The sequence below is a fragment of the Sedimentibacter sp. zth1 genome (genome assembly GCF_017352195.1).
In the GTDB taxonomy this organism is placed as follows: domain Bacteria; phylum Bacillota; class Clostridia; order Tissierellales; family Sedimentibacteraceae; genus UBA1535.
Map to the genome: position 1 here is coordinate 461372 of NZ_CP071445.1, position 57671 is coordinate 519042.

The 57671-nt window shown below is 28.8% G+C and carries 45 protein-coding genes, 1 tRNA gene, 1 pseudogene and 1 riboswitch (1 of these 48 cut by a window edge); of the genes and pseudogenes, 40 read left to right on the forward strand and 7 right to left on the reverse strand.

Features of this window, described 5'->3' with window-relative positions; translation table 11 throughout:
* Window positions 1–2828, reverse strand: the 5' portion of a protein-coding gene (locus tag JYG23_RS02255) for an insulinase family protein (protein WP_207236832.1). Its footprint begins 106 nt before the window's first position; 2828 of the gene's 2934 nt are visible here — the first part of the coding sequence; its start codon is at window positions 2826–2828; the stop codon falls past the left edge of the window.
* A 442-nt stretch (window positions 2829–3270) separates the two neighbouring features.
* On the opposite strand from JYG23_RS02255, the gene JYG23_RS02260 reads away from it, so the two are divergent.
* The 11 genes from JYG23_RS02260 (at window position 3271) to thiD (ending at window position 15601) form a co-directional block, all read left to right on the forward strand.
* A complete protein-coding gene (locus JYG23_RS02260; protein ID WP_207236833.1) occupies window positions 3271–4890 on the forward strand; it encodes a S8 family serine peptidase in 1620 nt (539 codons plus the stop codon).
* A gap of 470 nt (window positions 4891–5360) precedes the next feature.
* Entirely contained in the window at window positions 5361–6983 is a 1623-nt protein-coding gene (locus tag JYG23_RS02265; protein WP_207236834.1) for a S8 family serine peptidase, read from the forward strand.
* 392 nt (window positions 6984–7375) lie between these two features.
* Entirely contained in the window at window positions 7376–7630 is a 255-nt protein-coding gene (locus JYG23_RS02270) for a TM1266 family iron-only hydrogenase system putative regulator (RefSeq protein ID WP_207236835.1), read from the forward strand.
* A gap of 3 nt (window positions 7631–7633) precedes the next feature.
* A complete protein-coding gene (gene hydE / locus JYG23_RS02275; protein WP_207236836.1) occupies window positions 7634–8698 on the forward strand; it encodes a [FeFe] hydrogenase H-cluster radical SAM maturase HydE in 1065 nt (354 codons plus the stop codon).
* Window positions 8691–9896: a [FeFe] hydrogenase H-cluster maturation GTPase HydF gene (gene hydF / locus JYG23_RS02280; RefSeq protein WP_207236837.1), complete on the forward strand. Its 1206-nt coding sequence runs from the start codon at window positions 8691–8693 to the stop codon at window positions 9894–9896. Before hydE ends, hydF begins: the two co-directional genes overlap by 8 nt.
* A 1-nt stretch (window position 9897) precedes the next feature.
* On the forward strand, window positions 9898–11394 hold the full coding sequence (gene hydG, locus JYG23_RS02285) for a [FeFe] hydrogenase H-cluster radical SAM maturase HydG (RefSeq protein ID WP_207236838.1): 1497 nt from the start codon (window positions 9898–9900) through the stop codon (window positions 11392–11394).
* Entirely contained in the window at window positions 11369–11659 is a 291-nt protein-coding gene (locus JYG23_RS02290) for a hypothetical protein (RefSeq protein ID WP_207236839.1), read from the forward strand. The genes hydG and JYG23_RS02290 overlap by 26 nt, the downstream gene beginning before the upstream one ends.
* Window positions 11660–11875: 216 nt before the next feature.
* Window positions 11876–11978: riboswitch (TPP riboswitch) on the forward strand.
* Between the two features lie 119 nt (window positions 11979–12097).
* Window positions 12098–13297 carry a putative hydroxymethylpyrimidine transporter CytX gene (gene cytX, locus JYG23_RS02295; RefSeq protein WP_207236840.1) on the forward strand — a complete coding sequence of 400 codons (1200 nt, stop codon included), beginning with the start codon at window positions 12098–12100 and terminating at the stop codon, window positions 13295–13297.
* A gap of 23 nt (window positions 13298–13320) precedes the next feature.
* A complete protein-coding gene (gene thiM / locus JYG23_RS02300; RefSeq protein WP_207236841.1) occupies window positions 13321–14145 on the forward strand; it encodes a hydroxyethylthiazole kinase in 825 nt (274 codons plus the stop codon).
* Window positions 14132–14773: a thiamine phosphate synthase gene (gene thiE, locus JYG23_RS02305; protein WP_207236842.1), complete on the forward strand. Its 642-nt coding sequence runs from the start codon at window positions 14132–14134 to the stop codon at window positions 14771–14773. Before thiM ends, thiE begins: the two co-directional genes overlap by 14 nt.
* 48 nt (window positions 14774–14821) lie before the next feature.
* On the forward strand, window positions 14822–15601 hold the full coding sequence (gene thiD, locus JYG23_RS02310; protein ID WP_207236843.1) for a bifunctional hydroxymethylpyrimidine kinase/phosphomethylpyrimidine kinase: 780 nt from the start codon (window positions 14822–14824) through the stop codon (window positions 15599–15601).
* Window positions 15602–15635: 34 nt separating this feature from the next.
* Here thiD and JYG23_RS02315 read toward each other — a convergent pair whose 3' ends face one another.
* Both JYG23_RS02315 and JYG23_RS02320 read right to left on the reverse strand, forming a co-directional pair.
* Window positions 15636–15878 carry a hypothetical protein gene (locus tag JYG23_RS02315; RefSeq protein ID WP_207236844.1) on the reverse strand — a complete coding sequence of 81 codons (243 nt, stop codon included), beginning with the start codon at window positions 15876–15878 and terminating at the stop codon, window positions 15636–15638.
* A gap of 17 nt (window positions 15879–15895) precedes the next feature.
* Window positions 15896–17137, reverse strand: a complete 1242-nt coding sequence (locus JYG23_RS02320) for a DNA polymerase IV (protein WP_207236845.1) — start codon at window positions 17135–17137, stop codon at window positions 15896–15898.
* A gap of 205 nt (window positions 17138–17342) precedes the next feature.
* Between JYG23_RS02320 and speD the strand changes: the two genes are divergently transcribed.
* Both speD and speE read left to right on the forward strand, forming a co-directional pair.
* A complete protein-coding gene (gene speD, locus JYG23_RS02325) occupies window positions 17343–18149 on the forward strand; it encodes an adenosylmethionine decarboxylase (protein ID WP_207236846.1) in 807 nt (268 codons plus the stop codon).
* A gap of 30 nt (window positions 18150–18179) precedes the next feature.
* Window positions 18180–19040: a polyamine aminopropyltransferase gene (gene speE / locus JYG23_RS02330; RefSeq protein WP_207236847.1), complete on the forward strand. Its 861-nt coding sequence runs from the start codon at window positions 18180–18182 to the stop codon at window positions 19038–19040.
* A gap of 41 nt (window positions 19041–19081) precedes the next feature.
* Here speE and JYG23_RS02335 read toward each other — a convergent pair whose 3' ends face one another.
* The gene (locus tag JYG23_RS02335; protein ID WP_207236848.1) at window positions 19082–19309 is read right to left on the reverse strand and encodes a hypothetical protein; all 228 of its coding nucleotides are present in this window, start codon (window positions 19307–19309) and stop codon (window positions 19082–19084) included.
* A 138-nt stretch (window positions 19310–19447) separates the two neighbouring features.
* On the opposite strand from JYG23_RS02335, the gene JYG23_RS02340 reads away from it, so the two are divergent.
* The 22 genes and pseudogenes from JYG23_RS02340 (at window position 19448) to JYG23_RS02445 (ending at window position 48347) form a co-directional block, all read left to right on the forward strand.
* The gene (locus JYG23_RS02340) at window positions 19448–20416 is read left to right on the forward strand and encodes a CPBP family intramembrane glutamic endopeptidase (protein ID WP_207236849.1); all 969 of its coding nucleotides are present in this window, start codon (window positions 19448–19450) and stop codon (window positions 20414–20416) included.
* A gap of 139 nt (window positions 20417–20555) precedes the next feature.
* A complete protein-coding gene (locus tag JYG23_RS02345) occupies window positions 20556–23267 on the forward strand; it encodes a calcium-translocating P-type ATPase, PMCA-type (RefSeq protein WP_207236850.1) in 2712 nt (903 codons plus the stop codon).
* Window positions 23268–23454: 187 nt separating this feature from the next.
* Window positions 23455–24120: pseudogene (locus JYG23_RS15085) on the forward strand (MATE family efflux transporter); the annotation flags it as partial.
* The gene (locus JYG23_RS15090) at window positions 24106–24714 is read left to right on the forward strand and encodes an MATE family efflux transporter (protein WP_242631660.1); all 609 of its coding nucleotides are present in this window, start codon (window positions 24106–24108) and stop codon (window positions 24712–24714) included. The pseudogene JYG23_RS15085 and the gene JYG23_RS15090, both read left to right, overlap by 15 nt.
* A gap of 242 nt (window positions 24715–24956) precedes the next feature.
* Window positions 24957–28226: a S8 family serine peptidase gene (locus tag JYG23_RS15080; RefSeq protein WP_207236853.1), complete on the forward strand. Its 3270-nt coding sequence runs from the start codon at window positions 24957–24959 to the stop codon at window positions 28224–28226.
* A gap of 166 nt (window positions 28227–28392) precedes the next feature.
* Window positions 28393–28743, forward strand: a complete 351-nt coding sequence (locus JYG23_RS02365; protein WP_207236854.1) for a TIGR04086 family membrane protein — start codon at window positions 28393–28395, stop codon at window positions 28741–28743.
* A 73-nt stretch (window positions 28744–28816) separates the two neighbouring features.
* Window positions 28817–28957 carry a six-cysteine ranthipeptide SCIFF gene (scfA, locus tag JYG23_RS02370; RefSeq protein ID WP_207236855.1) on the forward strand — a complete coding sequence of 47 codons (141 nt, stop codon included), beginning with the start codon at window positions 28817–28819 and terminating at the stop codon, window positions 28955–28957.
* Window positions 28958–29120: 163 nt separating this feature from the next.
* Window positions 29121–30467, forward strand: coding sequence for a thioether cross-link-forming SCIFF peptide maturase (gene scfB, locus JYG23_RS02375; protein ID WP_207236856.1), 1347 nt, complete (start codon window positions 29121–29123; stop codon window positions 30465–30467).
* Window positions 30468–30554: 87 nt separating this feature from the next.
* Window positions 30555–31835: a protein translocase subunit SecD gene (gene secD, locus JYG23_RS02380; RefSeq protein ID WP_207236857.1), complete on the forward strand. Its 1281-nt coding sequence runs from the start codon at window positions 30555–30557 to the stop codon at window positions 31833–31835.
* Complete coding sequence (gene secF / locus JYG23_RS02385) at window positions 31825–32721, forward strand: protein translocase subunit SecF (protein ID WP_207236858.1); 897 nt, start codon at window positions 31825–31827, stop codon at window positions 32719–32721. Before secD ends, secF begins: the two co-directional genes overlap by 11 nt.
* Window positions 32722–32899: 178 nt before the next feature.
* Window positions 32900–33442, forward strand: coding sequence for a LapA family protein (locus tag JYG23_RS02390; RefSeq protein WP_207236859.1), 543 nt, complete (start codon window positions 32900–32902; stop codon window positions 33440–33442).
* Window positions 33417–35333, forward strand: coding sequence for a single-stranded-DNA-specific exonuclease RecJ (recJ, locus tag JYG23_RS02395; RefSeq protein ID WP_207236860.1), 1917 nt, complete (start codon window positions 33417–33419; stop codon window positions 35331–35333). Before JYG23_RS02390 ends, recJ begins: the two co-directional genes overlap by 26 nt.
* A gap of 12 nt (window positions 35334–35345) precedes the next feature.
* Window positions 35346–35858, forward strand: a complete 513-nt coding sequence (locus JYG23_RS02400; RefSeq protein WP_207236861.1) for an adenine phosphoribosyltransferase — start codon at window positions 35346–35348, stop codon at window positions 35856–35858.
* 51 nt (window positions 35859–35909) lie between these two features.
* Window positions 35910–38093, forward strand: a complete 2184-nt coding sequence (locus JYG23_RS02405) for a bifunctional (p)ppGpp synthetase/guanosine-3',5'-bis(diphosphate) 3'-pyrophosphohydrolase (protein ID WP_207236862.1) — start codon at window positions 35910–35912, stop codon at window positions 38091–38093.
* Window positions 38094–38101: 8 nt separating this feature from the next.
* Window positions 38102–38551, forward strand: coding sequence for a D-aminoacyl-tRNA deacylase (dtd, locus tag JYG23_RS02410; RefSeq protein ID WP_207236863.1), 450 nt, complete (start codon window positions 38102–38104; stop codon window positions 38549–38551).
* A gap of 10 nt (window positions 38552–38561) precedes the next feature.
* Window positions 38562–39194, forward strand: coding sequence for an MBL fold metallo-hydrolase (locus tag JYG23_RS02415; protein ID WP_207236864.1), 633 nt, complete (start codon window positions 38562–38564; stop codon window positions 39192–39194).
* A gap of 24 nt (window positions 39195–39218) precedes the next feature.
* Window positions 39219–40712, forward strand: a complete 1494-nt coding sequence (gene hemZ, locus JYG23_RS02420; protein WP_207236865.1) for a coproporphyrinogen dehydrogenase HemZ — start codon at window positions 39219–39221, stop codon at window positions 40710–40712.
* 52 nt (window positions 40713–40764) lie between these two features.
* Complete coding sequence (locus JYG23_RS02425; protein WP_207236866.1) at window positions 40765–41043, forward strand: late competence development ComFB family protein; 279 nt, start codon at window positions 40765–40767, stop codon at window positions 41041–41043.
* A gap of 327 nt (window positions 41044–41370) precedes the next feature.
* Window positions 41371–42336, forward strand: coding sequence for an adenosylcobinamide-phosphate synthase CbiB (gene cbiB, locus JYG23_RS02430; protein ID WP_207236867.1), 966 nt, complete (start codon window positions 41371–41373; stop codon window positions 42334–42336).
* A gap of 20 nt (window positions 42337–42356) precedes the next feature.
* The gene (locus JYG23_RS02435; RefSeq protein WP_207236868.1) at window positions 42357–43430 is read left to right on the forward strand and encodes a histidinol-phosphate transaminase; all 1074 of its coding nucleotides are present in this window, start codon (window positions 42357–42359) and stop codon (window positions 43428–43430) included.
* A 15-nt stretch (window positions 43431–43445) separates the two neighbouring features.
* Window positions 43446–44951, forward strand: coding sequence for a cobyric acid synthase (locus tag JYG23_RS02440; protein WP_207236869.1), 1506 nt, complete (start codon window positions 43446–43448; stop codon window positions 44949–44951).
* A gap of 21 nt (window positions 44952–44972) precedes the next feature.
* A complete protein-coding gene (locus tag JYG23_RS02445; protein ID WP_207236870.1) occupies window positions 44973–48347 on the forward strand; it encodes a PD-(D/E)XK nuclease family protein in 3375 nt (1124 codons plus the stop codon).
* A 25-nt stretch (window positions 48348–48372) separates the two neighbouring features.
* On the opposite strand, the gene JYG23_RS02450 is transcribed toward JYG23_RS02445, so the two are convergent.
* Window positions 48373–49137: an arginase family protein gene (locus tag JYG23_RS02450; RefSeq protein ID WP_207236871.1), complete on the reverse strand. Its 765-nt coding sequence runs from the start codon at window positions 49135–49137 to the stop codon at window positions 48373–48375.
* A 205-nt stretch (window positions 49138–49342) separates the two neighbouring features.
* On the opposite strand from JYG23_RS02450, the gene addA reads away from it, so the two are divergent.
* The 5 genes from addA to JYG23_RS02475 all read left to right on the forward strand — a co-directional run bounded on the left by addA (window position 49343) and on the right by JYG23_RS02475 (window position 56069).
* Window positions 49343–52969, forward strand: a complete 3627-nt coding sequence (gene addA, locus JYG23_RS02455) for a helicase-exonuclease AddAB subunit AddA (protein ID WP_207236872.1) — start codon at window positions 49343–49345, stop codon at window positions 52967–52969.
* A 28-nt stretch (window positions 52970–52997) separates the two neighbouring features.
* The gene (locus JYG23_RS02460) at window positions 52998–54266 is read left to right on the forward strand and encodes a DNA recombination protein RmuC (RefSeq protein WP_242631619.1); all 1269 of its coding nucleotides are present in this window, start codon (window positions 52998–53000) and stop codon (window positions 54264–54266) included.
* Between the two features lie 14 nt (window positions 54267–54280).
* Window positions 54281–54904 carry an HAD family hydrolase gene (locus JYG23_RS02465; RefSeq protein WP_207236873.1) on the forward strand — a complete coding sequence of 208 codons (624 nt, stop codon included), beginning with the start codon at window positions 54281–54283 and terminating at the stop codon, window positions 54902–54904.
* Window positions 54905–54916: 12 nt separating this feature from the next.
* Window positions 54917–55360: a DUF523 domain-containing protein gene (locus JYG23_RS02470; protein WP_207236874.1), complete on the forward strand. Its 444-nt coding sequence runs from the start codon at window positions 54917–54919 to the stop codon at window positions 55358–55360.
* A 166-nt stretch (window positions 55361–55526) separates the two neighbouring features.
* Window positions 55527–56069, forward strand: a complete 543-nt coding sequence (locus tag JYG23_RS02475; protein WP_207236875.1) for a nitroreductase family protein — start codon at window positions 55527–55529, stop codon at window positions 56067–56069.
* Window positions 56070–56196: 127 nt separating this feature from the next.
* Here JYG23_RS02475 and JYG23_RS02480 read toward each other — a convergent pair.
* Both JYG23_RS02480 and JYG23_RS02485 read right to left on the reverse strand, forming a co-directional pair.
* A tRNA-Leu gene (locus tag JYG23_RS02480) sits at window positions 56197–56278 on the reverse strand.
* Between the two features lie 168 nt (window positions 56279–56446).
* A complete protein-coding gene (locus tag JYG23_RS02485; protein WP_207236876.1) occupies window positions 56447–57298 on the reverse strand; it encodes an undecaprenyl-diphosphate phosphatase in 852 nt (283 codons plus the stop codon).
* Window positions 57299–57671: the final 373 nt, after the last annotated feature.

Genomic DNA, 57671 nt, shown 5'->3' on the forward strand with positions numbered 1-57671 from the left:
TTAAATTTATTTCTTATATCCTCACAAGTAACTGTTAAAATTTCTGTACGTATTTTCTGTGCAAATTCAGGTGTGTTATGTGTTATATAATTTACTACTGCTGTTCTCATTGCTTGCTGTGGGAAAAGAGGCTGATCTAATACCTGTACTGTACCAAGAATAAATTTAGTCATTTCTCTATCGTTTACTTCGAATTTTTCTATATACTTCCCAATGTTTTTGTATACATCCAAAGTGTTTTGGAGATTTGGGTCTCTATAGCTTACAAATACTAAATTTCCTGAAGGAGATAAAATTACCATTGCACCATACGCTCCTCCTTTAATACGAATGTTGTTCCATAAATAATCTGTACTTAGAATTGTTTTTAAAACCTCAAGACTGCCATCATATGTGAAATTAAGTTTTTTGAAATTATACCCTAAAGCTACATATTGAACACTAGATGGAGTTAAAAAGCCTTCTGTAGTGTTATTTAAAGTAAATTGATTTTTACTATTCTTAGGTTGATTATTGGGTAAAGAATAAATAAAATCGGAACTTGCACTTAAAAATAGTTGCTTTTCATCTTTGTTACAAGTTAATCCTATAGTCAAATTCTCTTTACAAAATAGAATGTTAATTAAATTTTCTAATTCTTTATATGTTTCTTCGGCTTTCTTATCAAAATTATCTAATATATTTTTAATATTTTTAAAAAATGTAAATGAATTTGATTTTTCTCTATAGATCATACCAGTTGAGATATGGGATAAAAGCCTAGTCACAGCTAATTGGTGGCCTGATGATGTTATCATTGCTTGTGATATAGAAATTATATTTTTAATTATTTCTAAAAGACGTTGCTTGTCATCAAATTTTGTATTAAGTAGAATCTCTTTAACTAAATCAATTGCAGAATTTAATTTGCCTTTAACAGCTTTTACACTAATCTCGATGTATTTGTATGTTTTGTCTGTGTCTTGAGTATCTGCATATGCATTCGCATTTACTGAAATTCCACCTGTATTTATCAATATTTCATTTGATAAAGCTTCAAAGGTGTAATTTTTAGTTTCTACTGAACCTAGTGTATGACATAAAAGTCCTAAGTATGTTAGTTTGTCATCATCAAGCATACTTGTATCAAACATTAAATTCATATATACTATTCCACCAGTATGTGCTTCGTGAAATAAAAGTGTAGTATTATCTATTGAAATTTCCTCAATATTTAGAATTGTAGCTTTTTTATTTATATCTTTTAGCTTTAACAGCGGTATTGTATTTAATTGTTGTTCAGTGTCAGGAGTATCTTGTCTTAAATTCAATGCTTTATTTTCATTAATGATCTTTAGAACTTCTTTATCAGTTAAGTTGTTTTTGATATTTAGCATCTTTAAATTAAATTCGTCTTCTGATTTTTTACTTAGCCCTTTTTCTGGATAAAGTGTTATTGTAGCGGTGTATTCATTTTCAAATAAATATTTTTTTATAGATTTTTCAAAACCATCGTTTTCTAACCAATTTTTCATCGTCTTTATATTCTTCTCATAACGTAATACATCTAAAGGATTATTAGTATCGTCATTGCAATATGCCCATCTTGTGATGATATTTATACCTAACATTAATCCTTTTGAAATTCCACTTGCTCCTATTTCTCTTAGACTGAATTCTGCAGTATTTATGCATGCTTCTATCAACTTTTTATTTATACCATTTGATGCTAAATTGATTAAATTATCGTTAATTATTTTTTCTATTCTTTCTAAATTATCCTTGTTTGTATTTTCAACTACAATACTAAAAACTGGCTGTAAAACAGTATTGTCATACATACCAAATACATTTCCACAAAGATGTTCTTTTAATAAAGCTCTTTTGATAGGTGCTGCATCTGAGTTAATAAGTATATCAGAAAGTATCCTTATTGCCAATGACACTTCATCATCAAGTGATGTTGAAATTACATAGCTTTTAGCAATAAATGTTTTGTTTTCTTCTAAGTCATGCTCATCTATTGTATATGGTGCAGAAATGTATTTATTTTTTAAATTTTTAATTTCAGGTTTGTAAATTGGTATATCTTGTTTGAATGTGTAATTTGATAAATACTTATTATTAATGAACTTTAGTATAACGTTTATATTGCAATTGCCATATACATATATACAGCAATTACTTGGATGATAATATTTATTATAAAATTCTAAAAACTTTTCATAAGTAAGGTTTGGTATACATTTAGGGTCCCCTCCAGATACATATTTATAAAGATTATCAAATAAGGCTTTGTAAATTTCATTATTCAAAAGTGTTGTAGGTGAAGACAATGAGCCCTTCATTTCGTTGTATACAACGCCATTGATTGATAGATTATCATTTTTTTCAATTAGCTCATAATGCCAACCTTCTTGCATAAATATTTCCTTTGTTTTATCAATGCTTGGATTAAAAACTGCATCCAAATAAATATCCAAAATATTCATATAATCTTCTTCATTTTGACTAGAAAATGGATACATAGTTTTATCTTTGTAAGTCATTGCATTTAAAAACGTATTTAAAGAACCCTTCATAATTTCTAAAAAAGGTTCCTTAACAGGGAATTTATCTGAACCACAAAAAACACTGTGCTCTATGATATGCGCAACTCCAGAATCGTCGTATGGGGGAGTTTTAAAGCCTATGTTAAATACCTTATCCTTATCTTCGTTTTGTAGATAAATCACACTGGCTTTTGTTTTTTCGTGAGTATATATTATAGCATTTGAATCAGCTTCTTGTACAAATTCTTTGTTAGAAATTTTAAAACCATCTATTACATCTCCGATGTTGTTTTCCATATATTAAATCTCCTTTTGTATAACAAATTATTTAGGTATACTGTAATGATATTATGATAACTAAAACATATTAAATTATTCAATTGAGAATTTAGAAAAAAGCTAATTTGTACATTGATAAGCGGTATAAATATACCAAAAATAAAATAAAAATACAAATAAGTACATATATATTTAAAAATATAATCGTATAAATATACAAAAAGTAATAAATACGTTTAAACAACAAATACTTGCTTTAATTTATCAAAATAGCTAAAATTACACGTAGATATGCAAAAAATATTAATAATAGTTTATATATTAGAATATAATGACGATTAAAAACATTTGACAAGCTGTATAAATATGATAAAATATATATAAATATAAATATACAAACTGTATAAATTGTTTAAAAGGTATTTGTACCTTAAAATAAAAATTATAAGGAGGACAAAAAATGAAAAAGTTTTTTAGCGTAGTAGTATCATTATTACTTCTTTTTTCATTGGTGAATTGCCAAACTGCATTTGCAAATAGTTTTTTCTTCAACTCACAAGATAAAGTTGAAAATGAATTAATTATTTGTTTTGAAGCAGAAGAAGAAGACGGTGTGAAAGCATTTAATTCGACAAGTGCAATCGATGAACAAGAAGCAGCGTTAAAATCACTTGGGCTAGAAGTTAAAGGTTCAGTGATAAAATCATTGAATGACTCAAATGACAGAATGGGAATATTTGAAGACAAAACAGAAGAAGTATTAAAATCTTTAGGATCAGTATTTTTAGTAAAATATGATTCAAAGAATTATTTTACTTCTAAACGAGCTACATCTGGTATTAAAAAACAACTAGAAAAGAAAGGGTACAAAATAAAGTATGTAGAACAAAATTATATCTATAAAGCATTAAATGTAACTCAAGACTATAATATAAGTAGTTATACTTTAAATCCAAATCAGGCATGGCATTATGAGATGATTAATGTTCCTCAAGCTTGGGAAACAACTGTTGGAAGTCCAAATGTAAAAATTGCTATATTGGATACAGGCATTGATTATAACCATGATTGCTTAAGTAATTTTGTTGATTTGAATTTATCTACAAGCTATGTAAATGATAGTCCTATGGATGATCATAGTCATGGAACACATGTTGCAGGAACAATTGCAAGTTATGGTAGTGTTTCTGGAGTTATGAGAAATGCATCCTTGATAGCTGTAAAAGTATTAGATTCAAGTGGAAGCGGTTCAACATACGATATTCAAGAGGCAATAATATACGCTGCTAATTGTAATGCTGATGCTATCAATATGTCTTTGGGTGGAGGTTCTTATGCGCAATCAATGCAGGATGCTTGTACATATGCTATTAATCAGGGAACTGTTGTTGTAGCAGCTACTGGAAACAGTGGAACAAGCACAGTGTCATATCCTGCTAAGTACGATGGAGTTATTGGAGTTGGAAATGTACAAAGTGATGGAACAAGGGCATCAAGCTCTCAATATGGCGAGGGACTTGATATAATGGCTCCTGGAACTTACATTTATAGTACTGTTCCTAATAATAGTTTTGCATTTTACTCAGGAACTTCAATGGCAACACCTCATGTTTGTGGAGTAGTAGGACTTATGAGAGCTGCAAATCCAGATGCAACAGTAGCTGAAATATGTGATGCCATATTTGAAACAGGTCAGTATGCGGGTTCATCATATGAATATGGAAATGGTATTATTGATGCTAATGCATGTGTGGATACTATAACAGGTACTCCAGTAGATCCACCTGAAGAAAAACAATTGAGTGTTTCAACGGAATATTCAAGCACACGTTCTAAAATATATCAATATATTACTGTAAAGGATGAAAATAATAACGTAGTTATCGGGGCTACAGTAAACGTGGAGATCACTTGTCCTAATGGAAGTATAATAAATAAAAATTTAACTACTGATTCCAATGGCGTAGCTTCAAATAGTATTAACGCACGATCAAATGGATATGGAACATATACTTATAATGTAACAGTTAGTAAAATAGGTTATACTACAATTGCAATTAATGAATCTTATGAATTCTAAGTAGCTAAATAAAAAGATTGCACCCTAAAATAGGGTGCAATCTTTTTTATATTGTCACCTAAAACTTCGCATTTATAAAAAATATATATGGACCTTGAAAAAACAATATTATTTAACAAATAAATAGCGTGAATCAAACATTCTTGTACTTTTGAAAATTAGTATAAATATACTTAAATAAAATAAGTATACATAATTTATATAAAATGCAAGTGTATAAAAATACAAATAAGTAATAAATGATTTTAAACAACAAATACTTGATATGATATACCAAAATATCTAAAAATGTATGTAACAATGTAAAACATATTAAAAATAGTTTATATATTAGAAATAAAATGACGATTAAAAACATTTGACATACTGTATAAAAATGATAAAATATATATAAATATAAATAAACAAACTGTATAAATTGTTTAAAAGGTATTTGTACCTTAAAATAAAAATTATAAGGAGGACAAAAAATGAAAAAGTTTTTTAGCGTAGTATTATCATTATTACTTGTTTTTTCATTGATGAATTGCCAACCTGCATTTGCAGATAGTTTTTTCTTCAACTCACAAGATAAAGTTGAAAATGAATTAATTATTTGTTTTGAAGCAGAAGAAGAAGACGGTGTAAAAGCATTTAATTCGACAAGTGCAATTGATGAACAAGAAGCAGCGTTAAAATCACTTGGGCTAGAAGTTAAAGGTTCAGTGATAAAATCATTGAATGACTCAAATGACAGAATGGGCATATTTGAAGACAAAACTGAAGAAGTATTGAAATCTTTAGGATCAGTATTTTTAGTAAAATATGATTCAAAGAAATATTTTACTTCTAAACTAGCTACATCTGGTATTAAAAAACAATTAGAAAAGCAAGGGTACAAAATCAAGTATGTAGAACAAAATTATATCTATAAAGCATTAAATGTAACTCAAGACTATAATATAAGTAGTTATACTTTAAATCCAAATCAGGCATGGCATTATGAGATGATTAATGTTCCTCAAGCTTGGGAAACAACTGTTGGAAGTCCTGATGTAAAAATTGCTGTATTAGATACAGGTATTGATTATAATCATGATTGTTTAAGTAATTTTGTTGATCTAAATTTATCTAAAAGCTATGTAAATGATAGTCCTATGGATGATCATAGTCATGGAACACATGTTGCAGGAACAATTGCAAGTTATGGTAGTGTTTCAGGGGTTATGAGAAATGCATCATTGATAGCTGTAAAAGTATTGGATTCAAATGGAAGTGGTTCATCATATGATATTCAAGAGGCAATAACATACGCTGCTAATTGTAATGCTGATGCTATTAACATGTCCTTAGGTGGAGGTTCTTTTTCGCAATCAATGCAAGATGCCTGCACATATGCTATTAATCAGGGAACTGTTGTTGTAGCAGCTACTGGAAATAGTGGAACAAGTACAGTGTCATATCCTGCTAAATACGATGGAGTTATTGGGGTTGGAAATGTAAAAAGTGATAGAACAAGAGCATCGAGTTCTCAATATGGTGTAGGACTTGATATAATGGCTCCTGGAACTAACATTTATAGTACTGTTCCTAATAATAGCTTTGCATTTTACTCAGGTACTTCAATGGCAACACCTCATGTTTGTGGAGTAGTAGGGCTTATGAGAGCTGCAAATCCAGATGCAACAGTAGCTGAAATATGTGATGCTATATTTGAAACAGGTCAGTATGCAGGTCCATCAAATCAATATGGAAATGGTATTATTGATGCTAATGCATGTGTGAATGCTATAACAGGCACTCCAGTAGATCCACCTGCAGAACAACAATTGAGTGTTTCAACTGAATATTCAAGTTGGTGGTTTATGCTATATCAAGATATCACAGTAAAGGATGAAAATAACAACGTAGTTAGCGGTGCTACAGTAAACGTTGAAATTACTTGCCCTAATGGAAGTATAGTAAATAAAAACTTAACTACTGATTCCAATGGCGTAGCTTCTAATAGTATTAGTGCATGGTCATATGGATATGGAACATATACTTATAAGGTAACAGTAAATAAAACAGGCTATGATACAGTTATAATTAATGAAACTGTAAATTTTAATTAGCTAAACAAAAAAATTGCACCCTAAATATAATAGGGTGCAATTTTTTTTGTATTTCCAATAGAGTTAATAATAATGTTAAAAATGCTGGTTCTGCTGCTGAACAGATTAATTATGTTGGCTATGCTATAAAAAATAAGTAATGATAAGATAAAGCAAATGGACGAGGCTATTGACATTAAAAACAAATATTGGTATTATATGAGTATAATAAAAAGTTATCAAATTTTTCGAGAGCAATCTTTAGAAATTTGAGCAATAGAAGTGAGACTTTACAGAAAAGAATATTCTAATCTGTGAAGGAAAATTTTAAACTTTCCTTTCATGGAGAGTTTTTTGTTTTTGTTGAGTTTAAAATGTTTGTTTAAAATATAGATTTAATTGGAGGTATAAAAATGAAAAGAAAAGTAGCTGTTATAAGTGCAATTCTAGAAAGTCCAAAGGAAGCGCAAGCTGAGTTTAATAAGATTGTATCTGATTTCAAGGGTATAGTAAAAGGACGAATGGGCATTCCTTATGATGAAATGGGAATATCAGTAATATCAATTATTATTTTTGGAACTATTGATGAAATAAATAGTTTTACTGGTAAAATAGGGAATGTAAAGGGGGTTATAGTAAAGACTTCAATTTCAAAGAAGGAAATATAATTTATGAAAAGCTTACTAAAAAAACTATATAATACTAACTCATTAGATAATGATGAACTTTTATATTTATTAGATAATATGAACGTTGAATATCAAGAGCTGTTATTTTATTATGCAAATAACACGAGGATAAGGAATTATGGGAAAAAAGTTTATATTAGAGGGCTTGTTGAATTTTCTAGTTATTGTAAAAATACATGTAAATATTGTGGAATTAGATGTGAGAATAAAAAAGCAGACAGATATAGAATGGAATTAGAAGAAATAATAAAATGTTGTAATGAAGGAAATAAATTAGATTATAAAACTTTTGTGTTGCAGAGTGGCGAAGATGCGTATTATACAGATGATTTATTAGTTGAAATTGTTTTGAAAATAAAGAGCTGTTTTCCTAATAGTGCTGTTACCCTTTCTATTGGGGAAAAAAGTTATTTAACTTATAAAAAATTATTTAATGCAGGTGTAGACAGATATTTGCTTAGGCACGAAACAGCATCAAAGGAATTATATAAAGAATTACATCCTAGAATGAGCTTTGAAAATAGAATGAGGTGTCTTAATGATTTAAAAGATATAGGGTATCAAGTAGGAGCTGGTTTTATAGTTGGATTGCCTAATCAAACAAATGAAGTTTTAGTTAAAGATTTATTGTATTTGAAAAAGCTTGAACCAGAAATGGTTGGAATTGGTCCTTTAATTATACACCCTGATACCCCATTAAGAAATTTTAAATGTGGTTCGCTAAGTAAAACGTTTACATGTTTAGCTTTAACGAGATTATTGTTACCTGATGTACTACTTCCAGCTACTACAGCTTTAAATGTTGTTGATCCTAATGGATGGGGGAAGGCTTTAAAAGTTGGAGCAAATGTTATAATGCTAAATCTTTCTCCTGGGTATTTACGAAAAAAGTATGAATTGTATAAAGGTAAAGCTGAAGTAGTTGATGAAGCAATAAAATATTTTGAAGAAGTAAAAGAAATAATTAATAAAGCTGGTTACGAAATGGATATGTCAAGAGGAGATCATAAGAGGTGGAAAAGGAAAGAGGGGATATGCTGTGAATAATACACCTAGTTCAAATAGAATTCATATAACGATATTTGGTAAAAGAAATGTAGGAAAATCTTCGCTTTTAAATGCAATTGTTGGACAAGATGTTTCACTTGTATCATCTATAAAGGGAACGACTACTGATCCAGTGAATAAAGCTATGGAGTTAATTCCATTAGGTCCTGTTTTGTTTATTGATACTGCTGGTTTGGATGATGAAGGTGAATTAGGTTCTCTTAGAGTACAAAGAACGCTGAAGGTTCTTGCTAAGACAGATTTTGCAATATATGTTATGGGGATTAATGATATTGATGAAAGTGCTTATAAAGAAGCAGAGAAAAATTTCAAGAAATTTCATATTCCTTTTATGACTGTAATAAATAAAATGGATACTGTTTCTAAAGAAAATTTAAAAAATATAAGGGAAAAATATAAAGATTGGCAAGTGATATCTTCAACTAGAGGCGATAATATATTACAGCTTAAAGACGAACTGATAAAAAAAATACAGGCTGATAAAAAAGAAATACCAATTGTAGGTGATTTAGTTCCATATAATGGAAAAGTAGTCTTGGTAGTTCCTATTGATTCAGAAGCTCCAAATGGTAGGCTTATTTTGCCACAGGTACAGTTAATAAGGGATTGCTTAGACCATGGAATAAAGAGTTATGTAGTTAGAGATACAGAACTCAAGTCAGCTCTTTCTGACTTGAAGGATATTGATTTAGTTATTACGGATTCACAGGCATTTAAGAAAGTAAATGAAATAGTACCTGCAAATATTAAATTAACATCATTTTCTATATTACTTTCGAGAGTAAAAGGAGATATAGATGAATTTTTGAAGGGAATTAATGCTATAGAAAAATTGAGAGATAATGCAAATATATTAATATCAGAAAGCTGTACACATAATCAAAGTCATGAAGATATAGGTAGAGTGAAAATCCCAAGAGGGCTTAATAAGTATACTGGAAAGAAGTTTAATTATGATTTTAAAACAGGGCAAGATTTCCCAACGGACTTAGGGAGATATGATCTAGTGATTCATTGTGCATCATGTATGTTTAACAGAAAAGCTATGAGTACAAGAATAGAATTTTGCAGAGAAAAGAATGTACCTATTACTAATTATGGAATGCTTTTAGCCTATTTAAGCGGCATATTGCCGAGAACAATAGAGATTTTTAAAACTTTTAAAGGAGGTTATTAAATTGTCAAAATTAAAACCTGAGGAATGGGCAGCACAAGTAGTAAAACAAAAGGAAATTGATAAGTATTTAATTAATGGAAAGAGTTTTATTGATGAGGAAACGATTAATAAAAAACTAGCTAGTAATCAAAATCCAGATAAACAATTTATAAGGGATATTATAAAAAAATCTCTTTCGATAACTAGATTGGATCCAGATGAAACAGCTGCATTATTAAATGTAAAAGATGAAGATTTATGGGAAGAACTATATGAGGCAGCAGGAGAAGTAAAACGAAAGGTTTATGATAATAGAATCGTATTTTTTGCACCATTATATTGCAGTAATCTTTGCGTTAATAGCTGTTTGTATTGTGGATTTAGAAAAGAAAATCCTGATGAAAAACGTAGAATTTTAAATATGGAAAAAATAAAAAAAGAAACTGAATGTGTTATAGGTGAAGGACATAAAAGAATGATTGTAGTTTATGGTGAGCATCCTTTATCTGATGCTGATTATATGGCTGATTCAATTAGAGCCGTATATAGTGTTAAGAAAAAAGCAAAACATGGGTATGGCAATATCAGAAGAGTAAATATTAATGCAGCACCTATGTCAATAGTAGATTTAAGTAAATTACATAAAGTAGGTATTGGAACTTATCAGGTTTTCCAAGAAACTTATAATCGTAAATTATATGAAAAGATACATCCAGCTGGCCCAAAATCAAATTATTTATGGAGATTGTATTCGTTACATAGAGCAATGGATGCAGGTATTGATGATATAGCAATAGGTGCATTATTTGGATTATATGATTGGCGTTTTGAAGTTATGGGACTTTTATATCATACAATTGATTTAGAAAGACAATTTGGTATTGGACCACATACTATTTCTTTCCCTAGAGTAACTCCAGCAATTGGTTCAGAACTTAGTACTCAATCAAAATATTTAGTTAATGATGCTGATTTTAAAAAATTAGTTACTGTATTACGTTTATCCGTTCCTTATACTGGATTGATTGTAACTGTTAGAGAAAAGCCTGGAATAAAAAGAGAAGTAATTAAGGTTGGATGTACTCAAACAGATGCATCAACTAAGATTGGTATTGGTGCATATAGTGAAAAAGCTAATCCTAAAGATGATGATACGCAACAGTTTACGCTTGGTGATACGAGAAGATTGGATGAAGTTATAAAAGAATTTGCAGATATGGGCATGATAGCATCATTTTGTACAGCGGGCTATAGATGTGGAAGAACTGGCGATAAAATAATGGGATTATTAAAAGAATGTGTAGAAGGAAAATTCTGCAAGCTGAATGCTGCTCTTACTTTTAGAGAATATCTAAATGATTATGCTTCTGAAGAAACAAGGGTAGTAGGAGAAAAGGTATTGTTAAAAGAAATTGAAAAAATTAAAACAATGCCATTTTATCAAGAACATAATATAGTACAAAAATTTAATCAATATTATGAAAGGATTTCAAATGGAGAAAGGGACTTGTATTTATAAGGAGTTAATAGATATTGCTAAAGGTAAGACGTCAAAAGATAAACTAAATAGTATTGCAGAATTTGTCTATCAAAAATACAATGTAAAGATAAATTTTTGTCAGATATTTGGAAATCGATGGTCTTTTTATGCTGGTTCGATTGATTTAATTACAGTTCAGGCTCGTATTAAGTTGACAGATAAAATAGGAATATTTATTGAAGACAATAATTTGGATGAACATGTTTGGAATGAGTTATTATCAGATATAAAAAAAGTAATTTAAAGCAGTAAAATACACCTTTTTCCCTTTGATATGCTCCCCTTAAGGTAGACAGTAGAAATAAATAAACTGTTTATTTTAAGGAGGAGTATTTTTTATGGGAAGGAAATCTTAACTAGCTAAATATATACTTGATGGAGAAGAAGGTTTCAAGGATCATACAGTTGTATATGTAATTAAATGATTGACATATAATAATAATTGTAATATACTTTCATTGATTAGATATTCGGGAGCTTGTTTATAGGCTGAGAGGAAACTTTAGTTTCGACCGTACCTGATTTGGATAATGCCAACGTAGGGATAAATTATTGATTATAAATATTAAAGTATTAATCACGAAAATTTATAGGGCATATCCGAATGGGTATGTCCTTTTCTTTGTTATTTAAATCGATAACTATTTGCCAGAATAATCTAAATAAATTATTAGGAGTTAAAATGAATAAATCAACAAAATTAACAAATGCTAGCCAAGGGCTATTGTGGTTTGGTGCTGCTATATCATTGGCAGAAATATTGACAGGTGCTTTAATTGCTCCAATTGGATTTGAAAAAGGATTATTAGCAATTGTAATTGGACATGTTATAGGATGCGTTATATTGTATTTTGCAGGATTAATTGGAGCAAAATCTAAATTATCAGCTATTGAATCAACTCGTTTATCATTTGGAAAATATGGTTCTTATATTTTCTCTGTTCTAAATATTCTACAACTTGTTGGTTGGACAGCAGTTATGATAATCAATGGTGCAAAAGCTATAAATGTAGTTACGCTTAATTCATTCAATTTTCAAAATGAAATAGTTTGGTGTGTTTTGATTGCTGCACTTATGGGTGTGTGGATAATTATTGGATTTGAAAATTTGAGCAAAGTTAATAAAATAGCGGTAAATTTATTATTTATATTTGTTGTTATTTTAGGATTTGTAGTGTTTAAGTCTAATTCAAAAATTGTATTTGATGCATCGCAAAGTATATCATTTGGTGCTGCTGTAGAATTAAGTGTTATTATGCCTTTATCATGGTTGCCGTTGATATCAGACTATACTAAAAGTTCTAAAGATGAGACAAAGGGTACTCTATTTAGTGCTATAGGTTATTTTATCGGAAGTTGTTTTATGTATATCATAGGTATTGGTGCAGCATTATATGCAGGAAATTCTGATATTTCAGTTATTTTATCAGCTGCTGGTTTACCAATTATTGCACTTGTTATAGTAATGTTTTCAACTGTAACAACAGGATTCTTAGATGTTTATTCTGCTGCTGTAAGTTATGTTAATCTTAATAAAAAGGCAAACGAAAAAATAATTTCAGTTATTATTTGTATCATAGGATTAGTAATAGCTATAACTGTACCAACGAGTCAATTTGAACCGTTTCTATATCTTATAGGTTCAGTATTTGCACCATTATTTGCAATTACAATAACAGATTTCTTTATAATTAAAAATAATAAATTGAATAAAAACAATGTATTTAATTTAAAAAATTCTATTATATGGGTTATAGGCGTTGTATTATATCGAATTTTCATGAATATAGATACAATATTAGGTAGTACATTGCCTGTAATGGTTGCTATATCTATAATCTGTATAGTAGTAAATTACATAATAAAATCAATAAAAAAATAATATCTTTTGGAGGAAAAGACAAAATGTTTGAACAAATAATAACTAATGTAAAGAATAAAACACCACTTGTGCACGCGATTACAAATTATGTTACTGTAAATGACTGTGCAAATGCAATCCTTGCTTGTGGAGGTTCACCAATCATGGCTGATGATGCAAATGAGGTTGAAGATATAACAAGTATATGTAACTCACTTGTTATTAATATTGGAACATTGAATAAGAATACAATTGAAGCAATGGAGCTTGCAGGTAAAAAGGCAAATGAGATTGGGCATCCTGTTATTTTGGACCCAGTAGGAGTCGGTGCTTCTGCATTGAGAAATCAATGTGTTAGTAGACTTTTGAAGTCAGTTAAATTTTCTGTTATTAGAGGAAATATATCAGAAATAAAATCTGTTTATAAAGGTAGTGGTTCAACAAGTGGTGTTGATGCAAATCAAGCGGATATCGTGACAAAAGACAATATAGATACAACTATTGAAATTGCAAAAGAGTTAAGTAAAACTACAGGAGCGGTTATAGCAATTAGCGGAGAATATGATATTATCACAGATGGTAAAAAAGCTTATATAATTAAAAATGGACATCCTGTGATGACAAAAATTACTGGCAGTGGTTGCATGTCAACTAGCGTGATTGGAGCTTTTGTCGGAGCGAATTATGAGGCTATATTGGATAGCACAGCTGCTGCGGTTGCGTGTATGGGGCTATCAGGTGAGTTAGCTTGTGAAAAAATAGTTAAAAAAGATGAAGGCTTATCTTCACTTAGAACATATATGATAGATTATATAGGCAAGATGGATGAAAAAATGTTAAATAGAGGTATTAAAATTGAAATTAAATAAAAATACAATGCTTATGTATGTTGTAACGGATAGAACTTGGCTAGGTAACAACAGTTTAGCCGAACAAGTTGAAGAAGCAATAAAAGCTGGTGCTACATTTGTACAGCTTAGAGAAAAAGATGCAACTCATGATGAATTTTTACAATTAGCTAAAGAAATTAAAAAAATTACTGATAAATACAATGTACCATTTGTTATAAATGATAATATTGATATAGCTGTTGAAGTTGATGCAGATGGTGTACACATTGGTCAAAATGATGAGGAACTTTTAAGTGCAAGAAAAAGATTAGGTGAAAATAAAATTATTGGTGTTTCTACACAAACTGTTGAGCAGGCCAAATTAGCAGAGAAAAATGGAGCAGATTATATAGGGGTGGGTGCAGCATTTTCAACTAGTACAAAAAATGATGCAGATACATTACCACATCAACAATTTGTAGATGTATGCTCTTCTGTATCTATTCCAGTTGTAGCGATTGGTGGAATAGATAAAGATAATATCATGAAGCTAAAAGAAACACATGTTGATGGTGTAGCAGTTATATCTGCTATATTTGCAAAAAAGGATATATATAAGGCAACTTCAGAATTATTAGATTTATCGAAGCAAATGGTAAATGATTAATGAAGTACGCAATATTTGATTTAGTTTTAATGAAATGGAGGATATATTATGAAAAAAGTTTTAACAATTGCTGGTTCTGATTGTAGTGGTGGAGCAGGTATTCAAGCTGATATAAAGACTATAACTGTTCATAGAATGTATGCAATGAGCGCTATAACTGCACTTACAGCTCAAAATACTACGGGGGTATATGGTATATTAGAGGCTGACAAAGATTTTGTTGCTAATCAAATGGATTGTATATTCCAAGATATTTATCCTGATGCTGTAAAAATAGGGATGGTTTCTAATGCTGAAATAATAAAAATTATAGCTGATAAGCTAAAGGAATATAATGCACAAAACATAGTTTTAGACCCAGTTATGGTTGCTACAAGTGGTAGTAAGCTTTTGAATGATGATGCAATTGATACGCTTGTCAATAATTTGATTCCTCTTGCAACGGTTATAACTCCAAACACAAGAGAAGCAGAATGCTTAACTGATATACAGATAGAAACAAAAGAAGATATGGAATTAGCAGCAAAGAAAATTTCAGAAAAATACAAAGGGTATATATTAATAAAAGGTGGCCATTTAAAAGAATGCAGTGATGATTTATTATTTGTAAATGGTGTGTCATATTGGTTTGAACAGGAAAATATTCAAAATGACAATACTCATGGAACAGGCTGTACATTATCTTCTGCAATAGCATGTAATCTTGCAAAAGGTTTAGATATAGTTGAAAGTATTAAAAATGCAAAAGAATATATAACAGGAGCTTTAAAAGCAAATTTAAACATCGGAAAAGGCAGTGGACCTTTAATGCATAACTTTAATATATAAATATTTGAATTAAGGCAATAATCAAAAATGGTATCTATACTTTAAAAAGATACCATTTTTGACTGTCAATTTCATATTTTATTTCATATATATCTTTTTCGTTCTGAAGGCATGTAAATACAATTCTGTGATTTCCAGCAAGAAGCTCGTCGTGTGTTTTTACAACCTTATCAATTTGTATAGTTTTTTCATCCTCACGCTTAAATCTAAGCGGTATAATAGTTCCATCAGGTTTAAAAGCTGCCAAAACTTTAATGTTTTCATTTACAATTTTCATTTAAATAATCATACTCCTTACAAATTACTACTCATTCCGATATATTCATCTGATGGATAGCCTCCAAGTAAAGGTTGAAAATCTGTGTTTGCAAACATTCCTCTAATTATTGAGGTGTCACCATACTTATATCTTATTTTATCAATAGTTTTGTCTAAATCTTCGTTTTTTTTCGTTTCGTTATCTTCAAATATACTTATTTGTCTTGATGTACTAAAATCTAAATCTGAAACTCCTACTCCAAGTTGCCTAATAGGATTTCCATCCCAAATGTTGTCAAACAAATTGCATATGTTTTCATATATAGTATTGGTACAATCTGTTGTAAATGAAAGCTTTCTTTGTCGTGATAGATATGAAAAATCACTGTATTTTATTCCTATACTTACAACTGTACAGTAAGCTTTTGCTTCTCTTAGTCTCCAAGCAGTTACCTCTATAAGACTTAAAAGTATTGTATGCGCAGTTTCTTTATCAGTAACATCAAATTTTAGTGTGCTACTATTGCCAACACTCTTAATTTGTTCTTCGCCTTTGAATTCTGAGTTATCTTTTCCCCAAGAATAATTGTAAATTAGTCTGCCGTGTGATTTTAAAAGTGCGGATAGTGCATTGTAATCATAATTGGCTAAATCTCCAATAGTGTGAATACCTATTTTTTCAAGCTTTTGATTAGTTTTTCTACCTACCATGAATAAATCACCAACTGGCAAAGGCCACATTTTATCTTTTATCTCATTTGGAAAGCATGTATGACATTTGTTAGGTTTTTCAAAATCTCCAGCCATTTTTGCAAGTAATTTATTTTCCGAAATACCAATATTTACAGTATATCCAAACATTTCGTGAATCTTAGTTCTAATATGATGTGACATTTTTATAGCTTTTTCTCTTGACATATCAGTAAACCTTATAAAACACTCATCTATACTAAACGGTTCTACATCTGGAGTAAATGTTTTTAAAAATTCTCTTAGTTTTTTGCTTGCTTTAGTATAAATGTTATAATCAGGAGGAACAACAAGTAGGTTAGGACATTTCTGTCTTGCTTCAAACAAAGATTCTCCAGTTTGGATTTTATATTTTTTAGCAGGTACAGATTTAGCTAACACTATACCATGCCTGCTTTTTTCGTTTCCTCCTATGACAGAAGGGACTTCGCGTATATCCCTTTCTATACCAATTTGTTTTTCGTGTGTAGCTTGCCATGATAAAAAGGCAGAGTTTACATCAATATGCATAATAATATTTGTAGACATTATAAATCACCAGAATTCTTTATTTGTATTTATTATAGCAAACAATCGTTCGAATGTAAATATATATTTTTTATTCTTCTATAGAAACTATTATATCATATATATAATTTACCATAATTTTAATTATAATAAAACTTTTAAATGGCAATAATATATATGTCTTTAAAATTTGATTATCTAAGAAACAGAAAGGTAATAACTGGCAATGAAAAACAAAATTAAATTATATGGATTTAATAATTTAACTAAAACTTTAAGCTTTAATATTTATGACGTTTGTTATGCTAAAGGAGAAAAAGAACAAAAAGAATATGTTGATTATATTGATGAACAATACAATTCAGAAAGACTTACCAATATTTTATGTGAAGTTACCAATATAATTGGAGCACATGTGTTAAATATTTCTAAACAAGACTACGATCCCCAAGGAGCAAGTGTGACTATACTGATATCAGAAGACTCTATAGATGAAAAAATATTAGATAATTCTTGTAATGGTGGAAAGCATATTTTGAAACCCAAAACGGTACTTGCGCATTTAGACAAGAGCCATGTAACTGTGCATACTTATCCTGAATATCATCCATACAATTCAATAGCGACATTTAGAGTGGATATAGATGTATCAACCTGTGGGAAAGTTTCACCGCTAAATGCGCTTGATTATCTTATAGGAAGCTTTGATTCAGATATTATAGCTATAGATTATAGAGTTAGAGGATTTACAAGAGACGTTAATGGTAAAAAATGTTTTATTGATCATGAAATACGTTCTATTCAAGACTATATAGATGAAGAAACATTAAAAAAATATGACGCAATGGACATGAATGTATATCAAACAAATTTGTTTCACACAAAAATGCTTATAAAAGATATAAATCTGCAAAATTATTTATTCAAAATGGATACAAATGAATTTTTGCCACAAGAAAGATTGTCAATTAGCAACAATTTGCGTAAAGAAATGATAGAGATTTTTAATGGCTTAAATATATATGATAAATAAATAATATTTTGAAATTACGGAGGTAAAAAAATGGAATTATGGTTTACAGAAAATCACTCAGAAGAAGTTAGATTTTCAATAAAGGTAGATAAACAATTATATTCAGGACAAAGCCCTTTTCAAAGGATAGATATACTTGATACAAAGGAATTTGGAAGAATATTTACACTTGATGGATATATTATGGTAACTGAAAAAGACGAATTTATATATCACGATATGATTGTACATGTTCCAATGGCAACAAACCCTAACATAAAAAAAGTATTAGTAATAGGTGCTGGAGATGGTGGAACAGTTAGAGAACTAACAAGATATAAAACTATAGAAAAAATTGATATGGTTGAGATAGATAAACAGGTTGTAGATGTATGCAAAGAATATTTTAAACAAACTGCATGTGCCTTTGAAGATAGTAGAGTAAATTTATACTTTGAGGACGGAATAAAATTTGTGAAAACAAAATCTAATGAATATGATTTAATTATAGTAGATTCAACAGATCCAATTGGACCAGGAGAAGGACTATTTACAAGAGAGTTTTATAAAGATTGTTTTAATGCTCTTAATGATGATGGAATACTTGTAAATCAACATGAAAGTCCATATTATGAAATGTTTGCAAAGCAAATGAAAAGAGCACATAAACGTATAGAAGAATTTTTCCCAATATGTAGTGTATATCAAGTTCACATACCAACATATTCATCAGGACATTGGTTGTTCGGATTTGCTTCGAAAAAGTATAATCCTGTAAATGATTTAGATGCTAAGGCGTGGAATGATTTAGGTTTGGAAACTAAGTATTATAATACAGATATTCACGTAGGGAGCTTCATGCTACCAAACTATGTTAAGGATATGCTAAAAAAATCTTGTGAAGAAGAATAAAAAATATATTATTAAAATGAAGGTAGGTTAGCACATACATACTACCTATCTTCTTTTTTTATTAATTCTTGTTCTCTTTCGTTTAAAATCTGTTCTTTTTCTTCTAATCGTCTTTCTTTTTCTTTGAGCCTAAATTCCATAGCTTTTAAAGCTTTTTCTTTTAATTCAAGACTTTTTTGCTTTGCCTTTAAAATAGCATCAGTAGAAGGCTTAGATGCTTTTTTTATATAACAGCTATTTGTAAATTGATAATATTCTTCATCTTTCATAAAAATCACCTCTGAAATAATATAATTATTATATCATAAAGTAATATAACAATAAATAACCAAATATGTTGATTATAGTATCATATAATGGTAATATAATGATAATTATATTGTTTTAAGGAGGCAGTTAGTATTAAGATGGAGAATTTAAGTAAAAAAAGTCCAAAACAAACAATCTCACAAATAGGGGTAGCATTATTTATATTTGTGTTAATAGCACAAGCAATTCAATTTCCGTTAGTTAAGATAATGCTATTATTTGATGAAAATGTATCATCACAACCATGGTTCCTATTTGTAGTTTCTGCAATAAGCTTGTATTTGATAGGATTTCCAATTTATTTAATACTTATGAAGAAAATACCTACTAAAAAATTGGTTAAACCAGAAGAAGATAAAAAATATTCTATAAAAGAAATAATAACATTTTTTCTAATAAGCTATACAGCTGCAATATTATTAAATCTAGTAAGTACAGCAGTTAATTTATTAATATCTATGATGAAAGGCTCAGAAGTGATAAATCCTCTTGAGAAAGTTATTTCAGGATCAAGCATATGGTATGTGTTGATATTTGCATGTATACTAGCGCCAATTATGGAAGAAATAATATTTAGAAAAATACTTATTGACAAATTAAGTAGATTTGGTAGCACGGTAGCCATAGTTATTTCAGCATATGCGTTTGCTTTGTTTCATGGGAATTTGTCACAGCTTTTATATGCTTTTGTATTAGGACTTATATTTGCATATATAACAGTTAAATCAGGTACTGTAAAATACTCTATAATTTTACATGTGTTAGTGAATTTTACAGGATCGTGTGTGCCATTTATAGTTATGAATTTAGGCGAGAATGCAATTGTTGTCTTAGGAATAATTATGTGGATAGTAGTTATATCTGGAATAGTACTTTTTTTCAAAAAAAGAAAAGTATTATTTGCTAAAATTGGAGACAATGTATCAGAAAACGAGGAAGTATATATGAATGGTGAATTAATATATGAAAATGATAAGTTGCCACTTAGTAAAGCTTTTTTTAATGTTGGTATGCTTATGTTTTTAGCTATTTCAATTGTTATGATAATATTTGCTATAATGCAGTAAATAAGTAAGTATTCTAAGAAAAGCCTATAAAATTGTGTTCAAAACGGGACACAATTTTATAGGCTTTTTTATATACTATTATTCTAATTACAAACTTGTCTCATATATATAGATATATAACTCATAAGCGGAGGTAAAAATGTCTATAAAGAAAAAAAAATCAAAAAAATTTAGTGGATTAACGGATAAAGATGTTAAAAAATCAAGGATTAGATATGGCTCTAATGAAATTACTAAGAAAAAAAACAAATCTTTTTTAGCTCAATATGGAGAAAGCTTTGGAGATCCAACAATTAAAATTTTACTAGTTGCATTATTTCTAAATGTCATATTCTTCATAAAAAATTTTAATTGGTTTGAATCAATAGGAATTGCTGTTTCGATTATTTTAGCAACATTGGTATCTACTATATCAGAGTATGGTAGTCAATTAGCATTTGAAAAACTAATGGAGGACTCTAAAAAAGTAAAATGTAAGGTGTGGAGAAATTATGAACTTATAGAGGTGTTAAGCCAAGAAATAGTAGTAGGAGATTTTGTTCAGCTACAGGCAGGTGATAAAATACCAGCGGATGGAATTTTGACTTATGGCTCTATTGATGTTGATCAATCAGCTTTAAATGGAGAAACAGAAGAAATTCACAAGATTGCAATAGTTGATTTAAATGAAACAAAAATGAATGATAAAAACTTGTTAAATCCCAATATGTTATTTAGTGGTGGGATAGTTTGCGATGGAGAAGGTATAATGTTAGTTCATGCTATTGGTGATAGTACATTTTATGGAACATTAGCATTAGAATTGCAAGAAGAAAAACAAGATAGTCCACTGAAAAAGCGACTAACACAATTAGCAAAAACAATTAGTAGATTTGGATATTTGTGTGCTATATTGATATTTTTATCATCCTTGTTTAATTCAGTAGTTATAAGCAATGATTTTAATATAGTAAAAATTGCAACATATATATTTACGCCATATGCTTTAATTCATGATGTGATAAGAGCAGCTCTTCTTGCAGTAACTATTATAGTTGTAGCTGTACCTGAGGGTTTGCCGTTGATGATAACAGTAGTTTTATCATCAAATATGAAAAAGATGGTAAAAGATAATGTATTGGTTAGAAAACTTGTAGGAATTGAAACAGCAGGAAGTTTAAATATTCTTTTTACCGATAAAACTGGAACATTAACAACAGGTAAATTAAAGGTAGATACTTTTATTTCAGGTGATTGTACGAGTTATAGAAGTTCGTATGAATTAAATAAATGTAAAAAACTATGGAGATTATTATACATATCGTCAATTTATAATAATAGTTCTCAAAAGGGAATAGAAAATCACAAAAAGACAATAATCGGAGGTAATTCAACAGATAAGGCTATATTTGAGTACGCTCTAAGGCATCCAGTTAAAAATTTGAATATAAACAAACTAGATATTATTCAGTTTAAAAGTGAAAATAAATATGCAACTACTAGTATTTCGGGTGATTTAAATATAACACTTATAAAAGGAGCTCCTGAAAAAATATTACCAAAATGCACAATGTATTATGATATTAATGGTAATAAGTCAAATTTAAATAATATTTTTACTATAACCACTAAAGTAAGAGAATTATCCAATAATGGTATAAGAGTTCTTGCTATTGCAACATCTGAAAAACATATTTCACAAGGTTCTCAAGAAAATAATTTTTCAAATTTAACCTTGGTAGGTGTAGTGGGTATAAGGGATAAAATTAGAGAAAATGCATATGAAAGCATTGATGAGGCTACAAAAGCAGGTGTGCAAATTATCATGATAACAGGTGACGGAAGAGATACAGCAACTGCTATTGCAACAGAGTTAGGATTGTTGGAGGATAAAAATAAAAGAGTAGTAATTACATCAGATGAACTAAATAAAATGGAAAACAAAGAAGTAAAAAGAATTTTTCCATCACTTAAAGTAGTTGCAAGGGCACTACCAAGTGATAAAACAAGACTTGTTAAAGTAGCTCAAAATATGGGTATGGTAGTAGGAATGACAGGCGATGGAGTTAATGATGCTCCGGCTCTAAAAAAAGCAGATGTTGGTTTCTCAATGGGTAGTGGTACTGAAATAGCTAAAGAGGCAAGTGATATAATTATTTTGGATAATAACTTTTTATCAATAACAAAAGCGATACTTTATGGAAGAACAATATTCAAAAGCATAAGAAAATTTATTATATTTCAGCTGTCTATCAACGTTTGTGCAGTTGGAATATCGTTGATAGGACAATTTATGGGGTTTGATACACCTATAACGGTAGTTCAAATGCTATGGATTAATATGGTTATGGATACACTTGCGGGCTTAGCATTTGCTGGTGAATCGCCACTTCCAGAGTATATGGAGGAAAAGCCTAAAAAATTGAATGAAAAAATTATTAATAAATACATGGGTTCGCAAATTTTGTTTGCAGGAGTATTTACTACGTTAATGTCAATAGCTTTTTTGAAATTGCCTATAATCAATAATTTGTTTAGGCAATCATCAAATGATAGATATTTGCTCACAGGATTTTTTGCATTTTTTATGTTTGCAGCAGTATTCAATAGTATGAATGCAAGAACTCAAAGATTGAATTTATTTGCACATTTATTTAAAAATAAAGCATTTGTAGTTATAATGACTCTTGTTTTAGTAACTCAGATAATTTTAATTTACTTTGGGGGACCAGTTTTTAGGGCATATGGATTAACGTTAAAAGAGCTTAGAATATGTATTATGTTTGCCTTTTTAGTAATTCCAATAGATTTAATTAGAAAGGCATTACTAAGAATGAAGGCTACAAAAGAGGAAATTGCAAAATTTTTATAGTATAAAAATGTTTATTTATAAAAAAGATTATTTAAAAATTATTTTTGAAAATCTCTTGACATTAGTATGATACTATAGTTTAGTATTATACATAGAGGTGATATCAATGAAAAAAAATTTTTTTAGGTATGTGGTACCTTCTGTTTTAGCAATGTGGGTATATGCTTTATACACTATGGTGGATGGCATGTTCGTTGCTAAAGGTGTTGGTGAATATGCATTAGCTGCAATCAATTTATCGATGCCAATGATAAATACAATATTTGCTGTTTCAATATTATTTGCTATTGGAACTTCAACAATTACATCAATTTTCTTAGGTCAAAAAGAAATAAGAAAAGCAAAAGAAGCTTTTAGTATGAATATGAGTGTGCTTTTTGCCACTTGAATAGCTTTTATTGTTTTATGTTTGCTTAACATTGATGCTTTAGTTAATTTTCTTGGAGCAACAGATGCTACAAGGGAATATGTTAAGGAATATTTAACAATAATATTGTTCTTTAGTTGCTTTCAAATGTTGTCTTATTATATGGAGGTACTAGTAAAAGCAGATGGTTATCCTAAATTAGCAACAATCGGTGCATGCACCGCAGCTTGTTGCAATATAGTTTTAGACTATATATTTGTTATTAAACTAGGTTTTGGGATTAAGGGTGCAGCTTATGCAACAGGAATTGCCCAAATGCTTTCCGCAACACTGTTTTTTATACATTTTCTGAGAAAAAAATCTATATTAGGATTTTGTAAATTTAGAATTAGTTTATCGACAATTAAACGTACACTATGTATTGGTTTTCCAGATTTTATAGCTGAAATTTCAACAGGAATTACTATATTTATGTTTAATAAGGTAATATTGCTTACGATAGGTGATATTGGAGTTGTAACATATACTGTTATTTCATATGCAAGTAATATGGTTTTAAATACAATGCTTGCTGTATCACAAGGTGTACAGCCACTTATAAGCTTTAATTTTGGTAAAAAAGATAATAATGCTATATTTATTTATTTTAAATTAGCACTAAAAGTAGTAACTGTTTTTTCAATATTATCATATGGAATTTGTACTGTGTTTTCCAATACAATTTGTAGAGTGTTTATAAATTCTAATGAAGTTAATTTAATTAATTACTCAATTAAGTCATTAAGAATTTATGCTCTATCCTATTTAATAGTTGGATATAATGTCGTGTTAGCTGGTTTTTATTCATCTGTAGAAAAACCAAAATTTGCACTAGTTATATCTCTTGGCAGAGGACTTATAGTTATATCAATTGTTCTTGTATTTATGACAAATCTATTTGGAGATACAGGCATTTGGTTATCACCATTTATATCTGAAATATTGGTTTTAATTGTTTCGATTGGAATATTTATAAAACAATTTTTGTGCTATTTCAACAATAAAAAAATATCAAACAAAATAAAAATAATTCAACAATAATATAAATCTAAAATTATCAAAACATGAGGATTACACCTCATGTTTTTTCATACGCATAATAAATTATTTTATACAAAAATTTCCTTTAATTCACTGAATTATTGTGTCAATTTATAAATTATAAAGTAGAATAATATGTTAAAGCTCAGATAAACGTTGAAAAATAGGGAAAAACACAGGTTGACTTTGAATTGTATGCTATGTAATATTAAGTTAAAAATACAAAAGGGGTGTTATTTGTTATGAAAAAGTTTAAATTTGTCTCTATGTTTTTAACATTTCTATTGCTAATGTCATGCTTTACAAGCTCATTAGCAATAGAGCAAGATCAAACAGTTCAGCTATTAAGTCAGAAGCATAATAGTGAAGAAAAGATTAAGGTTATAATAGAGTTATTTGATGAAAGTATTATAGACCATAGTGTAAATCAAAACTTAAATTCCAAAGAATTTATTCAATCTAGTCAAGCAAAAGCTTTAAGAAAAAAATTGGTAGGAACACAAAAACAAGTTCAAGAGCAAATAAGTAAGCAATTAAATTATGCAATAGAGTATAAGCATAATTATACTTATACATTTAACGGTTTTGCAGCAAAAATTCATGCATTAGATTTGGACAAGATAAAGGCGTTGCCAAATGTAAAAGATGTTTATGTTGATGTAAAGTATGAAAGACCAACTCCAGATATGACATCTGCAACTGACATAACATATGCTCCATTAATATGGGATTTGGACTATAAAGGAGAAGGAACAGTTGTAGCAGTTATAGATACAGGCATAGATCCAAACCATGAATTGATGGTTTTGTCAGATGACAGCACAGCTACACTAACTAAAGATAGCATAGCTGCTGTTTTAGGAGAATTAAATGCAAAAGAAATCAAAAATAATTTAACTGTAGATGGTGTTTATCAATCAGCTAAAATGCCATATACATTTGATTATGCAGACAGTGATACAGATGCAACTGTAGGAAATAGCGAACATGGCGTTCATGTTTCAGGTATAATTGGAGCAAATATGGCTAATTGTCCAGAACAGTTTAACGGTGTTGCACCAGAAGCACAGATAATTGGTATGAAAGTATTTTCTGATGCTGAGGATGGAGCATATTCATCAGATATATTTGCCGCTGTTGAAGATTCAGTAACACTTGGCGTTGACGTAATGAATTTAAGCTTAGGTAGCCCTGCTGGATTTACCAAATATGTAGGTTATAAAGAGTTAGATTCTGCAAGAATATATGACAATGCAAGAAAAGCTGGAGTAATAGCTATGATTTCAGCTGGAAATGAAGATCATATAGGCGCAGGCGGAAATTATATGGGTTATCCAACTACTAAAAATACTGACACAGCATTAGTTGGAAGTCCATCAAGCAACTATTCTGCAACATCAGTAGCAAGTATGGAAAACACATTTCAGAATTCTAAATACATTTATAGTGCAAGTTTAGATAGACGTATTGTATATGCTGATATATCTGAAGATAACCCAGATGGCCAATTCCCATTTATAGAAACATTGAGTGGTTCTACATATGAATATGTATACTGCGGAATAGGTGAAGAAGAAGACTTTGAAGGGAAAAATTTAGACGGCAAAATAGCATTAATATCTAGAGGTGCTATAAATTTTAGTGATAAGGTTGCTAATGCGGCTATACATGGTGCAATAGGAGCAATTGTGTTTAATAACAGAGATGAAGATAGATTAGTAAATATGTCTGGTACTGAAACTCAATCAATACCATCATGCTTTATATTTATGGAAGATGGTATAGCACTTTTTAATGCTGAAGTTAAAGAAATAACGGTAGATAACGAACTTATTGGATTGGTACCTAATAAAACAGCTGGTCAAATGAGTGGTTTTACATCTTGGGGACCAAATCCTGATTTATCATTCAAACCTGAGGTAACTGCACCGGGTGGTAAAATATATTCTACTATAAGCAATAATGAGTATGCTGTTATGAGTGGAACATCAATGGCAGCGCCTCATGCAGCAGGTGGAGCAGCTCTTGTAAAACAATATATAAATGAAAAATTCTCTAACTTGAAAGATACAAAAAAAGCAGAATTAGTGGAAAATTTAATTATGAGTACTTCTCGTGTAATGTTAGATCCAGATTATTATCAATATTCACCTAGAAGACAGGGTAGTGGTTTGTTGAATCTATATGGTGCAATAAATACAGAAGCATATCTATTGAATAAGAAGACTGGAAAAGCAAAAGTTGAATTAAAAGACAAATTAGGTGATGAGTATAAGGTAACTTTTGATGTAATAAATTTTTCTGATGAAACAAGAAACTATGAATTGCAAGGTTCTGCATTGACGGAACAACCTGTAGGTTGGCCTTATAGTGAAAATGAGTATGTTACGTTCCCTAATGCGTTAATAATTTCATCTGAAATGACTTACAAAGGTGAAAGTATCAATGTTGTTTCAGATGTATCAACATCAAGTGCTATAATAACTGATGGCGAAGCTACAATAGAAGTTAAACCTAACAGTAAAGCTACAATAACTATAAATGTAAAATTGGATAGTGAATATACAGATGCTTTATCAAGTATTTATAGCAATGGATTTTTCGTTGAAGGATTTATCGAATTACTAGCTTTGGATGAAGGGGAACCTAATTTAAGCATACCATATATGGGATATTACGGAGAATGGGATGCTGCTCCTATCGTTGATAGTTTCTTATTATATGATGGAAGTTCATTCTATTTTAATTATAATAATTACTATTATGGTGGACTTATGTATTCACCTTCAAATGGTAGTATATTAGGGATAGATTTCAACGGAATGACTGATTACAATTATATTACAATAACTCCTAATGGTGATGGTAAAGAAGATGACATAACAGCTAATATTGCTTTATTAAGAAATGCAAGAAATATAGCTATCAGTATAAAAGACGCAGATAATAAGCTTATTAAAAAACTTTCAAGTGATGATTATTATAGAAAAGAAGCATATGATGCAATATATGATATGATTTCAACAACTGATTTTACAGATGGTGGTACATGGGATGGTACTGATAAAAAAGGCAACGTAGTAGAAAATGGACAATATTATTATGAAATAGTAGCAAATATTGACTATAAAAATTCTACTCCACAAACATACCAAATACCAGTATTTTTGGATACAGCAAAGCCTAAGATGACTTCATGCTTTATTACAAATAAAGAGGATAGAAAATTATTAAATATTGTATTAGAAGACAATGGAACTATGGGGTATGTCGAATTTTACAATAACGTTGATGAATTATTCTATGAAGATACTGAAGATATAATGACAGATAATGTTAAATCTTTTATCATAGATGTTACAAATGATGAAAATATTACAATTGTTTGCTCAGATTTAGGAGAAAACATTTTATCTCAAAAGCTTAATATACAATATATAGAAGACAATCCTCTAGTAGGAGAAATATCTATAGATGATACCGAGCCAATAAGACTAATAAGTACAAAATAGTAATAAATCCATAAAAATAAGTTTGATTGCTCAATTAATTATAATAAGTAGTTAAGAAAAAGCAGAACCATTAGAAAATAGTGGTTCTGCTTTTATATTTGGTTATTTACAATAATTTAATCATAAATATACTAAATAGTAATATATTTAGTATAGGGGGGAGAGTATGAAAATCACTTATTTATTAAAATTTTCAGTATTAATGATGATATTGATACTTTTGATGTTTTTGATATTATCACTAATAACATATTTTTTCGAATCAAGCAAAATAGTAGGGTACATATATAATTTTGTAGCGCCAATATGTATTTTTGTAGTAGCGTTTTCATATGCTATGAAATGTGGAGAGAGAGGTTTGTTAAGGGGACTTGAGGTTTGGGCAGTATATTTCATAATTATTAGTTTTCTCAAATTCACCGTGTTAGAGGGTGCTAATATTAATATGTTGAAACACTTAATCTTTATTCCTGTTGGAATAATCGGTGGAATTTTGGGAGTAAATTTTCACAAATAAAAAAAAACTTTTTATTTTATATTAAACATGTTATAATCTAACGGTTAATTAAAGTTTATTTAGGAGGCGTAATATGAAACATATCAAAACTTTAAACAAGACTAAACTTACAGATAACTTAAATCACAAAGGCTGTGGAGAATGTCAAACTTCTTGTCAATCAGCATGCAAGACATCTTGTACTGTAGGAAATCAACAGTGCGAGAATCAATAAATTGTAGTGGTTTTCTACCACTGCTTTTTTATGTTATGTAATGTGACAATTTAATCATTGCATAAAGTAGAATTGCCCACTTTTTATATTAACTAGGGCATTCTTTTTTGTGTAAATGAACTGATGTTAAAATAATATATATAATTAAATTTGGAGGAACTAAATGGTACATTTATTTAAGATTGATGATGTGTTTTCAGCTGTAGATACGAATAGTGGAAGTGTACACATCTTGGATGAAATAACATATGACTTATTGCAAGATGAGTGTTTTAGAACAGAAGAAGAATTAAACAAGTTGTTAAATAAATATAGCAAAGAAGAAATTGATGAAGCTATAGGTGAAATTGAAGAATTAATTAAGAATGGTATGCTTTATACAGAACCTGTAAATGTTAACAAGCACATAAAAACAGCAGTTAAAGCACTTTGCTTAAATGTTGCACATGATTGTAATTTAAAATGTGATTATTGTTTCGCTTCACAGGGGAATTTTGGTGGAACACCATGCTTGATGCCATTTGAAGTAGGTAAGAAGGCATTAGATTTCTTGGTTGCGAATTCAGGAAATAGAATAAATCTCGAAGTTGACTTTTTTGGTGGAGAACCCTTGATGAATTTTGATGTTGTAAAACAATTAGTTCATTATGGAAGAAGCATAGAAAAAGAGCATAACAAGCACTTTAGATTTACGACAACTACTAACGGTGTATTGTTAGATGATGATAAAATAGATTTTATTAATGAAAATATGGACAACGTAGTATTAAGTTTAGATGGTAGAAAAGAAGTTAATGATAGAATGAGAAAAACTATTAATAACCAAGGTAGCTACGATATAATTGTTGAAAAATTTAAAAAATTAGTAGAGAAAAGAAAAGATAAAAGTTATTTTGCAAGAGGAACTTTTACAGCATACAATCTTGATTTTTCAGAAGACGTTAAACATATGCACGAATTAGGGTTCAAAAGTATTTCTGTAGAGCCTGTAGTTACTGAACCAACCGAGCCATATGCATTATTAGATAAACATATTGATAAACTAAAGAGTGAATATGAAAATCTTGCTAGATATTTTGTAGAAGCTAATAAAAATAAAGAAAATGGATTTGATTTCTTTCATTTTTTTATAGATTTTGATAACGGACCTTGTCTTTACAAACGTTCAATAGGATGTGGTGCAGGAGTTGAATACTTAGCAGTAACTCCAGAAGGTGATTTTTATCCATGTCATCAATTTGTTGGTGATGAGAGATTTATCATTGGTAATGTTGATAATGGAATAGTTAAAAAAGAAATCTGCAATGGATTTGGCTGTGTTACTGTAAACAGCAAAGAAAAATGTAGAAATTGCTGGGCAAAATACTACTGTAGTGGTGGATGTCATGCTAACGCATTCAATTTTAATGGTACAATAAAAGAACCATATTCAGTTGGTTGTGAGCTTGAAAAGAAAAGAGTAGAGTGTGCTATTTATATAAAAGCTAAGCAACAGCAAAATATGGAATAAAAATCAAATGCATGTACTATAACTGATTGACTAATTTTGAAAGACGTTATATAATTAGATGTTATATTATACTAAAGGAGAAGAATGATGAAAACAAGAAATACAATAATCTTTGCTATTGTCATAGTACTTGTTGCGTTTTTTGCGTATACTTCGATTTGTGGATTATCAATTGGTAATTTCACTATTGATCCTATTTCTGAAGATCTTGAATTAGGTTTGGATTTAAAGGGTGGAGTATATGTTGTATTAGAAGCACAGACAGATATAACAGGTACTGAGCTTGATAGAAAAATGAAAGAAGCAAAGTTGATAATTGAAGAAAGAGTTAATGGTTTGGGCGTATCAGAACCAAATATTACAATTGAAAGTGGTAACAGAATAAGAGTTGAGCTTGCTGGACTTAAAGACCCACAGGAAGCAATCGATTTAATTGGTAAAACTGCACTTTTGCAATTTGTAGATGCCGAAGGTAAAGTTTTATTAACAGGACAAAATGTTAAAGAAGCAGAAGCTATACTTTATGAAAACAAACCTGCTGTTAGCTTGAAATTTGACTCTGAAGGTGCAAAAATATTCAAAGAAGAAACTAAAAGATTAAGTGAAGCACTTGCAAAGGATCCAAAATATGATACAAGCATATCTATAGTTTTGGACGGAAAAACTCAATCTATGCCATATGTTTCAGAGACTATATCTTCTGGGGAAAGTGTAATATCAGGTAATTTTACAACTGAAAAGGCTGCTAATTTAGCAACTGTAATTAGAGCAGGTGCTTTACCAGTTGAATTAAAGGAAATGGAAGTTTCAGCTATTGGTCCAACACTTGGATTAGAGTCTTTTGATAAAAGTGTTAAAGCAGCATTGATAGGAATTATATTAATATTTATATTTATGATAGCAGTTTATAGATTGCCTGGTATCATAGCAAGTATTGCGTTATCTATATATATACTAATAGTTCTTTCATTTATGATTGCAATTCATGCAAAACTTACATTGCCAGGTATTGCTGGTTTGATACTGTCAATTGGTATGGCGGTAGATGCAAATGTTGTAATTTTTGAAAGAATAAAAGAAGAAATAAAAATGGGAAAAACAACAAGAGTTGCTGTAAAATCAGGATTTAAACGTGCATTAACTTCTATTATAGATGCTAATGTAACTACGATGATTTCAGGTCTTGTATTATTCTATTTTGGTACAGGAATGATAAAAGGATTTGCTGTTACATTGATTATAGGTTTGGTAGTATCTGTATTAACTGCAGTTGTAATTACTAGAGCACTCCTCAACTTAGTGATTAGTATGGGTATAGGCAAAAGCCATAAGTTGTTTGGAGTTAAGGAGGTAAAAAATGAAAATTAATGTTACTAAATATATGAAAATGTTCATTACAATCTCTTTAATAATTATATTTACAGGGTTGTTATTTGTTATATTCAGAGGTTTTAATCAAGGTATTGATTTTACCGGTGGTACACTTATACAAATAGATTTTGGTGAAAAAAAATCTGTTGATGAACTTAGAGAGATAACTGATACTTTAGATAAAAACGCAAGCATAGTTCACGCTGGCGATGATCGATCACAAGTTATTATAAGAACATCAAAAAGTATGGAAAATGATGAGAGACTAGAATTCTTTAAATTATTTAAAGAAAAATTTAATTTATCTGATGAAGCTTTAATTAATCAAAAGAAATTTGAACCTTCAATTGGTGGTGAAACACAATTAAAAGCACTAGTTTCAGTAATAATAGCTACTATTTTTATGCTGATATATATTTCAATTAGATTTGAATTTAGATTTGGTATAGCAGCAATTGTTGCGTTATTACATGACGTGTTAATAAGTGTTGCAGTATATGCAATATTTAAATTGCCGCTTAATAGTTCATTTATAGCTGCAATTTTAACAATAGTAGGTTATTCGATAAATGATACAATAGTAGTTTTTGATAGAATTAGAGAAAACGTAAAAGGTATGAGAAAAGCAACATTTGAAGATATAGTTAACACGAGTGTTGGTCAAACAGTTAGAAGATCTATAAATACATCTATAACAACTTTAATGGCTATAGCTGCGTTGTATATTTTTGGTGTTGAATCAATCAAAGATTTTGCGTTGCCATTAATTATTGGTGTGCTTGCTGGTACTTATTCATCAATATTTATAGCAAGTCCTACATGGTATTTTTTATCAACAAGAAAAAGCAAAGTAAATCGTTACAATGCAAATAAAATAAAATAAAATATTAATTTAATAGTAAAATAGCCAAATTCTAATTGTATTTTTAGTGAATATAATTAGAATTTGTTGTTTTATAAAGAATTTTTCAATAATTTAGTAATAATTATTGAAAATAAGCGTCTACATATAGTATAATAAATTAATTAATTAAATATTATAAATTAGAGAGGAGATAAATATGCAATTTGGTTTTATTTTTGCATTAATTGTTTCAATATTAATTTCTGTTTTTGCTATACAAAATGCTAATATGGTTTCCATTGATTTGTTTTTTGCAAGTTTTCAAATATCTCAAGCAGTAGTAATTTTAGTTTCTGTAGCTGTAGGTGCTATCATAGCAGTAATATTGGGAAGTGTAAGACAAATAAAAGGCATGTCGAATACTAAAGACATAAAAAACAAGTTAAAACTTTTTGAATCTGAAAATGCACAGTTAAATCAAGATATTTTGACTTATGAAAGTGATATTGAAGTATTGCGTAATGAAAAAACGGATCAAGAAGATCAGCTTGCTAAGCTTAGAGTTGAAAAAAGTGAGTATCAGGGAAAAATAGATGAGTTAAAAGTGCAATTAAATGAAAAGCAGCAGTATATTGAAAAGCAGCAGATTGCATTAGAACAACAATGTACTGAAAATGACAATAATGTTACTAGTGAAAATGAAAATATTGATAATGCATATTTAGAAGAGGAGAATGAAAAAGGTCAAACTGAAAGTTAATAGTTTTTCAAGTGATGATATAAATCTCATAACTAAAACATTTGGACTTACTGAGATTTCTGCTAATATTTTATTAAACAGAGGTCTTAATACAGTTGAAAAAATAAACTGTTTTTTAAATCCAAAGTTTAAGTATTTTGAAAATCCATTAAATTTTAAAGACCTTGATTTAGGTTGTAAAAGGATTTTAAAAGCATTAACCAATCATGAGAAAATTTTAGTATATGGTGATTATGATGTCGATGGTACAACATCTATTAGTCAATTTGTTCTTTATTTAAGAGCTGCGGGAGCAGATGTTAATTATTATGTTCCTGACAGAGAAAGCGAAGGATACGGAATAAGTGATGGCTTTCTAAATAAACTTGATAAAATGCAAATAGATTTGTTGATTACAGTAGATTGTGGTATTTCTGAAGTTTGTGCTATTGATAAAATTAATACACTAGGTTTAGAGGTGATTTTGATTGATCACCATCAATGTGGAGAAATTATACCAAACGCTTATGCAGTTATTAACCCTAAACAAAAGGATTGCTTGTCAAAAAATAAGAACTTATGTGCTTCTGGATTGAGTTTTAAGTTTTTATCGCATTTAAATACTTACTTAAAAATTGATAACATTGAGAATACTTTGTTAGAATTAGCGTGCTTGGGAACAATAGCTGATATAGTTGAATTAGTTAATGATAATAGAATTATTACTTATAATGGGCTTAAGTTAATTAATAATACTAAATTAATTGGATTAAAAAAATTGATTGAAGTTGCAGGAATAAAAGACAAAAAAATAGATGCGTTTCATATAGGATATATTATTGCTCCAAGAATAAATGCTGCTGGAAGGATGAGTAGTGCTAAAAAGGCAGTAGAACTTCTTTTGTCAGAAGATGAAGAAGTTGCAGAATCGATAGCTAATGAATTAGAAAGTCTAAATATATTAAGGAAAGAAACTGAGCAATGTATTTTTAATGAAGCAATAAAGAAAATTGAAGATAATTTTCTTTATAAAAAAAATATAATTGTTGTTTCAGGTGAAAATTGGCACGAGGGTGTTCTTGGAATAGTAGCATCTAGGATAACTGAAAAGTATGGTAAACCTACGATTGTTATTTCTGTTAAAGGTGAAATAGGAAAAGCATCAGCAAGAAGCTTAGAATATTTAGATATTTACGAATCACTTTGTACGGTGGATTATTTGCTTGATAAATTTGGAGGACATAAGTTAGCAGCGGGATTGACTATCAAAAAATCCAACATAAATGAATTTTATAATGAACTTAATAAATACATTGATAGGATAGTAAATAAGGATAGTGTTCAGAAGGTTATTTGCGTTGATTCATATATTAATGTAAAAAATATTAATTATACATTGTATGAAGAAATACGTAGATTTGAACCTTATGGTCATGGTAACAGTAAGCCTTTGTTTGCTGTTGTTGATTTTTCAATTTATAATTTAAAAATGGTAGGTAAAGATAAAAATCACATTAGTTTTACAATTGTTGATGATAATTTATCTATTAAAGCAATTGGTTTTGATAAAATTACTATATTGCAGAAAATTCTTTTGTCACCACCGTCAATTATTGTAAGTATTAATGAAAATGAGTTTAGAGGGAATAAAGAGCTCCAATTAATTTTACATGATATAGAAGATTTTATTTATGAAAAGCAAGATATTGATAGTAATAAAATAAGAATAGTTAATTCTGTAATTAATAAAACCAAGTCAAAAATAATAAAGACAAATATTTTTGATTTTGCAAATAAAATTAGCAGACTATATAACACTGAAATTACTGTTGACAATATAATTTGCATATTAGAAAATGAAAGTAATATTGAGTATATTTTAAAAAATGGTATACTATACATTAGAAAATAGTAGGAGGGAAACATGAGTTTAAAAGATAAAATCAGAGTATTTGAGGATTATCCAACGAAGGGGATTAGTTTTAAGGATATAACAACATTATTAAAAGATGGTGAAAGTTTTAGAAAATGTATTGACATGTTAGATGAAAAATTTAAAGATTGTCAAGTTGATATAGTAGTAGGTCCAGAATCAAGAGGATTTATATTTGCAACTCCGCTAGCATATTTATTAAATGCGGGTTTCGTTCCTGTAAGAAAACCAGGTAAACTTCCTGGAGAAACAATAAAGTATACTTATGATTTAGAGTATGGCTCTGATTCATTGGAGATTCACAAAGATGCAATTATAAAAGGTCAAAATGTATTAATTGTTGATGATTTATTAGCAACTGGCGGAACAATGAAGGCAACAGCTAATTTAGTTGAACAATTAGGCGGAAATGTAGTTGGTTTAGGCTTTTTGATAGAGCTAGAGGATTTGAATGGTAGAGATAAACTTTCAGGATATGAAGTAGAATCATTGGTTAAATACTAAAGGTTGGATATTTTCAACCTTTAAATATAACGTAAATAAGGGTGATATCATATGATAGAAAACATTTTAAATAGAATAGAATCGTATAGTCCTACAGCTAATGTTGAAATTGTTATAAAAGCCTATACGTACGCTGAAATGGCACATTCTACAGCTCCCGCTCGCTTATCTGGAGAAAGATACTTTATTCATCCATATAGCGTAGCTATAATATTGTGTGATATGCATATGGATGTTCAAACTATTGCAGCTGGATTATTGCATGACGTAGTTGAAGATACTGGAAAAACTTATGATGACATAGCAAAAGAGTTTGGCAAAGAAATTGCGGATATGGTAGATGGTGTTACTAAATTAAGCAAGGTCAAATATAGAAATAAGGAAGAGCGTCAAGCTGAAAGTTTGAGAAAAATGATTATTGCAATGTCAAAGGACATAAGAGTAGTTATTATTAAACTTGCAGATAGATTACACAACATAAGAACATTAGAATATATGCCTGAAAATAAGCAAAAACAAAAAGCTATGGAAACGTTAGAAATCTATGCTCCAATAGCTAATAGACTTGGTATGGCTTCTATTAAATGGGAGTTAGAGGATATATCCTTAAAATATATTGATAGAGAAGGCTATGAAGATTTAGAAGAAAAAGTAAGTCAAAAGATTGAAGAACGAAGAGAATTTATTAAAAGTATTGTTGATATAATAAAACTTAAGTTGCATGAGGCTAAATTATTCATAGAAGAAGTTACAGGAAGACCGAAAAGTTTGTACAGTATATATAAAAAAATGTATTTTAAAAATAAGCCTTTTAATCAAATCTATGACATTACAGGAGTAAGAATTATTGTTGATTCTGTAAAGGATTGTTATGGAGCACTAGGTGTAGTTCATACTATGTGGAAACCAATGCCCGGTAGATTTAAAGATTATATTGCTATGCCAAAGCCAAATATGTACCAGTCACTTCACACAACAGTTATTGGTCCTGATGGTGAACCATTTGAGATACAAATTAGAACTCTAGATATGCATAGAACTGCTGAATTTGGTATTGCAGCTCACTGGAAATATAAAGAGGGCATAACTGAAGAAAGTGATTTTGATGAAAAATTAAATTGGCTTAGACGAATGCTTGAATGGCAACAAGAAACAAATGATCCTGAAGAATTTATGGAAAATTTAAAGGTTGATTTATATTCAGATGAGGTATTTGTTTTTACACCAAAGGGAGAGGTTATTAATTTACCTATTGGTTCTACACCGGTAGACTTTGCGTATAGGGTTCATAGTGCTGTAGGAAATAAGTGTGTTGGTGCAAAAATAAATAGTAGAATTGTACCACTTGACTATAAATTGAAAACTGGTGATAAGGTTGATATACTAACATCAACGAATAGTAATGGTCCAAGTAGAGATTGGTTAAAAATAGTTGCTAGTAGTCAAGCTAAAGCTAAAATCAAAAAATATTTTAAAGAAAAAGACAAAGATCTTAACGTAACTAAAGGCAGAGAGTTACTTGAAAGGGAAGTGAAAAAACAAGGTTATCAGTTAACTGATTTATTGAAAGATGATTGGATTAAGTTGTGTGCTGATAAGTATAACTTATATACAGTAGAAAATTTATATGCTGCAATTTCAATTGGTTCAATAACTGAAAATCAAATATTTACAAGATTAAAAGGAATATATATAGAAGAAAATAAAGGCAAACTTGATATTATTAATGATAATAAAAAGGATGCTATACTTGAAAAGCCAAAACAAATGAGGCAAGAAAAACATTCTTCTGGTGTTGTAATCAGAGGAGTCGATAATGTGAAAATAAGGTTATCTAGATGTTGTAATCCTGTTCCAGGAGATGCAATTGTTGGATTTATAACAAGAGGCAGAGGCGTTTCTGTCCACAGAGCAGATTGTTCTAATATACTTGATTTTACTGATTCAGATGATGAAAGATTCATCGAAGTAGAGTGGGATGAAGCTAAAAAAGGAACTTTTTTGAGTGAAATACAAATTAAGGCTATTGATAGACCAAAGTTGTTGCAGGATATTACTGGATTATACAATGATGCCAAATTGTATGCTACTTCATTAAATTTAAGAATTAATAAGGAAAAAATAGCTGTAATTGATATAACATTTGAAATATCTGAAACAAAACAGCTTCATGAATTAATTAAAAAAATTAGAAGATTAGAAGGAATATTGGATATATACAGAACAAATAAGTAGGAGTTATTATGAGAGCAGTTATACAAAGGGTAAAACACGCAAGTGTTACTATAGATGATGAAATGGTTGGTAAAATTGACAAGGGTATACTTGTGTTTTTAGGTATTTCAGAAGATGACAATGAATCTGATTTAGACTATGTTTTTAATAAAACAGTTGTATTGAGGATTTTCGAGGATGAAAATGGTAAAATGAATAAGTCATTATCAGATATAAATGGAAGCATTCTTGTAGTTTCGCAGTTTACACTTCAGGGAGATGCAAGAAAAGGAAGAAGACCTAGTTATTCAAATGCTGCAAGACCTGAGAAAGCATTACCACTCTATGAAGAATTTATCACTAAATGCAGAAATGCAAATATAAATACTCAAACGGGAAAGTTTGGTGCAGATATGAAAGTTGAACTTTTAAATGATGGCCCAGTAACAATATTATTGGATAGTACTAAATTGTTTTAAGGAGATATATATGATATTAGAAAGATTAGAGGTTACATCATTTTTGATGAACTGCTATATAGTTGGATGTGAAAAAACTAAAAATTGTGCTATAATTGATCCGGGTGGAAGCTTCACGGTCATTGATGACAAAGTATCGTCTTTAGGTTTAACTCCTAAAATGATATTGCTAACTCATGGACATGCTGACCATATTGGAGCAGTTGAAGAGTTAAAGCATAAATACAATATACCAGTGTATGTTCATGAGAAAGATGTAGAATATTTAAAGAACCCTGAATTAAATCATTCATATGATTTATTTAGAAAAAATATGTCATTAGATTGTGATATAATTATGAAAGATGGTCAAATAATTGAGTTAGGTGAACTGAAAATATTAGTAATTCATACACCAGGTCATACGCCGGGTGGAGTTAGTTTCAAGATAGAAAATATTATTATTACTGGAGATACTATTTTTAATCACTCCATTGGAAGAACTGACTTTGAAGGTGGTTCTATGGAACAGATAATAAGTTCTATTAGAAATAAAATTTTTATATATCCAGATGAAACTGTTCTTTATCCTGGACATAACTCACCAACCAATATTGGGGTAGAAAAAAGAGAAAATATGTTTTTAAAACAATATTATAAATAAAGAAAGAAAGTAAGTAATAAAAATATGATTAAATTTTATTTAATAGGTCATGAATTTGAATATGAGGTTAGAAATGTTTTTAGAATATTTGATTTAAATTCTGACATTGAACTAAATTATGTTTCAACAAACTCTATAAAATTGAGTAATTTTAAGGATGATTTGCTAACAGTTTATAGCGAATTAATTGAGAAGAATGGTTCGTTTTATGGTAGCGCAAGGCTTTTTAAGGGTAATACTTTAATTAATGAAAGAACAATTAATTCAGATGATATTATTATTGAAAAAGCAGATGAGAAAAAACTAAAGAAAACAATAGTAAAAAAATCATTATATTATATTTTGTCTAAGTTTTATGATATAAAAGCAGAGTATGGTTTCTTAACTGGTATTAGACCAAACAAAATACTAACACTTGCAATAAGTAATGGATTTTCAGATGAAGAAGCAAAGGCTATTCTTAGAAATACTTATGAGGTTAATGAAGAAAAAATAGAATTATTATATAATATATATTTGATTCAGAAAAAATATATAGCAAAAGAAGAAAATTTAAAAAATTATAATTTATATATTGGAATACCATTTTGTCCAACTAAATGTATATATTGTTCGTTTGTTTCATTTACAAAATATGATAAACATGAAGTAGACAAGTATGTGCAAACGTTAAAAGTAGAAATAGAAGAAACAATAAAATTGGCTATTAGAAGTGGATTAGCACTTAACACAATTTATTTTGGTGGTGGTACACCTTCTGTGTTGAGCTGTGAAAATATTGACGATATATTTGGTATAATACGAAAATATTATGATATTGACAAAGTAAAGGAAATAACTTTCGAAGCAGGTAGACCTGATACGATTACTGAAGAATTATTATCTTGTATCAAGAAAAATGGTGTAAATAGAATAAGTATTAATCCGCAAACGATGAATGACAATACTTTGAAAGCAATTTCAAGAAGACACACTGTGCAAAATATTATTGATGTATACAATTTAGCTAGAACATATGATTTTGATTCGATAAATATGGATTTAATTATTGGATTACCTGGTGAATGTGCGGATGATGTTAATAATTCAATTGAAAGAGTTATTGACCTAAAACCAGATAATATAACTATTCATGCTCTAGCTTATAAAAAAGGTTCTAAATTGTTTAATTCTACTAAAAATTTATCTAAAGATTATGATATGGTTGAAAGTATGTATCATATAACTAAAGAAAATTGTATAAACTCAAATTATATACCATATTATATGTATAGACAAAAAAATATTAAAGCAAACCTTGAAAATGTAGGATATTGTATAAATGGAAAAGAAAGTATTTATAACATTGTAATTATAGAAGAAATTGAGACTATTCTAGCATGTGGTGCAGGTGCTGTTAGTAAAATACTTAAGGGTAACAATAGGCATGAACGTGTACAGAATTACAAGAATTTAGAAGATTATAATGAAAATATACAAAAAAATATTAAGGAAAAAGAAATTATATTGTTTTCATAATAGTTAAGCATTGTAAAGATACAATAATTATAATTGTATGGGGGGGGAAAATATGATAAAGAACTATATGGAAGTAATGGTCGCTGAAATTTTGACAGATTTACTTAATAATAATAAGGCATACAAGGACATTTGTAAATGTGAAGTTTGCATTGACGATATGATGGCTAAGGCTTTGAATAATATAACACCTTTCTATATTACTAGTAAAAAAGGAAAGATTTATGGCGAATATTTTATCAAAGAAAAACAAAATATAGCACATCTGATTACCGAAGTAGTTAAAGCAATTGATTGTGTTTCAAAAAATCCGAGGCATGATGTTATATAAACACCATAATTAATAAACTTATTATTATAATAAGTTTATTTTTTGTTATTCTAGGTCAATACTTTAATATTAATTTACTAAGAAGAGTTAGTATGAATAAACAGTAGCGCTTAGTAGAACCATCAAATACCTTGCAAAAAAAGGTTTCTTATATTATAATCAATCTTATGAAATAGCTAGTAAGATTAATATTATAGGGATAATAATGAATTAAATTAAATACAATATAATTTTAATTATGCTCCCATTATGGGGGCTTTTTATTTTATTGGTTATTTAATAAATTTATGTAAATTTAGAAATTAATCTAACGTACAATAAAGGTAGGTGCACAATTTGATATCATTAGTTTTAGGTTACATATTAGATTTAATTATAGGAGACCCTCAAAATGCTCCTCATCCGATAAGACTTATAGGGAGTTTTATCAGTAAATTAGAAAATAAATTAAGATGCAAGTGTAAAAATGAGAAAGATGAATATAAATCAGGTGTTATATTATGGTTTGTAGTAGTATTTATCTCTTTTTTAATTCCTTTTTTTATTATAACTCTTGCATACAGATATTTGCCCGTAGTTGTTGCTATAATTATAGATGCGATAATGTGTTATTATATACTTGCTACTAAGTGCTTAAAAGTAGAAAGTATGAAGGTATACGCTAAATTGAAACAAGGTAATATTATGGAAGCTAGAAAATTTTTATCATATATAGTTGGTAGAGATACCAAGAGCCTTGATGAAACTGAAATTGTAAAAGCTTGCGTAGAAACTGTGGCTGAAAATACATCTGATGGAGTTATAGCTCCCTTGTTATTTATACTGATTGGTGGCGCACCGTTAGGTTTTATGTATAAGGCAATTAATACACTTGATTCAATGGTGGGTTACAAAAGTGAAAAATACATCAATATGGGAAGATTTTCAGCTAAAGCAGATGATATAGCGAACTATATTCCGGCAAGAATTTCAGCTTATTTAATGATTGTAGCATCTTTTATCATAAAATTAGACTATAAAAATGCTTATAAAATTTATAAAAGAGATAGATATAACCATTTAAGCCCAAATTCAGCACATACTGAATCTGTATGTGCAGGTGCATTAGATATAAAATTAGCTGGTGGTAGCTATTATGGTGGGACTTTTGTAGAAAAGCCTACTATTGGAGATGACATAAGAAAAATTCAATTAGATGATGTAAAAATATCTAATAAACTTATGTATGCAACATCATGGCTATGTTTTTTTGTTGGAATACTAATTAAATTAATAATAGTAAAAGTAATATAATTTAGAAGGGATTGATTAAAATGAACAAAAATTCTCATGGAGCAGATATATATACAGAAGCAACAACCCATAAGATAAACCAAAATGATATAATAGATTTTTCTTCAAATATCAACCCATTTGGCTTTCCTAAAAGTGTTAAATTTTCAATTATAGAAGCATTAGAGTATGCACATAGGTATCCAGATGTTAATTGTAGGGAACTTAGAAAATCTCTTTCTAATTATGAAAATGTAAATGAAAAGTACATATACTGTTCAAATGGAGCAATAGAGTCTATTTTTAGATTAGTAAATTTTTTAAAGCCTAAAAATGCTTTGATATTGGCACCAACCTTTTCGGAATACGAGCAGGCCTTAAAAAGTGAAAAATGTAGTGTTAATTATTATAATTTAACTGAAGAAAATAATTTTTTAATTAAAGATGATATATTGGATTTTATAGATGATAATACAGATATACTTTTTATTTGTAATCCAAATAATCCGACTGGTCAGCTAACAAGCTATGATATGTTAAAAAAGATTATTGAACACTCAAAAAGAACTGGAACAATAGTTGTATTGGATGAATGTTTCATAGAGTTCGTTGATAACTATCAAGAGTATAGCGTGAAAGATTTACTTGATGAATATAACAATTTAATTATAGTAAAAGCATTTACAAAAATTTATGCCATGGCTGGAATTAGGCTGGGTTATTGTCTTTGTAGAAATGAGCAAATATTAAACGGGATAAAAAAATCTGGTCCTGTTTGGAATGTGTCAACCATAGCTCAAGTTGCAGGAGTTGCAGCTATAAAAGAAACAAAATATGTTGAAAATTCACTTATATACATAAAAGCACAAAGGCAATATTTATATAATGAGTTAATTAACCTAGGATTTAATGTATATGCACCAAGTGCCAATTATATATTTTTTAAATCTCAATATAATTGCAATTTGAAAGAAGAATTGATGAAAAATGGTATGCTTATAAGGTCGTGTGGTAATTATGAGGGGTTAGATAATAGGTATTATAGAGTGGCTGTTAAAATGGAAAATGAAAACAAAAAACTAATAAGTGGCTTAAAAGAAATTTTGGATAAATAGATAGGAGTATAAGATATGGCAAAGGTAATAATGGTACAAGGTACAACGTCTAATGCTGGTAAAAGTATTGTTACTGCAGCATTATGTAGAATATTCAAACAAGATGGATACAAGGTAGCACCTTTTAAATCACAAAATATGGCACTTAATTCCTATATTACTAAGGACGGGCTTGAAATGGGAAGAGCACAGGTAATGCAAGCAGAAGCAGCTGGTATAGAGCCTGATGTTAGAATGAATCCTATATTATTAAAGCCAACAGGAGATAAAGGTTCTCAGGTCATATTAAACGGTTCAGTGCTAGGAGATATGAGTGCAAAAGACTACTATAAACAAAAGACTATGCTAATTCCTCATATCCTAAAATCGTACAATTCTTTAGCGGAAGAAAATGATGTAATTGTTATAGAGGGTGCTGGCAGTCCTGCTGAAATAAATTTGAGAGAAAATGATATTGTAAATATGGGTATGGCTGAACTTGTTGATGCACCAGTTATACTGGTAGGAGATATTGATAGAGGTGGTGTGTTTGCATCAATTGCAGGAACACTGTTACTTTTGACAGATGATGAGAAGAAAAGAGTAAAGGGTACGGTGATAAACAAGTTTAGAGGTGATGTCGATATTCTAAAGCCAGGACTTGATATGTTAGAAGATATAACACATGTTGGTGTACTTGGTGTTATACCATATATGAAACTTCAAATAGATGACGAGGATAGCCTTTCGGAAAGGTTGGACAATAAAAATGAACTTAAACTTATAGATATTGCTGTTATAAAGTTACCAAGACTTTCAAACTTTACTGATTTCAATGTATTTGAAATGTTCAATGGTGTTTCAGTTAGATATGTGTCTAATGTACATGATTTGTGTGATCCTGACATGGTAATTTTACCTGGTACAAAAAATACAATTGAAGACTTGAAATGGCTACGACAAAGCGGGTTAGAAGCTAAAATACAGCGATTTGCACATCAAGGCAAGCCGGTTTTTGGAATATGTGGTGGGTATCAAATGCTTGGTGATAAAATATATGACCCAGAAAGTGTAGAGTCTGGTGGAGAAATTAGAGGATTGGGACTTTTAAATACTGAAACAACTTTTTATCAAGAAAAGATTAGAACACAGGTTAAAGGAAAGTTTAAAGAAATTAATGGACTATATAATTATTTGTCGAATATTGAATTTGAAGGCTATGAAATACATATGGGAGATACAAATACACAAAATGTAGAACCACTTAGTTCTATAAATGTAATTTCTGATACTTTAGCTAATAAAGTTAAAAATGATGGTGTTGTAAATAAAAATGTTGCTGGCTCATATATACATGGTATATTTGACAATAGCAATGTTGCAAATGCAATAGTTGAAATGCTATATGATAGAAAAGGATTAAATAAAGAGGAATTAGAAGGTTTTGATATAAATCAATTTAAAAATTCGCAATATGATTTATTAGCTGATACCGTTAGAAAATCATTAGATATGGATAAAATATATGCTATAATAAAATAAATATAAAAGTAGGGGGTATTTATGGAACTGAAATTGGTAACAGGAAGAGCAAAAACAGGTAAATCGACGTATTTATACAATGATGCCTTAAGTAAACTTAATTCTAATACAGGTACAAATTTATTGTATGTAGTTCCTGAACAAATGACATACTCTACTGAGCTTGAAATTATAAATAAAACAAATGACGCTGGACTTTTGGATTTACAGATAACAAGCTTTAAGAAGTTAGAATATATGGTTTTTGATGAAGTTGGAGGATTGAAGCTCGCAGATATCAATGACTATGGTAAGATAATGCTATTAAAGCAAATTTGTGATAAAAGCATAGATGAATTGAAGGTATATAAGAAAGCCTTATATAAGGATGGATTTTTAAGAGAATTTAACTCGTTCGTTAAGGAACTTAAAAAAAATAATATTAATACCAAAAAATTAGAAGAGATAAATCTTGATGGTATAAAAAACGAACTATTAAAAAGGAAATTATCTGATATCATTATGATCTATAGAAATATGGAGAGTATGACCAAGGACAATTTCTTTGATGATGAAGATAAGACTGATTATTTTGTAGAAATAATAGAAAAGTCAAATATAATTAAAAATTCATATATTTATATAGATAACTTTGAAAGTTTAATTGGACAAAGACTTAGAGTTATTAAAAAATTAGTTGAACATTCAAAGGGTGTAATGATAGCTCTAAATATTGACAACAATTGTCTTGGATATTTAGAAAGTATAGATGACTATGAAATTTTTAAAGTTACCTATGATACTTTAAGACAGTATGAGAAAATAGCAGAAGAACTCAATTTGAAAATAGACTATGTAAAACTTGAAAAATCATATATTTCTAATTGTGAAATTAAAGCTATTGAAGATAATATGTTTAAAATTTCTTCTAAACATTTTACACAGGATTTAAAAAATGTACATGTTTCTTCATCAATGAATAATTACACAGAGATTGAAAATGTCTGCAAAATCATAACTACACTTGTTCGAGATAAAGGATATAGATATAAGGATATTGCAGTTGTTACCGCAGGTATGGATATGTATGAGGTGAATATAAAAAAAGTATTTACTAAGTTCGAAATACCATATTTTATGGATGTAAAAAAAGATATAATGAATAATCCATTTGTCAAATATATTTTGTCAATACTTGATATGTTAAACTATAACTTTAAGCATCAAAGTGTATTTGAATATTTTAAAACTGGTTTTTCAGGACTTGACTTTGGTGAGGTTGATAAATTAGAAAACTTTGCGCTTGAATACGGTATAGAAGGAAATAGATGGTTTAGAAAATTTACCATGAATCACATTGATGTTGATTATTATGAAAATTTAAGAAAAAAATTCGCCAAAGATTTCTCAAGCTTGAGAAAAGAATTTAAGAATTTAAAGACATCTGAAGATATAACTATATTTCTATATAACATATTTAAAAAGCATAAAATCCAAGAAAAAATAATACAAAAGGTTGATGAATTTAAACACACAGGCAGATACGAACTTTCATTTATCAATACTCAAGTTTGGAATGTAATTATAGATATTTTTGAGCAGATTATATTAACGAGTAAAGATGTTGAAATATCAACAATACAGTATAGAAAAATATTAGAGTCTGGGTTAATGGAAATAGAACTCGGAATTATACCACCAACATTGGACAAAGTTGTGGTTGGTGATTTAGACAGGGCGTTTATCAATAGTTATAAGACTATATTTTTAGTTGGAGCAAATGAGGGAGTTCTGTTGTCATTTAACAGCGATAAGGGGCTATTGTTAGATGAAGAGAAAGAATCATTAACGAAATTAGGATTATCTTTATTGAATACAAGTATGTATAATAACTTTAAAGATAAACATATTTTGTATAAGGTATTGACAAAGCCAACGGAAAATTTATATATAAGTTATGCACTTAGTACAGTTGATGGAAAGGCTTTACAACCATCACTGTATATAGATAAATTAAAATCTATTTTCACTAGACTTATCATAGATAGTGACTTATCAAATCATAATGAAATAGATTATGTTATGACTAAAAAATCCACATTAGAGATTTTAATAGAAAAATTAAGAGAATATATAGAAGGTAAGCCGCTTAGCGATATTTGGAAAGACGTATATACATATTATACAAATAATTCAGAGGATATTTCATATATAATAAATAGTGGTATTGATTATAAAAATGTAGTAGAAAATATAAAAAATACTGATATTGATAAGCTTTATGGAGAGTTTATGAAAATGTCTGTTTCTAAGCTTGAAAACTATGCATCTTGTCCATTTAAATTCTTCATGGATTTCGGTATTAAGCCTATACAACGTAAAGAATTAAAGGTTGAATACTATGATATAGGCAATATATTTCATGAGTGTATAGAAAAATTTACTAATGAAATTATTGAAAAAAAACTTAATATAAAAAGTATGCAGAAAGTTACTGTTATAGAAAATATGGAAAGCTGTATTGAACAAGTATTGAAAGAAAATAGTATAGATAATAATGCTTTAGAATATAATGAACGAAATAAATATATAAAGGATAAAATCAAAAGACTTTTAGATAGGGCAGCATGGACAATGATAAGTCAGCTGAAAAAAGGTAATTTCAAACCTGAATTTACAGAATATGAGATTAAAAAGCAAATTAAGGAAATATCAAAAGAAATAGTTCTTAAAGGTAGAATTGATAGAATAGATGTGTTTGAAGATGGTGATAATGCTTATGTAAATATTATCGACTATAAATCTGCTAAAAAAGATATTTCTTTGAGCGATGTTATAAATGGATTACAACTACAGCTATTTGTATATTTGTCTTCAATTATAGAGGGTAACTTTAATATTGAAAAATCAGTACCTAAAATTGGGGGTGTTTTCTATTTTAACATCGATGATCCTCTAGTCAATGGAGATGCAACACCTAAGGAAATATATGAAGAAGAAATACTTAAGGAGTTATCATTAAAGGGTTACGTAGTAGAGGATATGAATGTTATATCTAATATAGATGAAGATTTTGAAAAAAACAGGACATCAGATATCATACCTGTAAAATTAAAGGCGGATAATACTCTATCTAAAACTTCAAAGACTCTTAATTATGATGAATACAAGCTTATACTTGATAAAGTTGAAGATGTAACTAAAAAAATATCACAACGAATTATTAATGGTGAAATAGAAATAAACCCATACAAAAAAGATGACGATAGAACCCCTTGTTCATATTGTGACTATAAAACTATCTGTCAGTTTGATCCGTCTATTGATGGAAATAAATATAGAAGTATTAAAAATTCAAATAGAGAAACAATAATTAGCGAATTAATGCTTGAAAATGAGAGTAAATCGAAGAAATAAATAATAGAAGTTGAGTAGCAATAGATTACTCAACTTCTATTATTTCATGGTTTAAGGTCAAAATCTTTTCATTTGTACTATTATTTATGCTATTTGCTTCATTAAAATCTATTGGGTTTGTATAGTTCGTTAGATATTCACCACACACATCCATACCAATTATTTTGTGCTTAATAATTATATATTCAACTGCCTTTACAAACTCATACATGTGCATTTGTCCTTGATCCCAGTTTGTTTTTGCTACGTCTTCACAAAACACATCCTTATCAACAGAAATATAGACAGGGTATTTAATTACGTCCCTAAGCTCTGTGTACCATGAATTTTGTTTAAAAATTATATCATTCGGAAAAACTGTCACTTTTTCTTTGAATCTTGCATCGAGTGTTTTTAAAGAAATTCTGCTTGTTCCAACTAATACTATTTGTTTTAGATATTTTTCGTTTTCAAAGGCACACCTCAGCCAACTTCCACAAGAAAGTAAATCTTCAAAAACTGTTTTTTGCATATCTGAATGATTATCAAATAAAACTAATGTGAAATTTTGAGTTAACTTTTCTGTCAGAAATAAGCTTATGTAGTGATAATTGCCTGAGCCTATGAAGCTGATGTTTGGCAAATATATATTTTTTAATTTCTTTCTTATATTATGTGATGCTATTTGGTCGCAATAAGCGTTGGAGCCAGTTAATCTGTTTTTAAAAACCCATTCATGTTCATTTTTTTTATAAAAATCTTGTTTTTGATATACACCATCAAAATCAAACAATAAAATATCATTTTTCATCATAATCCCCCATAATTTTCACAAAAATAAATATATAAAAACCGCTCTTTGATATTGTGATAGTACTTCACAATATCAATTAAACGGTTGCTAAATTCATTATAACATTTAAACTATAATAAAACAAATGTTTGAATATATATTGTTTTAATATTGATTTCATAATATAATATTATTGTATTAAAAAGTTTGTGAGGTGAGGCAAATGAAATGGACTGAAAATCAACAGAAGGTAATAGACTCAAGGAATAAGAATATTTTAGTTTCAGCAGCAGCTGGCTCAGGAAAAACTGCTGTGCTCGTAGAGAGAATTATAAAACTTGTGAAAGATAATAAAGAAGAAATAGATAGTTTTTTGATTGTGACATTTACCAACGCCGCAGCTGCTGGAATGAAACAAAAGATTCAAAAAGCATTATATAAAGATTTAGAAGATGATAGTATAAGTGATGATAATTTAAAAAGACATCTTAGAAACCAGTTAAATAAGCTAAATAAAGCAAATATTTCAACTATACACTCGTTTTGTATAGATTTATTAAGAAAAAATTTTCATGTTATTGGTATTGACCCGAATTTTAGAATTGGTGATCCAAATGAATGCCAAATACTTTTGAATGAAGCAGTTGATGATGTTTTAGAGCAGGCTTATACTGATAAATCCAGTGATTTTGTTCAATTGGTTGAATGCTTCACAAGCAATAGATCAGACAAAGAGTTAGTAGAGTTAATTAAAGATATGTATTATTTTATATTGAGCTTTCCAAATCCACTTGAGTGGTTTGAAAAATCTGTTAATATGCTTGAAATTACTGAAATAGAATTGGATGAATCAATTTGGTTAAGTGTAATTAGAGAAAATGTAGGCACACTTTTAGATGGAGCAGAAGAAGCTATAAAATTGGCTATAGATTTATCAAAGGAAGAAGCTGGACCAATAGCATATTTTGATACGTTTTCTAGGGATTTAAGCAATGTTAGTGAGCTTAGAGATTCATTGATAAATTCTAATTTTAATAATTTTATAAATAATCTATATTCACTTTCACACCCAAGACTTGCTTCTATAAGGGGTAAGAAAAAGGAAGAAGTGGATGCTGTTTTATTAGATGATGCAAAATCTATGCGTAATGAATATAAAAAAATAGTTGATGGTATAAAAAAGCTTATTCCAAATAAAACAATGAAGGAGTTTACAGAGGCTATAAATTATATGTATCCGGCGATGAAAGCTCTATTTGAATTGGTTAAAAGTTTAATGAATGAATTTAAGATAAAAAAAGCAGATAAAGCTATTCTTGATTTTGGAGATGTTGAACATTTTGCTCTTGATGCTTTGTCCTATGAAGACGTAAGAGAAAGCTGTAGGAATAAATATAAATTTATTTTTGTTGATGAATATCAAGATAGTAATCAAATTCAGGAAACACTTATTGGTTTGATAAAACGTGATAATAATGTGTTTATGGTTGGAGATTCAAAGCAAAGTATATATAAATTTAGACTTGCTGATGTTGATTTGTTTAACTCTAAGCTAAGAACATATAAAACTGAGTGTGATGAAGGTGATTTAAATCAAAGAATAGATTTAAACCATAATTTCAGAAGTAGATTCGAGATACTTGCAGCAACTAATTATATATTTGAAAAAATTATGTCTAAAAAACTAGGTGAACTTGATTACAATAAAGAAGTATTTTTAAATGTTGGTACAGAATTCAAAAAATCAAAGGATGACAGAGTAGAACTAGATATTATTGAAACGCAGACAGTAGAAGCAGATGAAGATATTGATGAAGAACTACAAGCTATGAAAAAAGCTGAAATTGAAGCTTTTTTTGCTGTAAATAAAATTAAAGATTTACTAGGACAGAAAACTTATTTTGCAAAGGAAAATGAGTTTAGAACTATAGAATTCAAGGACATAGTTATATTACTTAGGTCAGTTGCAAACTGGTCTACAGTTTTTGAAGAAATATTTTTTAATCAGGGAATTCCTTTTTATTCAGACACAGGAACAGGTTATTTTGAAACAATTGAAATAGAGATTATGATTAATATGCTTAGACTTATTGATAATATTAGGCAAGATATTCCGTTATTAAGTATCATGAGGTCACCTATAGGTAAATTTACTACAGAAGAGCTAATAAAAATTAGGATTAAATCACCTAAGATTTCATTTATAGATGCAATGTACATTTATAAAAATAATGAAAAAAATGATCTTCAACAAAAAATAATATCATTTATAGATATGATTGAGAATTACAAAAAAAATAGTAGATATGAAAAACTAAATGATTTGATATGGAAAATACTGATGGAGACTGATTATTACTATTTTGTAGGTGCATTGCCAAACGGTAAGGTAAGACAAGCAAATTTAAGACTATTAACTGACAAGGCATTTGAGTATGAAAATACATCAATGACAGGACTATATAATTTTCTAAAATATATTGAGAAGTTAAAGTTGTATAATAGTGATGAAAGTACAGCTAAGATACTCGGTGAAAATGATAATGTAGTTAGACTTATGACAATACATAAAAGTAAAGGTTTAGAATTTCAAGTTGTTATTTTATGTGGTTTGAATAAAAAATTTAATATGATGGATGTTTCAAAAAGCATACTAAAGCATAAAACATATGGGATAGCACCTAAATATGTTAATCCTGAACTGAGAATTTACAAAGAGACATTACCTAGAATTGCTTTGAAAGATGTAACTAAGCTTGAAACGTTATCTGAAGAAATGAGAGTTTTATACGTTGCGCTTACAAGAGCAGTTGATAAGCTTATTTTGTGTGGGACAGTAAAGAGTGCTGAGGGAAGAGTAAAAAAATGGAGAAAAGGTACAACACATTATAATTTATATACTTCTCAATCGTACTTGGATTGGATTTGCAGTTCTATTTATAAACATAAGGATGGTTATGAGCTAAGAAAATTATGTAATGATGACAACAGTATAGTTAAAAATGATATACACAATGCATCATTTTTGATTAATATTTTAACACTAAAGGATATCAATTATTCAGCGAATCAAGCTGAAAATAAAAGAGAAGAAAGAATTGAAGAAATTAAGCATTTTACAGAAGAAGTTCATAGCATAGAAACGGATGAAATAAACAGAAGATTAAGCTTTGAATATTCCTACAAAAAGTCAATAAACATACCAACTAAGTTATCTGTAACCGATATTAAAAATCTTGATAAAAAAGATGTAAATGTTGAAAATATTAAGTATAATATACCTAAATTAGTTGATATACCATTGTTTAAAGAGAATAATATTAACTTTACACAAGCAGAAATAGGAACTATAACTCACTATGTTATGCAACATTTAGACCTAAATCAACAGCTTGATATTCAAAATATTAATGAACAAATTGCAAATATGATTATGCATAAGCTATTAACAGAAAGTGAAGCTGAGGTAGTAAATATTGAACAAATAGTAATGTTCTTTAAAAGTGATATAGGAAAAAGAATGCTTTTATCTTCAAATATAAAAAGAGAAACACCTTTCGTTATAAAAAAGCATGCCAATGAAGTAGTTAAAAACATTAATGAAAATGAGTTTGTACTAATACAGGGTATCATAGACTGTTATTTTTATGAGAAGGATGAAATAATTGTTATAGATTATAAAACAGATAAGGTTAATGACGAAAACATAGACATAATAAAGAACCAATACAAAAAGCAAATTCTATCATATAAGGAAGCTATACAAAAATTGACTAATAAAAAGGTTAAACAGTGTTACCTATATTTATTTGATATAGGAAAGCAGATATTGATAGAGGATGAAGACTAACAAAACAATTATTTTGGAGGGAAAAAATTTGGAAAAACTAATTTTAATTATGACTACTATAACATGCTTAATTAGTATTTTTATTTTGATAAGGCTAGTAAATAGTTCTAATCAACGAAATAATAAAATGATGACAGATTTAAAAATAATGATTACTGAAAATAACAATACTGCACTTGACAATATATTATCAAAGATAAGTGATTCTAATCAGAGACAGCTTAAAATGCTTTTAGAAAATAAGCTTGAAACAGTCGAAAAATTAGAATATAATTCATCTCGTATGAATAGAGATTTTTTAAGCTTTCAAGAGAATACATCAAAATATATCAATGAATCAAACATTAAATTAACTGAAAGTTTGAGCAATAATTTTAATACCCTTAACAACAAGGTTGATGAGAATTTAGATAAAATCAACAAGCGTGTTGAAGAAAGATTAAACGAAGGATTTGAAAAAACAAATAAAACTTTTAATAATATATTAGAAAGATTATCTAAAATTGATGAAGCACAGAAAAAAATTGATAGTCTATCAACTAATATAGTTTCTTTGCAGGATATACTTACTGATAAAAAAAGCAGAGGAACATTTGGAGAAATTCAACTTAACAATATTTTATACGCAATATTTGGCGAGAAAAATGATAAAACATATCAAATTCAAAAGAAACTATCAAATGGTACTATTGTTGATGCAATGCTATTTATACCGCAACCGGTAGGTAATTTAAGTATTGACTCAAAATTTCCACTTGAAAATTATCAAAGAATGATTGACAAAAGTTTGACTGCCTTTGAAAGAGCACAGGCTGAAAAAGATTTTAAATTGAATATAAAAAAACATATTAATGATATAAGTTCAAAATATATTATTAAAGATGAAACTTCAGAGCAAGCAGTTATGTTTATTCCAGCTGAAGCAATATTTGCTGAAATCAATGCATATCACCAGGATTTGGTTGATTATGCTGGTAATAAGAAGGTATGGCTCGCTTCACCAACAACTCTTATGTCTGTACTTTCAACAGTTCAGGTTATACTAAAAAATATGGAGAGAGAAAGATATTCAAGTATAATTCATACAGAGTTAAACAAATTAGGTGAAGAATTTAAGCGTTACAAAACACGTTGGGATTCTTTAGCGAAAAATATAAAGAAGGTTTCTAATGATGTTGACAATATAAATATTACATCAAACAAAATTGAAAAGAAATTTAACAGTATTTCTATGGTTGAAATAGACACTGATATTGAAAATGTTGATGCAATAGTTGATTTAGATTTAAATAATTAATTTTAGGAGAAAATATGGATAGTATTATTTTTGATTTAGACGGAACTCTATGGGATAGTAGAGAAGCAATTAGTAAATGTTGGACTGAATTACTTAGTAGTTATGATGTTAGAAAAAAAGTTATTACAGTAGAGGATATGACTTCTGTAATGGGGTTGCTGTTACCTGAAATAGGTGATGTTTTTTTTGAAGATTTAGAAAAGGATAAAAGAGACACTTTAATCAATGAATGTTGCAATGCAGAGCAAAAATATTTACATGATAATGGAGCAAAATTGTTTGATAAACTTGAAGAAACATTAGAAATTCTTTCAAAAAAATATAAACTGTTTATAGTTAGCAATTGCCAAGATGGTTATATCGAGACTTTTTTACACGCTCACAATTTAGGTAAATATTTTCTAGACTATGAATGTCCAGGAAGAAGTGGATTGAAAAAAGCTGGAAATAATAAACTGATAGTAAAAAGAAATAATCTTAAATCTCCAATTTATGTAGGTGATACGCAATGGGATTTAAATAGTGCTAAAGAAGCAGGTATGCCTTTTGTCTATGCAAGATATGGCTTTGGAAAAGATGTACAAGGTTATGATTATGTAATTGAAAAATTTGATGATTTAATAAATTTATTTATATAAAGGTGGTATAAAATGAATGTATTGATTAGTGCGTGTTTGATAGGTGTAAATTGTAAATATAATGGTAAAAATAATTTAATTGATAAATTGGATAAGCTGATGAGTGTCTGTACACTTATCCCGGCTTGTCCAGAACAACTAGGAGGGCTAAAAACGCCTAGAAATCCAGCTGAAATAGTAGAAGGGCATGTTAGGTCTAACGATGGAATTGACGTTACTTATGAGTACAATAAGGGAGCTGAAGAGGCTTTGAAATTAGCAAAATTATATAATTGTAAAATTGCTATATTAAAAGAGAAAAGTCCTTCATGTGGCTATGGTAAAATATATGATGGTACATTTAGTCATACTTCTATTAACGGTAATGGTGTCGCAGCAAATTTGTTTATACAAAATGGAATTAAAGTATACGGAGAAAGTGAAATAGATAAATTTCTTTGTGAATTAGAAATTTAAGTAAAAATACATACAATTGATTTTCCAGACTGTAGACAAAGAAAAAACAAAAATTATTAAAACAGGAAGCCAAAAATAATGATTAAGAATTAATTATACTATCCTTGTATAATTAATTATATGATGTTAAAAATATATAATAAATTTAAGTTTACATGGAGGAAAAATGGACGCAAAATTAATGATTACAGGAAGAAGAAGTGTTAGAAAATTCAAAGATGAAATTGTTAGTCATGACACAATTAAGAAAATTGTGAAATTGGCTACTTATTCGCCAACTTGGAAAAACTCACAAACTGTTAGATATACAATAGTTGAAGATAAAAAAACATTGAAAAAAATCGCAGATGAAGCGGTATTAGATTTTAAAGCAAATGGAAACGTAATAAAAGGTGCAGCTGGATTAGCGGTTCTATCAACAGTTACAGGAAGATGTGGCTACGAAAGAGATGGCTCATTTACAACATCAAAAGAAGACAGGTGGGAAATGTTTGATGCAGGTGTTACTACACAAACATTTTGTCTAGCAGCTCATGAAGCTGGAATAGGAACCGTAATTATAGGTGTTTTTGATGAAAGTAAGTTATCAAAAATAATAGAACTACCTGCAGGGCAAACTGTTTCTGTAATAATTGCCTATGGTGCAATAATTGAAAATCCACCAATGCCAAGAAGAAAAGAGTTGGATGAAGTTTTGAAATTCTTGTAGAAGGTAAAAAATAAAAATAGTTTAATTGATAGTTTATATAAAATGAAATATAGTAAATAAAAAAAGCATTCAATCGAATGCTTTTTAATATATTTATTGGATTTTCAATGCGTTTGTAAATTAAGTATGGTACCGGTGGTGGGATTTGAACCCACATGGTTTCCCGCACGATTTTGAGTCGTGTACGTCTGCCGTTCCGTCACACCGGCTTAAAAATTATCACTTGCTTATATTAGCATAAAATAAGTATTAATGCAAGAGCTTTTTTAAAAAAAATTAAAAAAAATTATATAAAAATACTTATTTATCAATGAAAACGTATGCATTGTAAAAAAATAAAAAACTGTACTTATTATTTATAAATACAGTTTTAAATTCTAACTAAAAATACCAAATGCTCCTGTTAACAATACTACAATTGCAAATATCATTCTATAGACTGCAAAAACTTTCATAGGTTTTTGCTTTAAATAGTTGATAAATCTATTTATTACTAACAATGCTACAATAAATGAAATTACAAATCCTACTGCAAGAGAAATAATTTCTATTGGTAGTAAAATTGATAACCCACCAATTTTTATTATTTTCAGTAAACTCATTCCAACCATAACAGGTATGGCTAGAAAGAATGAAAATTCAGCAGCTGCAACTGTAGAAAGTCCTGCAATCCAACCACCAATGATAGTGGAAGCTGAACGTGACATTCCAGGAATGATAGCTAAACATTGGAAAGAACCTATAATCAATGCTTGCTTCATTGTAATGTTTAAATTTCTTGTGATATGTTTTTGATTTCTAAATTTATTTTCAGCATACATCATCCATATACCACCAAAAAATAAGGTTATAGCTACGGTGTATGGCGAAAATAAGTATTTATCAGCTAAATCATTGAATAAAATGCCTAAAACCCCACCAGGTATACAAGCTACACAAATTGTTAGCCAAAATTTAAAGCCTGATTTTTCATATCCAACTTTTTTGGGGAAAAAGTTAATTAAAGTGTTTTTTATTCTGCCCCAATACAAAACTACAACTGCTAGAATTGCACCTAATTGTATAACATATGTATACATTTCAACATAACTTGAACTTGTTCCATTATTAAATCTTATTAGGTTTTGAAAGATAATTAAATGTCCTGTTGAAGAGACAGGTAAAAATTCTGTTATACCTTCAACTATGCCTAGAATAATAGATTTAATAATAAATAATATACTTTCCATTTTAATTCCTCCAATAAATGAATATATATATTATATTTTATTATGTTGAAAAATACAATATGAATTTTATTGTTTGCTTAACTGCTAATTCATTGGAATTATCTCAAAATCTTTTTTGAACCAATTTGATATATAGTTAATTTTAAGAGTATTAAATGATCCATCTAATTCTTCGGATACAATAATTTTTGTTCCTTCAACGTCGTAAACTTTATCATTTTCATTTTGTTTCTCCGAAACAACACCAAGTTTGGCGCCACTTCAGCTAAATCCAGTTATTTTTACTTTTACAGGCATATTGTTTTTGTTATAGTTTTCTATTTTTTCTTTTGCTTCATTAGTTAATATAATATTAATAATAATCACCACTTTC

Excerpts from the sequence above, each read along its gene's own strand:
- JYG23_RS02260 (WP_207236833.1), top strand. The coding sequence starts at position 3,271 with ATGAAAAAGTTTTTTAGCGTAGTAGTATCATTATTACTTCTTTTTTCA.
- JYG23_RS02265 (WP_207236834.1), top strand. The coding sequence starts at position 5,361 with ATGAAAAAGTTTTTTAGCGTAGTATTATCATTATTACTTGTTTTTTCA.
- JYG23_RS02270 (WP_207236835.1), top strand. The coding sequence starts at position 7,376 with ATGAAAAGAAAAGTAGCTGTTATAAGTGCAATTCTAGAAAGTCCAAAG.
- hydE (WP_207236836.1), top strand. The coding sequence starts at position 7,634 with ATGAAAAGCTTACTAAAAAAACTATATAATACTAACTCATTAGATAAT.
- JYG23_RS02290 (WP_207236839.1), top strand. The coding sequence starts at position 11,369 with ATGGAGAAAGGGACTTGTATTTATAAGGAGTTAATAGATATTGCTAAA.
- cytX (WP_207236840.1), top strand. The coding sequence starts at position 12,098 with ATGAATAAATCAACAAAATTAACAAATGCTAGCCAAGGGCTATTGTGG.
- thiM (WP_207236841.1), top strand. The coding sequence starts at position 13,321 with ATGTTTGAACAAATAATAACTAATGTAAAGAATAAAACACCACTTGTG.
- thiD (WP_207236843.1), top strand. The coding sequence starts at position 14,822 with ATGAAAAAAGTTTTAACAATTGCTGGTTCTGATTGTAGTGGTGGAGCA.
- JYG23_RS02315 (WP_207236844.1), bottom strand. The coding sequence starts at position 15,878 with ATGAAAATTGTAAATGAAAACATTAAAGTTTTGGCAGCTTTTAAACCT.
- JYG23_RS02320 (WP_207236845.1), bottom strand. The coding sequence starts at position 17,137 with ATGTCTACAAATATTATTATGCATATTGATGTAAACTCTGCCTTTTTA.
- speD (WP_207236846.1), top strand. The coding sequence starts at position 17,343 with ATGAAAAACAAAATTAAATTATATGGATTTAATAATTTAACTAAAACT.
- speE (WP_207236847.1), top strand. The coding sequence starts at position 18,180 with ATGGAATTATGGTTTACAGAAAATCACTCAGAAGAAGTTAGATTTTCA.
- JYG23_RS02335 (WP_207236848.1), bottom strand. The coding sequence starts at position 19,309 with ATGAAAGATGAAGAATATTATCAATTTACAAATAGCTGTTATATAAAA.
- JYG23_RS02340 (WP_207236849.1), top strand. The coding sequence starts at position 19,448 with ATGGAGAATTTAAGTAAAAAAAGTCCAAAACAAACAATCTCACAAATA.
- JYG23_RS02345 (WP_207236850.1), top strand. The coding sequence starts at position 20,556 with ATGTCTATAAAGAAAAAAAAATCAAAAAAATTTAGTGGATTAACGGAT.
- JYG23_RS15090 (WP_242631660.1), top strand. The coding sequence starts at position 24,106 with ATGTTTAATAAGGTAATATTGCTTACGATAGGTGATATTGGAGTTGTA.
- JYG23_RS15080 (WP_207236853.1), top strand. The coding sequence starts at position 24,957 with ATGAAAAAGTTTAAATTTGTCTCTATGTTTTTAACATTTCTATTGCTA.
- JYG23_RS02365 (WP_207236854.1), top strand. The coding sequence starts at position 28,393 with ATGAAAATCACTTATTTATTAAAATTTTCAGTATTAATGATGATATTG.
- scfA (WP_207236855.1), top strand. The coding sequence starts at position 28,817 with ATGAAACATATCAAAACTTTAAACAAGACTAAACTTACAGATAACTTA.
- scfB (WP_207236856.1), top strand. The coding sequence starts at position 29,121 with ATGGTACATTTATTTAAGATTGATGATGTGTTTTCAGCTGTAGATACG.
- secD (WP_207236857.1), top strand. The coding sequence starts at position 30,555 with ATGAAAACAAGAAATACAATAATCTTTGCTATTGTCATAGTACTTGTT.
- secF (WP_207236858.1), top strand. The coding sequence starts at position 31,825 with ATGAAAATTAATGTTACTAAATATATGAAAATGTTCATTACAATCTCT.
- JYG23_RS02390 (WP_207236859.1), top strand. The coding sequence starts at position 32,900 with ATGCAATTTGGTTTTATTTTTGCATTAATTGTTTCAATATTAATTTCT.
- recJ (WP_207236860.1), top strand. The coding sequence starts at position 33,417 with ATGAAAAAGGTCAAACTGAAAGTTAATAGTTTTTCAAGTGATGATATA.
- JYG23_RS02400 (WP_207236861.1), top strand. The coding sequence starts at position 35,346 with ATGAGTTTAAAAGATAAAATCAGAGTATTTGAGGATTATCCAACGAAG.
- JYG23_RS02405 (WP_207236862.1), top strand. The coding sequence starts at position 35,910 with ATGATAGAAAACATTTTAAATAGAATAGAATCGTATAGTCCTACAGCT.
- dtd (WP_207236863.1), top strand. The coding sequence starts at position 38,102 with ATGAGAGCAGTTATACAAAGGGTAAAACACGCAAGTGTTACTATAGAT.
- JYG23_RS02415 (WP_207236864.1), top strand. The coding sequence starts at position 38,562 with ATGATATTAGAAAGATTAGAGGTTACATCATTTTTGATGAACTGCTAT.
- hemZ (WP_207236865.1), top strand. The coding sequence starts at position 39,219 with ATGATTAAATTTTATTTAATAGGTCATGAATTTGAATATGAGGTTAGA.
- JYG23_RS02425 (WP_207236866.1), top strand. The coding sequence starts at position 40,765 with ATGATAAAGAACTATATGGAAGTAATGGTCGCTGAAATTTTGACAGAT.
- JYG23_RS02435 (WP_207236868.1), top strand. The coding sequence starts at position 42,357 with ATGAACAAAAATTCTCATGGAGCAGATATATATACAGAAGCAACAACC.
- JYG23_RS02440 (WP_207236869.1), top strand. The coding sequence starts at position 43,446 with ATGGCAAAGGTAATAATGGTACAAGGTACAACGTCTAATGCTGGTAAA.
- JYG23_RS02445 (WP_207236870.1), top strand. The coding sequence starts at position 44,973 with ATGGAACTGAAATTGGTAACAGGAAGAGCAAAAACAGGTAAATCGACG.
- JYG23_RS02450 (WP_207236871.1), bottom strand. The coding sequence starts at position 49,137 with ATGAAAAATGATATTTTATTGTTTGATTTTGATGGTGTATATCAAAAA.
- addA (WP_207236872.1), top strand. The coding sequence starts at position 49,343 with ATGAAATGGACTGAAAATCAACAGAAGGTAATAGACTCAAGGAATAAG.
- JYG23_RS02465 (WP_207236873.1), top strand. The coding sequence starts at position 54,281 with ATGGATAGTATTATTTTTGATTTAGACGGAACTCTATGGGATAGTAGA.
- JYG23_RS02470 (WP_207236874.1), top strand. The coding sequence starts at position 54,917 with ATGAATGTATTGATTAGTGCGTGTTTGATAGGTGTAAATTGTAAATAT.
- JYG23_RS02475 (WP_207236875.1), top strand. The coding sequence starts at position 55,527 with ATGGACGCAAAATTAATGATTACAGGAAGAAGAAGTGTTAGAAAATTC.
- JYG23_RS02485 (WP_207236876.1), bottom strand. The coding sequence starts at position 57,298 with ATGGAAAGTATATTATTTATTATTAAATCTATTATTCTAGGCATAGTT.